Here is a 49,201-nt window from a genome sequence, read left to right as displayed (position 1 = left end):
CAGCTTCGGCCTTGGGGGGCTTTATGACCGACAAAAATCTCGCTGTTACCGACGAATTCACTTCCGAATTCGGCCGATTCTTCGGCATCTGGCAAGCAACCGAACTCGCGATCGACTGCGCAGTTGGAAAGTTTCTCGAACTACCCGATGACGAGACCCATCTTCTGACCGCCGGAATGGACTTCAACCGCAAAGCCCGTTTACTCACCGCGCTGGTAAAGCGCAGTAACGATCCTCAAAAATCGACGATCTTAGCCAGCCTCAAAGTCATCCAGAACGAAAGCCTGAGGAACGTATTCGCGCATTCTTTTATCGATCATTCGCCGACCGAAGTTACTTTCATTCAGAGAAACCGACATGGAAACTACGACCCCATAGAGTATAAGTTTACGCTGCCGTCCTTCCGGGCGCACGTCGAAAAGATATTGGACGCAGCGATTGCATTTCATCACGCGATTGGCCTCACTGAGGAGCGCAATCAAGAATTCGCCAGCGCCGCGTTGAGGGTCAACATCAAATCCATCACATCGCCAGTGCCACCGAATAACGCGGCGTGAATTTCTGCATGCCGAACGAGACGAAGATGATCACCATGACCCAGCGCAGGATGGCGAGAAGGCGATAGGATCCGCCGCCGGCTTCGGCGATTTTGAAGGCTGCTTGCATTGGACGTGGTCTTCCCCTGGCTGCTCCCCGCTTCTTGCGGGTTGCCGGTGATACTCTTGCGGCGTCCGGTCCGTTACGGCCATGGCCGTCACGATTGGTTCACGACCCCGTGGGCGCCGGGCAAGTTGCCGCGACCAGGAACAAGCGGCAGGGCAGGTGTTGAAGCCGCCATGCACGGATCAATGGCCGATCCCTTGTTGGCGCGCGCCGATGCCGCCCCTCCTCGAAGCCGAACGGCTTCGCCTCGCGCTGATGCGCGAACGCGCGCTCGCGCAGGCCATTTGCGCCCATGCCAGCCAAACCCGCGCGCTGCAAACCGGCCTGCTGCCGACAGTCGCGATCGCGCTGACAGTCAGCGCTTCTGCTCCGGCGAAGAGCTAGGCGCGCAGGGGAAAGGCTCGTGGGTCTTGCGGCCCAGAAACGTGTCCGGCACCGCCTGCTTCAGGATCACCAACGATCGCGCAAGGATGTCGCGCATATGCACGGTCTGCTTCGCGATCGCGGCAGCCTCGTCGTCAATGCGGCTCGTGTGATTGGCGTCATCAGGCATGGCCGTGCTCCCTTGCTTTGCAAGCGGGAGCACGCGCTGTCTCTCAGCCACCGACGCCTACGGGCAGAACCTCGGCCGATGATGCCATGTAAACTATCACGGGTCGCCTTGGTTCAAAATCGAACTTTGGCATGGCCTGCACTCAAGATGAGTAACTGGCTCAAACGGCTGAACTTGCTCTCGAAAATTCGTTCTCGCTACGTATCAAAAGATACTGACTCCCCACAAGCGGAGGCGTAGGGTTAATCCATCACCGCACGGCCCGTGGCATGAGATCGGTGATGAGAACGCCTGATTGCGCTCCCGCCCTACGTCGAACAAGGGAGATGCGCCATGCAACCGCGTCGTCGTTTCAAGCAGACCAAGACACTTACCGAACGGCTCGCAGACGAAGCCGCACGCTGTCGCGAGGAAGCCCGCGCGCTGGCGCCGGGGCGCCGCCGCGAGATGCTGCTGCGCAAGGCGCGGCAGGACGAGACGGCGATGCAGATCGACGCCTGGCTGCATTCCCCCGGCCTGAGGGCCCCGACATGACCGATGAATGCCATCAATATCGCGCTTACCTCGTCGGCGATGACGGCGTCTTCCGCTCCGCCGAGGCGTTCGAGGCGACGTCCGACGCCTCCGCCCTCACCTTCGCACGGCAGTTCACCCGGCACGGTAATGTCGAGGTCTGGCAGCTCGGCCGCAAGGTCGCCGTGCTGGAGCCCGATCAGCCGCCGTATCTGCTCACACGTCAATGATCGCGCGCGTGCGACGGCGTCGTGTAACTCTCGATGGCGAACGAGAACGTCACCTGCATTACGGGACCGTCGACGTCGCGAACGTCGATCGCCATCGTCTGCCTGTTGCTTGTCGGGGGCGCGGAGAGCACGGCGTCGCGCGCCATGTCGGCCAGCGACCTGGCGGCTTCGGCCTGAACGGCGCGCGTGCTGGCCAGTTCCAGCCCTTCCTCGTCGAGCGCTATTCCGTTCTCGTCGCGAAGGTCGAAATAGTATCGGGGCATCTTGGCAACCCTTTGCCTTGATAGGCCCGGGGCGGCCAAAGGTTGCTCGGCGGAACGAAAAAACTCGATTGAATCAACGGATTGTTCCGGGCGCGAGACCCGTCACCCCTCGGCGCCCACGCGCTCCTCCGTCAGCTTGCGTGTGATGTAGGCGTCCACCGTCTCCGCGAACGAGCGCTGCACGCCGACCGCAGCCCCGTGCTGGTCGCGTGCGTCGCGCTGGAGCTCGCGCAGGCCGCGCCCGCGCGCGCCGGCCGGCGTGATGGCAAGATACTGATCGATGGCATTTTCGGCGAGCGGGATCGCCTGGGGATCTCCCCTCGCGATCAAGAGACGCAGGAGGCTCTGGCAATCGGCCAAACCCGGCATGGGAATCACGCCTCACCCGCGCGAGGATTTCGGCTTCGGCTTCCTGACCGGCTGAGTGTGGGTGCCGAACAGCGCCAAGAGCAACGCGACTTCTTCCTTCGAACCGATCTGGATCATGATTGTCTCCTTTTCGCTTCGTTGGTCGGGGCCCGCGGCTGAGGAGTTCAGGACAATCGAGTTTCAGGATTGTTTCAGCCGTGTTTCGTGAGCGGGCTTCACATCATCTCCAGCCTGCTTGTGTGCACAATTGGACGCAGATCCCCGCGAACGGTGCTGCGGCATCGCATCGTCGAACCGGCGCGGCCGCGGGCGCGGCCACGGGCGGCATCGTCGGCGCGCTCACCCAAGCCGGCGTCTCCAGGGAACCGCCTCGTGCTACGCGGAGGGCGTTCGCAGCGGCGGCACCGTCAACCGCCGACGGCGGAAGAGCGGACATTCTCCGAGATCACAGATGATGGGCCAGAAGCTGACTAGTTTAATGCTCTGCATTTCGAGGTTGCCGCGCCAGCGGACGTTTAAGCCGATATGATCTAACCGCAAAGGATGACAGACTCGACTTGGCCACGCGCTTTCCAATAGGCTCCTACTTTCCAATTACAACTAGCGGGGAGCGAAATGGCCGAAAGAATCGAGGTTACCGGCAAATCGCAGTTTGAAGTCGCCTACGACATGGCGAGATTCATTCTCATCAATATGGAAGGCCGTCAGGTGAAAAGCATAAAGCGGCAAGAGCTCTTGCATTTGGTAGCTGACTGCATCGAGGCCTTGCGCGGCATCAAGGTCAAGGAGATTATCAGCTAAAGCCTGGCACTCCTGCAGCGAACCCGCATTTTGCAAGGCCCGCAGACAGCTATGGGTCCACAAGCGACAAAACTCAATGTGAGCAGAATAGGTCTGCTTTCAGGCGGATAGCGTCTGTCCGCATCGTGAACGATCGGCACTCCCGTCAAACTTTATCTAAATCCAGCACATCGGATTTGGCGGAACGAAATCTCTTCGCGCCATGCTGGGACATGTCGCTTTTGCTCCCGTTGCGGACGACGCAATCGGGACAGATTCGGAGAGACCACCGATGTATTACGTCGCCGCTGCATTGATGGGGCTGTCGGGACTGTTCTACTCCGCCAGCCGCCATGAGCTCGGCCAGTTGGGCGCAGACGTGTGCCGCTATGGCAGCGCGTTCTGCGACAATCCGGTGCTCGTCTTTACGGGCGCCGCGCTGGCCGCGGCCTGGGGCATGTTCGTCAGCATCAAATAGCGCCGAGGAGACCTGCCGGCGAGCCGCCGGCATGCACATCCACGGGCTCTTGCGATGATCCACTTCTACACCTGTTTTGCCCGACGAGTCAAACGAAATTCGCATTATCAGAATAGAATCCCAGCCGGCGCGGGAACTTTCCGGCTATAATCGGGCTTAATCGTTGACTTCGAAATTGCGGAAGGCCTGCCCCTGTCGACCCGATCGAAACACCGACCCGCCAAGCATGGCAGCGCCGACGCCTCGAGCAAGTCCGCGCCGTCCCTGCTGAAAAGGCTGGGGCCGGGCCTGATCACCGGTGCGGCCGACGACGATCCCTCGGGCATCGCTACCTATTCGCAGGCCGGCGCGCAATTCAGCTACGGGCTGCTCTGGACGGTGTTTCTGACCACGCCGTTCATGATCGCGATTCAACTCGTCAGCGCCCGGATCGGCCGGGTCACCGGAAGGGGTCTCGCCGCCAACGTCATGCAGCTGGCGCCGCGCTGGGCGGTGCTCGCGCTCGTGTCCATGCTCGTCGCCGCCAACACGTTCAACATCGCGGCGGATATCGCGGCGATGGCGCAGGCGCTGGCGCTCGTGATCGGCGGGCTCCAGCACGAACACGCGCTGATCTTCGCGGCCGGCTCGACCCTGCTCGAGATCTTCCTGCCCTATCGCCGCTATTCGCCGGTGCTGAAATTCCTCACGTTGGCGCTGTTTGCCTACGTCGCCACCGCCTTCACCGTGCAGATCCCGTGGAGCACGGCGCTGCTCGCCGCGGTGTGGCCCAAGGCGAATGTCAGCGCCGACTATTTTCTGATGGTCGTCGCCGTGCTCGGCACCACCATCAGCCCTTATTTGTTCTTCTGGCAGGCCTCGCAGGAGGTCGAGGAGATGAACCAGGGCAAGCACGACAGGCCGTTGCGCGATCTGCCGAGCGGCGGCGATCCCGTGCTCGCGCGCATCCGGGCCGACACCATCTCCGGCATGCTGCTGTCCAATGGCATCGCCTTCTTCATCATCCTGACCACCGCATCGGTGCTGAATGCCAACGGCGTGACCAAGATCCATTCGGCGACGGAGGCCGCCGAAGCGCTGCGGCCGCTCGCCGGCGACTTCACGTTCGCGCTGTTCGCGCTCGGCATCATCGGCACGGGCCTCTTGGCGATCCCGGTGCTGGCGGGCTCGGCGGCTTACGGCGTCGCCGAAATCTTCGGCTGGCGCGCCACGCTGGAGGCGAAGCCCGAGAAGGCGGTCGGCTTCTATACGATCATCGCGGCCGCAACCATCATCGGCTTCGGCCTCGGCTTCACGGGGATCGACTCGATACACATGCTGGTGTGGAGCGCAGTGCTCAACGGCATCGTCGCCGTCCCGATCATGGCAATGATGATGCTGATCGTCTCGAGCAGTACGATCATGGGCCGCTTCAAGGCCCGCTCATGGCTGATCGCGCTGGGCTGGCTCGGCACCGCACTGATGGCGCTCGCCGTCCTCGCCCTGCTCGGCTCGTCCGTGATCGGCTGATGAGAGGGACGAAGGAGACCCGGAAGAGCGATAAGGCTACGGTGTCACGGGATTGACGGTCGGTGACGTCTTCGGCCCCGGCCGTGCCGGCTCGACCGGCGACTTCGGTTCGGTCGGAAGCACGGCAGCGCCCGCGGCGCGCGCAGCTTCCCCGGTGGTCGCGTACATCGCGATATGGGCCGGCTGGGTCTTGGCGCGGCTCCAAGGGCCGTGGTCGACGATCAGCATCGCTGCAATCGTCAGGCCCGCCACGATCAGTGCGATCACGCCGGGATGACGAAGCGCCGTAGAGATGGAATCCGCGAAACGATCAGCCGTCATCATCAGAAGGGTCCGCAATTATCCTATCGCAGGTTAATTCAATTGCGTCCCCCTAGTTCCCGCCCTGGCTCCGGCAAGTTCCCGGCCAGGCCGGGGAACATACGCTCCTTTTCGGTTCAAACCGGTTTCACTCGCCCGGCGCGATGGCATTGCTCGGCGTCGGCCGGTCGGTGATCTGCTGACCGAACAGGCTACCAATCAGCTCGACCGCGGTACGCGCGGTCCGGCCGCGCTCGTCGAGGAACGGATTGAGCTCGACAATGTCCACCGACCCCACCAGCCCTGAATCGTGCAGCAGCTCCATGATCAGATGCGCCTCGCGATAGGTCGCGCCACCGGGCACCGTGGTGCCGACTCCCGGAGCCACACATGGGTCGAGAAAATCGACGTCGAAGCTGACATGCAGCACGCCACCGCTCGCCTTCACGCGCTCGATGACGCGCCGGATCAGCACGGCGACGCCGAACTCGTCGATCTGGCGCATGTCGATGACCCTGATCCGGCGCGCGCGCATCAACTCTTTCTCGAGCTTGTCAACCGAACGCGCGCCGAACAGATCGAGCCTATCGGGGTCGATCGAGGCGCGCGGATCATCGCCCAATAATCCGTCGAGGCCAGGCTCCCCGCACAGGAACGCGGCCGACATGCCGTGCATATTGGCCGTGATCGTCGTTTCCGGCGTGTTGTAATCGGTATGGGCATCGAGCCAGAGCACGAACAGCTCGCGGTCGCGTTCCTTCCAATGACGCGCCATCGCATTGACCGACCCCATGGACAGCGTGTGATCGCCGCCGAGGAAGATCGGCAGTGCGCCGGTTTTCGCGATCTCATAGCCTCTGTGACTTAGCACGCGCGTCCAGCGCTGGATCTCGCGGTAGTGATTGGCTTTCTCGGGCGGCTTGTCGGCGAGGTCTCGGACCTCAGCCACGGAAAGATCGCCGTAGTCGACAACCTCAAAATCGAGGCTCTCGAGCAGTGTCGCAAGGCCCGCGGTGCGGAGCGCAGCAGGGCCCATCAAGGTACCGCGCTGCGAAGCTCCCATGTCGATGGGAGCGCCGAGCAAGGCGATCCGCCGGGGTCGATCCGTCACGATCCGATCGGTCACGGCAATCTCCTGATGTCAGCAAGGCTACCATCAGCCTAACAGAGATTCGCACCCGTCGTTTCCCGGGGAGGTCCGCCGTGGGCATATCATCCCGGAACAAAATCCCCCGCGCCGAATTGCCATCCAAGGCCGGCACCCGCCGTAAATGTAAACCACGGCGCCTGTCGCGGATAGCCAAAGGTCGTCAGACCCGCTGTTCAAAACGAGCGCTCGCGCGGATAGCCAAAGGTGCCGGTCTCCATCATCGGGCCTGGAGATCGCACGCTTGAGCACCGAGATACCGCAGTCCAATCCCCAACCTGGTATGGCCGAACGCGCCATCGATGCAGCGACAGATGTATCCCGCACGATCGGTGAAGTCGCCGGAGGCCTGCATGCAGCGGTCGACCGTCTTACCTCTGCGATCGAGGAAGCGCGAAAGCCGGGTCGACCGCTCTCGACGGTTGCGGCGATTACGCGCGAAGCGCCGCTCACCAGCCTGTTCGTTGCTTTCCTGTTCGGCGTCGCGGTGGCGCGCCGGCGCTAGCGACTTTACCCGATAGCCGCCCGTCTAGGCGGCGCTGACGATGGCGCGCTCGATCGTGAGGAACTGCCGTTCGAACGCCTCGGAAGGCATAGGGCGGCCGAAGAAGTAACCCTGCCCTTCCGCGCATCCCATGCTGATCAGGAAGTCGGCCGTGGCGCGGGTCTCGATGCCCTCAGCTACGACCGTGAGCCCAAGCTGCCTGCTGAGACCAATGGTGGAGCCGACGATCGCGGCATCATCGGAATCGGTGAGCAGGTCAAGGACGAACGACCTGTCGATCTTGAGCCCATCGAGCGGAAATTTCTTCAAATAGCTCAGGCTCGCATAGCCGGTGCCGAAATCGTCGAACAGGACGCGGACGCCGAGCTCCTGGATCCGCTTGAACATGTCGAGCACGCGGGCCTCGTCGTGTAACAGGATGTCCTCGGTGACCTCGAGTTCGAGCAGCGAGGGTGTCAGCCCCGTCGCATCGAGCAATTCGGCAACCGAATGCGCGAGGTCACCGGAATCAAGCTGGGACGGCGACAGGTTGATCGCCACGCGGACCTCGTTGCCGGATATTTCCCAGGCGCGCGCTGACGGCAGGCGGTCTCCATCACCCAGTTCGCGATCCGCTCGGACAGAGCCGAAGTGTTGACCACCGGCATAAACTCCGCAGGCGAGACGTAGCCGCGCACTGGGTGCCGCCAACGGATGAGCGCTTCGGCTCCGACCAGGCTGCCGTCGACCAGACGAACCTGGGGCTGATAGAACAGTTCGAATTCGCCGCGATCCGCGGCAAGCGCCAATTCACTCTCGAGCCTTAGCCGGTTCTCCAGCTCCTGCCTGATTGCACTTTCGAAGATCACGTGGCTGCCGCGCCGCGTCAGCTTCGCCTTGGTCAGTGCAAGGTGGCCGTTACCGAGGAGATCATCAGCGTTTCGCCCGCCGTCGGGATGGACGGCAACGCCGATGCTGATTCTGACCCGGTGCTGCCTTGCGCCCGTAGCGAGCGGCGTTTCGAACGCGCGCGCGATTCGCTCGGTGAATTCGGCAATCGGCTCGCGGGCGTCCGCGCAATCCAGCGCGATGGCATATTCGTCGCCACTGAGGCGCGCGACGATCGCCCCGGCGCCGGAATCGGCCGTCAGGCGCTCGGCGACCGCCCGCAGCACGCGGTCGCCCGCGGCATGCCCGAGCATGTCGTTGATTTGCTGGAAGCCGTCGAGCCCGAGCACGAGCAGCGCGACGTTGGAAGACCGATGCTCTGCCGCGGTGATCAGACTGGCGAGCGACGCATGCAGCATGTTGCGGTTGGCAAGACCTGTCAGCGCATCATGTTCGGCGAGATACCTGACGCGTTCGGCTTCGCGCTTGCGCACCGAGATGTCGCGCAGGATCGCTCCATACTGGAAGCCGTCCGTTCCCTGCCAGCCTGAGAAGCTCGCCTCGACTGGGAATGTCTCGCCGTTCTTGCGTCGCCCTTCGAACTCGACGACGACGGCGCCACCGGGAACCAGGAGCGACTGGCGCGCGGCATCGTGCATGGGCGGCCTCGCGTCGCCGTCCGCAGGCACGGCGCACAGCGTTTCGAACGGGCGACCGATCATCTCGGCCGGCAGGTAGCCGAAGATGGCGCTCGCGCCGGGATTCCAAACCGTAATCCGGTGGTCCTCGTCTGTGCAGACGAGACCATCGCCCAGCGACATCGCGATACGATGGAAGCGGCTCTCGGCGATGCGCCCCAGGAGGCTGCGGAAATCGATCTCGTCCAGCGCGATCGCCGTCAGATAAGCGATGATCGCGATGTGGAACAGCGACGTATCGATGACGAAGGGCCATCTCGCCTGCACAAGGGTCGCGACCAGTTCGATGGCAGCACCGGCTGCGATCAGGATTGCGACGCGAAGTCCCGGTGCGAAGCGGCGCCACGAAGTGATCATCAAGAGGCAGATCAGGCCGAGGCCGAGCATCATGCCGGCATCGGAGGTCCAGCGCAGCATCCGGTTCTGGAGGATCGATTCCGCCGCGAGCGCCTGAAGGACGGGTCCAGAGACGATGCGGCCATTCGGAACGCTGAACCGGTCGCCCAGTTCGAGCGCCGTCGCACCAACGATGATCTTCTTGCCTCTCACCTTGTCCAAGGTCGCGGCATCGCCGCGCAGCACGTCGACATAGGAGACACTTGGGATGGAAGCCGCCCGAATACTGAAGTCGATCAGGAAGGGTGGCCGCCGATTGGCGTCCTGCCCAGCCAGCACGACGGCCATCGACGGCAACAAGGCGTCACCGAGCTTCTCGCCGAACGGATAACGACGCACGAGTCCGTCGGATTCGACCGCGACATTGACGACGGCCGGCCAAGACTGGTTGCTGAACGGCTTCATGGGATGATTGATGTAAGCCGCGCCGCCATTCGGCGCCGGCTGCTTGAAGGATGGCAGGACCGTCGAGCCGCCGACGTCCCGAAGCGCCTTGACGAAAGCCTCGTCGGAGGCCGGATCCGACGGCGTGCTGAAATCGACGTCGAAGGCCACATCCTGCACGCCGGCAGCTTCAAGTCTATGCAGAAGCTCCGCGTGCAGCCGGCGAGGCCAGGGCCACACTCCGATCTGGTCGATCGAGGGCGCGTCGATGGCCACTACGATGACATTGCCGCTGGCAGCACGCGATTGCCAGGCGAACCGCAGGTCGGTGAGCGCATTGCGGAGCGCGCCATGCCACCCCGTGGACAGCACGACCGCAAGCGCGATCACAACCAGAATATGCGGCCGATAGCGTTTCACCCAATCCTCCCCCGCGCCCGCTTCAACCGGCGAGCCCCTCATCCCCTAGGAAATCGCCTTAGTGTCTGTTGTAGCCGTGGCCGTTGCTGCCGTTACCGCCGCCACGCCCATCGCCGTTGTTGCCCCTGCCGTTACCGGTGGCGGCATTGTTGGCGTTGCCATTATTGGTGCTGCCATTACCGGAATTGCCGTTGCCACCGGAGTTTCCGTTATTGGCTATCGCTGCGCTTGCGCCCGACGAGGCACTGCTGCCAGCTGTTGCGGCACCGCTAGTCGTTGCCGCGGTTTGGACGACACTGTTGGATGCCTGCGTGCTGGCCTTGCCATCGCTCCAGACTGTCTCGGTAGTTGTGCTGGCATTCGCGCTGCGCACCTGTCCGGGGGCAACGGCGCCATGGGCGAGCCCGCGCGTCACCTTGTGGAAATTCAGCTTGACCTCGCCGAGCGAGCTCGATATGCGCACGACGCCGGCCTTGGGGGCGTGCCCCCCAGTCGCCTGATGCGACCGCATCGGCGCACCGACCATCTTGATCCCCTTGCCGATCGAACCGAGCGCATGAATCGCATGGCCATTTGCGGCATTGCGCGGTGCGGACAGTCCCGATTTCGGCACGGGAATGCGCTCGATGGTGGAGGCGCGGGGCTTACCCTGCTCGATCGGATTGAACGTCCCCGCACCGCTCAGGCCGAGACCAGGCTTGCCATGCTCGAAGACGGTGGCCACTTGCCCCGGCATGACCTGGGCGATCTGTCCCGTCTTGAAGTCGGAAACTTCAACTTGGCCGCGGAGCACGCTGACCTTGGTGCTGCCCGCACCCACCGTGACGCTGAACTGCGTTCCCTTGACGACGGCGGCGAGGTAAGGCGTCTCGACCTCAAAATGCTTGACGTTGCGCTTCTCGACCTCGAGCAGGATCGAACCAGCCTGCTGGATGATGGTGGTCGAGAGTCCCTCCTTCTTCTCGGCCGGCAAGCCGACGACCGAGTTGGGGGAGATCAGGATTGTTTCCTCGCCGCGGACCAGCAGCACGCGGCCGTTGCGGCCGGTGCGAATGGTGTCGCCAGGCTTGAGCGCCTCCTCCTGATTCAAGGACACCTGCTGCGCGCCGTTAGTGGCGACCCAGACCTCGCCGGTGGCCTTGCTGACCGACCAGACGCCATTCTCCGCGCCGAATGCACCGGATGCCGTTCCAAGGATCAGCGCTGCCAGCAAGGCGCGCCGCACTCCAACTCTACCGACCATGACAATCCTCAGCCCGCGTTACAGCCAGACCTGAGGCCTATCCGAAATCACTCAAGAGAAAATTAGCGGGAAGTGGCGAGCCGAGAAGCCGAATTAACCAATCATTGACCATGAAAAACTATGGAAAATCATGCGGCTAACCAACCCTTACCGCCTTATGGGCAAATCCCCGTCAAACTACGGAGACACGTTCGCTGCGCGTATTGAGAAGCGACACTTCCTTACCACATCGGTACTGCTGGCAACGATTTTTACGGGAATTCCGCAGTCCTTCGCGCAGCAGGCGAACCAGCCAGGCTTTGATCCGCGCCAGCCCGAGAAGTACTTTGAAAACCAAACCGAGCGGGAAACGCTGAACCGCCCCCCGGTCAGGCTACCGACGGTCGGCCAACCCAACACCGGCGGTGATACCAAGCCGCAATTCGTGCTGCGCGGAATCGACGTCATCGGCGCGCACGCCGTCTCCCGCGATCGCATCGCTACAGCCTATCAATCCTATCTTGGAAAGAAGGTCTCGCAAGCGGATCTCGCCGCGATTGCCGGCGCGATCAGCGATCTCTATCGCGAAGCCGGATTCCATTTGAGCCGCGCGATCGTGCCACCGCAGGATATCGCCGACGGCCGAGTTCGGATCCAGGTGATCGAAGGCGCCATCGTGCAGGCCGAGCTGAAAGGCGACGGCGCCGAACAGTTCGGCGTAAGGCCGATGCTCGGGCCGATTCTGGCCGAGCAGCCGTCGCGCCTGGCAACACTCGAACGCCAGCTCTTCCTCATCAATGGCAGGCCGGGCGTCCGGATCACCGACACCGCGCTGGAAGAGATTGGCGGTGCGACCGGCCGCTTCCGCCTGATCGTCTATTTGAAGACCTGGCACGTCTTCTCGTCGTTCGGCATGGACAATCTCGGATCTTCCTCGGTCGGTCCGTGGCAGACCTACGCGACCGGTGCGTTCAACTCCTACCTCACGCCCGGCGACACGCTCGCGGTCAACCTGTCGACCATTGCCAATGATCCGCACGAGCTCGGTTTCGCGCGGATGTCCTATGACGCGCCGGTCGGTGTCGATGGCGTGCGCCTTGGCGCTTCGGTCCTGTACAGCGCAGTCCGCCCTGGCGATGCTCGTCGTCTCGACAGCGACATCACCACCACCGAGGCGTTCGAGCTGCGTGCCAGCGTCGTCCCATTGCAGTCGCTGTCCTCCTCGCTGACCCTGACTGCGGCGACGACCTTCAGCAATGTATCCGAGCACGACCTCTACGGCCCCTGGTACAACGACCACATCAGGACGGCGAGCCTGACCGCAGACTATAGGCTGCAGGATCGCTTCGGCGGCACCAATTTCACGACTCTGAGCTACCGGCAGGGCCTCGACATCTTCGGCGCTTCGCATTTCGACGACGATCTGTTGTCGCGCGTCGGCGCGTCGTCGAACTTCTCGGTGCTGAACCTCTGGTTCACGCGCTATCAGACGCTCAACGACGCCTGGTCACTCAAGCTCTCGGCGGCGAGCCAGACGGCATCACAGCCATTGTTCACCTCGCAGCAATTCTATCTCGGCGGCGCTGCCTTCGGCCGGGGCTATGGCGCGGCCGAGATCAGTGGCGACAACGGTCTTACCGGCTCGCTCGAACTGCGCTTCGACCAGAAGCTCAATTTTCGCTACTGGACCGGCTATCAACTCTACGCCTTCGGCGACGCCGGCGCGGTCTGGAACGACGGCTACCACCTGAGCGACGGCCTCGCGCTGACCTCGGCCGGGGCGGGCATGCGGTTCTTCCTGCCAGACGATCTCCAGGCCGATCTCGGCGTGGCCGTTCCCTTGAGCTACCGGGCGCCGGACAACGAGCGCCGCAGCCCGCGCTTCCTGCTCACACTGTCGAGCGCGCTGCGGCTCTGCCCTGAACGAGGCAAGGCCGGCTGTCTCTAGCCCTTGCGCTTCGCCCCACAGACATGCATTGCGGCGCTCTTGCGGCCTTGCTCACAGACTTGCCTAAATTTAATCCCGTAACCTGCTCACGATCGCTCGATCCGCGAGTTCCCAATGACCATGTTCAGCCAAAGGTGATTTGAGACGAAGCCATGAAGAGGGTGTTTGCAATCCTGGCGTTTCTCTGCGTCCTCGCCGTCGGCCAGTATTTCATCGTCAGCCGGTTCGCGATCCACCATGAGACCTTGCCCCTGTTCGACGCCTCGCGCCAGCGGCCGATCTCGGTCGACATCGCGGTGCGGCGTGATTACGAGACCAAGGCCAATCTCGGCCTCTGGAAGCTCCCGCTCGCCATCATCAGCAACGGCAACACCGTCAGGGCGACCGAATATTCCTTCCTGGCCAACGTGCTCGCCGCACGCGGTTATCTGGTTGCCAGCATCCAGCAAGATCTTCCGAGCGATCCGCCGCTGATGACCCATGCTGGCCAGAAATATGTCGGCCGGCGTGAAGTCTACATTCGCTGCGAAGCCAATATTCTGTTCGTGCTGGGCGAGTTGAAGAGGCGGCAGGAGAACGCCGACTACGACCACATCACCCTCGTCGGCCATTCCAACGGCGGCGATGTCTCGATGTATGTCGCCCATCAGCACCCGGAGTTGGTATCGAAGGTGATCACGCTCGACAATCTGCGGGTGCCCTTCGTGCTCAGCGACCATATGAAGATCCTGTCGTTCCGCTCGAAGGATCCGCATTTCGTGACCGATCCCGGCGTACTGCCGACGCCGGAAGAGGCCAGGGCTCGCGGTATCGACATCGTCCATACTGGCGCACAGCACACCGAGATGAGCGATCGCGGTCCCGACGCGGTCAAGGAGAAGATCCAGGCGACGCTCGACCGCTTCCTGCGTGACAGCGCCAGCAGCGCGCTCGCACCGGCCGATACGAAGAGCCCGATGATCATGAACCCCGGCGACTATTAGCCGGAAACCCTTTGCGGCAGATCAAGGCAGATCCGAGCCGGCCACGATAGGAAGGGCCTCGCCATCTCGGAGAGGCACGTGTCACACTATACCGAAAGTCTTGATACGAAGAGCCTTGATACGAAGAGCCTTGGGTTGCCCGCGGCAAGGACGCCGGCGTTCGTACGGCACTTTTATCGTTCGACCCGCAGGCTGCTGCGGTCGATCATCGCCCGCATCGATCTCTCGCAATTTCCGGGATCGTGTTGCGGGTGAGCGCGTCGGCTGCAAGCAAATGCATGAAGGTTGCCAATGCACCGATATTTGAGACGAATTTGCCTGTTGCTTGCCGCGGCCACCGCAGGCTTCGGCATGTCGCCTGCCCTCGCCGCCGATGCCGAGCACGGCGCCGATCTCGCCAAGCGCTGGTGCGCGAGTTGCCACGTGGTGGCGAGCAGCCAGACGCAGGCTAGCGCCGACGTCCCGTCCTTCGCATCCGTTGCGCGCAGGCCGGACTTCAGTCCGGAGCGGCTCGCTTTCTTCCTGCTCGACCCGCACCCGAAGATGCCGAACTTTCCCTTGAGCCGGACCGAAGCTGGCGACATCGCGGCCTATATCGGATCGCTGCGCCAGTAGAACCCCGGTCAATCGCGAGCCTGCTAAAAACTGCAAATCCCTGCCGGAAGACCGACAGGGATCAGCAGAAAGGATGATGGACGGCGAATGGAGATCCATTCGGTGGCCCATCATGGACCTGCACCAGGATCAGAATGCGCATCTCGCCGCCGCGCAAGATCAATTTGTGGGCATGCCGCGCGGCACCGACAGAATCAGGATTTGTCCTTGCCCGGTTGCATGAAACTGCCGGTCATCTGGCGCATGTGGTCTCCGGCGCTGGTGAACTGACTGCGCAGGAAGTCGGACTGAATTCGCATCGCCTCCTGGAGGTCTGTGGCGTGAACGAGCTTGCGCGCGTGCTCGAACGCCGACTTCATGTTCTGTTCGGTGAAAGCGAGCGCCTGTTTCGACACGTCCGTCCCCGCGCCCGGAACGGACGACATCGATTTGGTGGCGGCTTCGAAAAACATGCCGAATGCCTTTTCCGCCTGGTCAATCGTCTTCTCGGCCAAGTCGCGCAGTTCGGCCGGAACTTCGAGTTTCGGTTCGATCATGGTCGCGTTCCTCCCTTTTTCTGACTGAATACCACACTTGCCGGATCGCCTTCCAGCGGCCAGCCCGGGCAAAGGTTGCCCGGTGGGCCGGATCTGGCAGGAAACGAGGGACGAGGTGTAAGGCCGGCGCGGTCAGACTCAGGACAAAGGGTGTTCGGGAAGAGTTTCTTCGGTGGCGAGGTCTTCGACGAGCTTGATGACCTCGAAACGCTGCCGAGCCTCGAGCTTCAGGAACGCACGGAGCAAGCGCAGGCTTTCGACGGTGCCGCTCGCAGGCGCGCCAAGCTTGAGGTGCAGTTCAGCCGCGAAATTGAGGTTCTTCATCCCTCACCTATGACAAGCATCGGCCTTCAGTTCTTGCGTCGAAGTCGCACTCGAGGAGCGAACGCCGCAACCCAATACAATGGCGACAATCAGCTCTCGGCCGGCGGGGCCCGGCGGACTAGCAGGCCGAACTCCATAGTCGAACGGATGGGGCCCAACCGAACAGGTTGCAATTATGCCAAGGAACAACCGATCCGGCAAGCCCAACAGCCGGCGTAGCGATGCTTTGCCCGCATCGCGCCACGGCAATTCCGGATAACAGGAATATCGACCGCCGTCACCCACCTGCGTCAAGAAGCGGCATCAATCACGCATACAGCCGAGATCGCTGTCAATCGGCACTGCGTTTCGCCTTGTTTCCGATGTGAACAGACATTTGCGGACGCGAAACCGGCGCCTCGGCAGCATATACACGTAATTGTTGAGTCGCTCCTCAGCGGTTGTATCGCCAGCGACATGAACGCCCGTTTTCAATGCTCCGATTGAGGCGCCGGTGAAGCGGACCAACGCGGCAAGCGCCTTGGGATCGGTCGCCTTACCTCATCTCGTCGAAATGCGCCCCGCTGGGGCTTTTCCCAGCGAGCCTCACCGGTCCCGATATGTTTACCGCCCGTGAACCGTTGTTCAGGAGCGAACGACAAAGCGGTTGCGGAACGGCCACGCGGACGACGGCGCCATGGCTGATAGACTCATGATTTGGGCGCGTGTCACCACCAAAGGACGACGGCATGCTTTCTCGCTGCGATCTGATCAAGGGCGCCGCGGTCGCGCTTCTTACCCTCTCGATACAAGGCGCGTGGGCGCAGGAGACCAAAATGAACCTGTTCAAGATCGTCACCATCAAGGACGAAATCATCATCGGATTGTCGGCGGAGGAGCTTCAGGCGCTCGGCGGCAATGACGCGAGCGCGCTTGCGCATGCGCTGGCGCAGAAAGGCGACCTCACCGTCTGGCAGTACAACGTGCACCGCGGCCCGAACGGCGAATTGCAGCAGGCGCCGACCGCCAAGATCGGGCTTTTGGCCAACGCCTCTCTCCGTGTCGAGCCGTATTCCACGCCCTACCAGATCGTACCGCATCCGTAAGCAGCAGACGGCACGCCCACAGGCGTGCCGTCGTCATTTGCGCTGCTCTGCCCGTGGTGTCCCCGTTTCCGTCGCAAAACCGTAGATCAGCGCCAGCCGGTCCAGGCATTCACGAAAACGCCGCGCAAAATAGTCGTTCCAGCGCTGCGTACGAACGGCGCGCCGCTGCCCGATCTGATCCATGGTCAAGCCCAGCACGAGCACGTCGTGCACCAGTGCTGCGCCGTCGGTGCCGAGTTCGCGTTCGACTCGGTTCAGCCGCAACACCGCCTGGCGCTGGCTTTCGGTGACCGGCTCGCGCGTGCGCGCGCCATCGACATATTCGCGGGTCGGATCCATCGCCTGAGGGCCCCGCTCCACTCTCTCCCAATCGCTCTGGAAGGCGCGCCCGCCGCGATATTGTGCCTCGTCGATCTGATGGTGCGCGTGAAGCCGGCCGAGCGGGTCACTGCGGACGGACCGGACGGCCACGATCTTCTCGCCGGGATCGAGCGCCAGCGGATTGTCGACCTCGACTTCCGCCACCTCGGCATTGAACGGCACGTCGCGGGACCGCCGGTCGTAGATTCCAGCCAATTTGTAAGATTTATTGCGTCGGGCACGTGCCACTCGGATACTCCTTGCAAAGTTGGCGATTGCAAAATCGATAGTCGAACGGGTGGCCGCCTCCTCAGCCGGCCGAGACCAGCCGCAACATGACGGGACCGACGACGCGGGCGGACGCAACCCCGGATGGCCGCGTCAGACCTGCATGCGGCGCGCAATAGCTGGAGCCGGGCTGACGCGGATGGCCGCAGAACGTGATCTCCTCCCCATCCTTGTCGCCGCCATAGGGATAGCGACAGTCGCCTCGCGCGAGTTCGAGCAGCGGGATCAGGCGTGGCTGGACGCCGACACAGCGCAACTTCACGCGCGCCGCAGGTTTCGTCGCGGATTTTGGCGGCAGGTTCAGGTTTGGTAACGCCGGACGGCGCGGCGAAGGCAGACAAGCCTCGCCCGGCAAAGACGGCACGATCGGCGGGCTCGTCATCCGCGCCACTGCGACGAGTCCCAGCCGCTTGGCGCGGCCAGCCACCGCGTTGCGCGTGTAAGCCGTTCCAAACCTTGCGTTAATCCCCGTTGCGATTGCCGCATAAGACATTCCTTTGAGAAAATAGTCGCGAAGCGCGTCGGAGTGCTCCGACGGCCAATGGCCCGGTTCCATGCTGCTGTCCTGTGATGCGCCTGCTCCGATCGCACGATCGGGTGGCGGGAAAGACACATTCCGGTATTCCGAATCGAAAGTCAAGCGATAATTCTGATATTCATAATTGCATCAATTCCGAATTTCGGATTATAAGAGGCAAGACGGAGCGCAATCGAGGGAATCACCATGTTGGACGTTGCAATGATCGAGCGGGGCCTGGAAAAGACGGGCAAGAGCAAGGGCGGCCTGGCGGCGGCCATGGGCGTGCGCCCCGGCGCGGTCTCGGAGATTCTGGGCGGAGAACGCCTGGTGAAGGCCTCGGAGATCATTCCGATCATGGAATATCTCGAGCTCAACCTCGCGCCGATCATGGGCCGCGTCGGCGCCGGCGCCGTGATCGAGCCCGATTATGAACAGGTTCCGCCGGAGGGACTCGGCGACATCACCCTGCCCTTCCCGATCATGGAAGAGACGGTCGCCTTCGAGATCGTGGGCGACTCGATGCTGCCCAAGTACGAGAGCGGCGACGTGATCGTGGTCTACAAGGACCAGCGCCATCCGCTGTCGAGCTTCTACGGCGAAGAGGCCGTGGTCCGGCTCAAGACCGGCGAGCGCTATTTGAAGACCATCGAGCGCGGGAAAAGCCCGTCCGTCGTCAATCTCACCAGCTTCAACGCCAAGCCGATCGTCGGCGTCAAGCTCGACTGGGTCGGAGAGATCTGTCTTTCCATGCCCAAGGGACAGCTCGAGCGGCTGCGCGCCAAATCGGCCCGCCCCCGCAAGAAGGGCAAATAGGGCTCCGGATTTTCGATTTTTGGAAATCGCTCTTGACTAAATTCTGATTTTCGGAAATACTCTGCCGCGCTCCCGACTCGGGAGTGCGGCAGGTTCATTCCATGCAATATTTCGTCGTGATGCTCGACTATGGACGGCGCGGCCGCGAGGCGGTCGTCGATCCCGAAATCACAAGGCGCGAGGTCATCTCGCGCATCGCTTCGGGCGAATACCAGAACGTCTCGTTCATCCACGAAATCGCCGAGAACTCGGTCGAGGACGTGACCGAGGCCATCCTGGCCGCGGCTGCGCTGCCCCGGATCCCACCCGAAGATATCGACCTCCAGGCAAAGCGCCTCGATCACGCCCGCGATCTGCGCAAGCACGAGCGGACGTGACGGAAGCCGGCAGCCTGTGCCACGCCGTCTCGGGTGAACATCACACCAGAAGCACGGTCGACCCCGTGGTCTTGCGCGCGGCAAGATCGGCATGCGCCTTGGCAGCGTCCTTCAGGGGATAGGTTTGGTGCACCTCGATCTTGACCGCACCGGACTTGACGACGTCGAACAGCTCGCCCGCCATCGCGACCAAACTTTCACGCTTGGCGGCATAGGTGAACAGCGTCGGCCGCGTGACGTAGAGCGAGCCCTTCTGGGCCAACAGGCCGAGATTGAGCGGCTCCACCGCGCCGGAGGACTGGCCGAACAGCGCGGCGACGCCGAGCGGCGCGAGGCAGTCCAGCGATTTCAGAAACGTGTCCTTGCCGACGGAATCATAGACGACCGGCACCTTCTTGCCGCCGGTGATTTCGTCGACGCGCTTCACGAAATCTTCGCGCGTGTAGATGATGACATGGTCGCAGCCATGCGCCTTGGCGAGCTTGGCCTTCTCGTCGTTGCTGACGGTGCCGATCACGGTTGCGCCGAGGTGCTTGGCCCACTGGCTCAGGATCAGACCGACGCCGCCGGCCGCGGCGTGGAGCAGGATGGTGTCGCCGGCCTTCACCCGATAGGTCTGCCGGATCAGATACTGCGTCGTCAGCCCCTTGAGCATCATCGCCGCCGCGGTCTTGTCATCCACGCCATCAGGCAGCTTCAACAAGCGGTCGGCGGGAATCAGACGCGCCTCGGAATAGGCGCCGAGCGGCGAGGCGCCATAGGCGACACGATCGCCCGGCTTCAGATCGGTGACACCTGGGCCGACCTCCTCGACGACGCCGGCCGCCTCGCTCCCGAGCCCGCTCGGCAGTTGCGCCGGATACAGGCCCGAGCGGTTGTAGATATCGACGAAATTGAGACCGACGGCGGTGTGGCGGATGCGCGCCTCGCCCGATCCGGGCTTGCCGACGCTGACCTCCTCCCAGACCAGGACTTCCGGGCCGCCGGTCTTGTGAAAGCGAATGGCATGCGTCATGAGCGTTACTCCTTCGTCGCGGTGAAGTTCAGTGAACCTGATCGTCCCGTGAAATAGACATTTGGTCCGCCCGTTACAGTACAGACACGTAACAAGAATGTCACAGCGAACGACAAACGCCCGCCGTTCCGTCTCTGTTCGGAAGAGTTGATGACGGGCCTGGGGCGAGTGGCAGTAGCCTTCACGCGGGGTTTGGTAGTCGCCTTCGAAGGAGAGCCGAGATGCCAGCTTATGTTCAGCATCATCAGGATGTCGAAATCGCGCCAGTGAATTGCCCCACCTGCATGGGGTTCCTGCCGATGTATGTCCGCGAGGTCGAACCGCATTGGAGCCTTGCCAAGATCGACTTTGTCTATGAATGCGCCGATTGCGGCGCCGAGGTCAGACAGACCATCCGCAAGCCGGAGCAGCTGCGGCACTGATCGCGGGGCCCGCGCACCGCTCAGCTATTTGCGTTAAGCGGAAAAAACGCCATTCACGCGGATCTGATGTCTCCCAAACGAGGCTTGTTCTTTGCCCGGAACGCAGGCAGAACAAGCGTCAAGCAAGACCTTTGGGAGCGCCCTTTCGTGGCTGATCAGAAGACCTCGACCTCGATCGAGGCAGTGGAGAGCGGCCTCGCCGCGCAAGGCTATATCGCGAGCCGGCAGATCGCGACCGCCGTCTATCTGTCGCAACAGATCGAGAAACCGATTCTGGTCGAAGGCCCCGCGGGCGTCGGCAAGACCGAGCTTGCCAAGGCGATTGCCGCCTGGCGCGGCATGAAGATGATCCGCCTGCAATGCTATGAAGGCCTCGACGAGGCCAAGGCGCTCTACGAGTGGAAGTACGCCAAGCAGCTTCTCTATACCCAGATCCTGAAGGACAAGCTCGGCGAAGTCCTGGGCGGTGCGCGGACGCTGCATGCAGCGCTCGGCCAGCTGCACGATTTCGGCGACGTGTTCTTCTCCAAGGAATTCGTCGAGCCGCGCCCTCTGCTCCAGGCGCTGGAGCAGCCGGGCGGTTGCGTGCTCCTGATCGACGAGATCGACAAGTCGGACGCGGAGTTCGAATCGCTGCTGCTGGAGATCCTGTCCGACTTCCAGGTCACGATCCCCGAGCTCGGCACCGTCTCCGCGATCACGCCGCCGACCGTGATCCTCACCTCCAACAGCGAGCGCGATCTCGGCGATGCCCTGAAGCGGCGCTGCCTGCATCTGCACATCGGCTTCCCCGAGCAGAGGCTGGAGGAACGCATCGTCGAGAGCCGCGTACCCGGCATCTCCCAGACGTTGCGTCGGCAGATGGTCGGCTTCATCCACGAGATCCGCTCATTGGATCTGAAAAAACTGCCCTCGGTCAGCGAGACCATCGACTGGGCGCGGGTGCTGGTGCTGCTCCAGGCTTCGGAGCTCGACACCGAGATCGTCAAGGACACGCTCAACGTGCTCCTGAAATACGAAGCCGACATCGAGGCAGCAGTGCCGCAAGTTACGACCTTCATTGCCAAGGCGGCACGGTCCAACGTCTTCGGTTGAGGCCGATGCGCGAGAACCTCCATCGTTTCTTTCGGGCGGCGCGCGGCGCCGGCGTTCACGTCTCGCCCGCCGAAAGCATCGATGCGATGCGCGCGGTCAAGCAGGTCGGTTTCTCCGACCGCGCCATCTTGCGCGACGCCCTGCTGCTGACGCTCGCCAAGTCGCAGGACGAAAAACTCGCACTCGGCGACTGTTTCGATCTCTTCTTCAGCCAGCCGGAACCGCGGCCGGATCAGCCCGAGGCCGGCAGCGACGACGCTTCCCAGGACTCAGATCAGTCGTCCTCATCGAACGCGGCCGGCGAAGCTGGTGAAAATCAGCCCGCCCAGGAACTCAGCCCTCTTGCGCAGATGCTGCTGTCGCAGGATCGCAATGCGATCGCAGCGGCGATCGCCAGTGCCTCCGGTGCCGCCTCGCTGTCCGATATCCGCTATTCCACCCAGCGTGGCATCTTCTCCAGCCGCATCCTCGACGCCATGGGCCTCCAGCGCCTGCGGGACGATCTGGACCAACTGACCGCGACCAACCCGTCGCTGGCCGAGCGTCTGCGCGCCGCGCTCGATGCCTTGCGCGAAGCGGTGCGCGACACGGTCTCGCAGGGGCTTGCGCTCTACGCCCGCGAGGAGGCCGAAAACCTTCGCAACGAGATCCTGCGCAACGCGCCGCTCGCGCGCATCGAGCGGCGCCAGGTCGCCGAGATGCGCGCTCTCATCCGCCAGATCGCGCGCCGGCTGCGCGAGCGCTACTCGAAGCCGCGCAAGCGCCAGCGCCGCGGCCATCTCGATGTCCGCCGCACGCTGCGCCGGAACGCGGCCTGGGGCGGCGTACCGTTCCTCACCGCATGGAAGCGCAAGCATCGTGACCGGCCCAGGATCGTGGCGCTCTGCGACGTCTCCGGCTCGGTCGCTCAGGTCTCCGACTTCTTCCTGCTGCTGATCCACTCGCTGCATGAGGTGGTTGACGACGTCCGCTCATTTGCCTTCTCCTCGCATCTGATCGAGGTCAGCGAGATCCTGGAGAACAACTCGCCGGAAGAGGCGATGGCAGAGATCATGTCCAAGGTCGGCTTCGGCTCGTCCGACTATGGCTCCTCGCTGGTCGATTTCGAGAAAGAGTTCATGAGCACGTTGACGCCGCAGACCACGGTGATCGTGCTCGGCGATGCCCGCAGCAACAATCTCGACCCGCGCGCCGACATTCTGCGCCGTATCTCCGAACGGTCGAAGCGGCTGGTCTGGCTCAATCCGGAGGGACGACTCGCCTGGGGCTTTGGCGATTCCGAGATGCCGCGCTATGCGACCTTCTGTACTGTCGTGCGCCAATGCGCCACCGCGCAGCAGCTCGAGCGCGCAGTGTCCGACATCGTGGCCAGTTATCAATAAGCGGCGATCGCACCCGCCTCTATCGTCAGGCGGCGGTCAGCTCAGCGTGAGCAAGATTGCATTCGCGAAAGTGATGCGCGATTTCGTCGACAGCGCGCTGCTTCCACTCTTCCGCCTGCGCCAGCCAGAAAACGCGGCGCTCGAAATCGAGCGCGGCCCGCTCTCGGCACAGCGATTCCTGACTGCGGATTTCGACCAGCCTCTTCATGCACTCCACTCCGGCCTGTGAAGCCATTTCCCGCGAACAAGGCTAACAGAGTCCCGAACGCTCCGTCTCATTGTTTCTGTGCATATTGCGGCGCGAAATGGGACAGCAGCACTTCCCGTGCAGCGCGGCAGTTCGCAGCGCAACATCAAGCCAACATCATCAATAAGTGATCGAGGTTCGGAACGATATTCGCGGCGGAGCGATCTTAACTCTTGTGGCGCAACGAAGTGCGGCAATTTGTGAAGAGACGTTCTAAAGACGCACCGAATTCCCGACTCATTGTCGTCGCATGGTCATGCAGCGTCGCTAACAGAGACGCGCGAACGGTACCTATCGCTTGAGGCAACATGAGCAACGACGTCGACTTCGATCTTTCGCCGGATCAATGGGAAGCGCTACGCACACTTCGCAATCCGGCATCGAACGGTCGCCTCTCGAAGGCCTACCTCCTCGAAAGTCTCGTCAAGCTCGGCCTCGTTGTCGTCAATGATGGCTTGCCTGAGATGACGCCCACCGGACGCAAGGTGCTGGTGCGCGGATCGTGCCGGCTGCTGGACCTCGTGGCTTAACGGGTCAATCCCGCCGCATGGCTGCGCGACCAACCGACAATGGCTACTCGATGTCGACATCGGATTTACGTCCTACGAGAGGCTCACACGTAACGCGGCGTCCGACAGCATGCCCGGTAGCCTTGGGCTGTTTTCGGGTTCACCCGCGACAATCTGGCACGGTTGTTGCTCCTTTTTGACGCCGAAGTCGCGTCAAACGGGGAATCCATCATGTCGACCATCACCGCGGCCCCGGCCGCCGAGCCCAAGCCGCTTTACACCTCGCTGTTCGTCCAGGTCTTGGCAGCACTGGTCCTGGGCATCATCCTCGGCGTAGCCGTCCCTGATTTCGCCGTCGGGCTCAAGATCCTCAGCGACGCCTTCCTGAAGCTGATCTCGATGATCGTGGCGCCGATCGTGTTCTGCGTCGTCGTGCACGGCATTGCCGGCGCCGGAGACCTCAAGAAGGTGGGCCGGGTCGGCGTCAAGGCGCTGGTCTATTTCGAGGTCATGACGACCGCCGCACTCGTCGTCGGCCTGCTGCTCGCCTACATCTTCGGCCCCGGCCACGGCATGAACATCGATCCCTCGACGCTGGATGCCAAGGCGATCAACACCTACGCCGACAACGCTCACAAGCTGTCCGGCGGCGGCATCGGCGCCTTTCTGATGAACGTGATCCCAACCACCTCCTTCGATGCGCTGTCGCGCAACGACGTGCTCCAGGTGCTGTTCTTCGCCGTGCTGTTCGGCGTCGGCCTTGCGCTGGTCGGCGGCGAGAAGGGCGCGCTCGTCACCTCCATCATCGATGCGGCCTCCACCGTGCTGTTCCGCGTCATGGGGTTGATCGTGCGCGTCGCACCGCTCGGCGTGCTCGGTGCGGTCGCCTACACCGTCGGCAAATATGGCGTCGGCTCGCTGAAGCAGCTCGTGTCGCTGGTGATGCTGTTCTACGTCTCAGTCGGCATCTTCGTGCTCGGCGTGCTTGGCGGGGTGATGGCATTGGCCGGCATCAACATCCTCAAGTTCCTCGCTTACCTGCGCGAAGAGCTCACCATCGTGCTCGCCACCGCCTCGTCCGATGCGGTGCTGCCCCAGATCATGAAGAAGCTGGAGCGGATGGGCGTGAAGGATTCCATCGTCGGCCTCGTCATCCCGACCGGCTATTCCTTCAACCTCGACGCCTTCTCGATCTACCTGACACTCGCCGTCGTGTTCATCGCGCAGGCGACCAATACGCCGCTTTCGTTCGGCGACCTCCTGCTGGTGCTCGGCGTGTCCCTGATCACGTCGAAGGGCGCACATGGCGTGCCGGGCTCGGCGATCGTGATCCTGGCGGCGACGCTGAACGCAGTGCCGAGCATTCCGGCGATCGGCCTCGTGCTCGTGCTTTCGGTCGACTGGTTCATCGGCATGGCCCGCGCACTCGGCAATCTCGTCGGCAATTGCGTGGCCACGGTCGTGGTGGCCGCCTGGGAAGGCGACCTCGACCGCGCCAAGGCGGCCAAGGTGCTGGAGGGCGGTGAGCTGGTGGACGTGACGGCCGGATAGTTGTCCGCGCTCAGTCATTCCACCGGAGAAGCGGCGTTCCATACGCCCTCCTCCAGACAGAGAGGAAGCGGGGAAACCAGGAATGAGCCACGGCACCCTTATAAGCCCAGGTGCGATATTTCAGACCCTGCTCCGAGATCAGTTCCTGATAGCCGCCGTGGCCCTCGGTTGCAGTCCGAATGTCATTCAATATTCCCTGGGCGCAGGCCCGGTAGGTGCCGCTCCCCGAGAATTCGTCGAAGTCCAGCATGCGATCCGCAAACTCGACGTTGAATGTCGGCCAGGATGAGCGTCCCTGGTAGGCGGGAGCCGCGATCTTGTGGATCATTTTGGTCCGCGGATTATCCGCCGACACCAGGAAGTGGAACGTGCTGGGGATGCGGAAGCGCGGCTCCGCAATGATCAAATCCGCCGTGGCCGCGAACAGCGCGCGCTCGGTTTCCTCGTTCAGATCCCAGAAGCCGCGATGCACGCTGACGAAATCCAGCGCAACCGAGGACGCCGGCGGGGCCGCCGGGACGTCTAGGGAATGTCTGATATAACCGTCCTTGCCGAACAGCCGGAGCAGGTCTCTCTTGTGCTGCGCAAGGTCGCGCCCGAGCAGCCGTTTCAGCTCGTTCTCGTCGACGATTCCTAGCTGCACGCCCCACACGAACGTCGTGTAGACGCAGGCATTGGTCACGAAGCGTCGGCGCTCGGCGCGGGTGTCGGTTGCCGCAGAGCGCGGGGCGCGGGCATCGCACAGCAAATATCTGGTGCCGGCATCGTCGAATGGCTCCAGCTCGCTTGCGAGCTGCAGGATCGCCCGCCTCAAGTCGGCGCCATATTCGGCCACCAGTAGGCGGCCCGCATGCGCGCATTGTGACATTGCCAGAAAGGACGACGCCCTGTCTTCGGCGGACATCATCTGCTGGAGACCGGCAAGGATACCGAGCAGCGTATCCGAAGGACGCGAGAAATAGTTCACTCCGAGATACCGACCGCGTCCCGCCGGCACGATGGTCGTGGTGACGACGCCAGCGCGAACCGCCTCCAGCAACAGACGCACGCTCTTTTCGAGCAGACGGGCCCGTCGCACTGCGTCCTGCGAATCCATGATGGTTTCAGGATCGAGAACGTCGGGATAGAACCAGGCGAAGTCGCGCGGATAGTACGCGGAAGCGTGCGGCGCCCCCGTGACGAGGAATGCCTCGGTCACCGAAAAGGCGCTGTCCATCGCGTGCCGGTAAAGGTCCGCGATGGCAGTGAACGGATGATGCGATTGCCTCAGGAATCGATCGCCGAGAAAATTCACCGCCTGAAGCGCGTTGGCAACGAAGGTCGCCGTCAGCCCCTGATAGAACCGGCTTTCGCGATGGCGCGGAAAAGAAATGTCGCTGTTCATATGTCTCGTCGAATTGTTCCTCGTGGCCCCGGCGGAAGGCCGTCACTATTTTAGGCGTGTCTGATTCGTGTCTCTATCCGGTGACTTGCGGGCTCACCTGACCGTCCCGCGGCCTGAAATTCTCGATCACCCGCAGCAGCACCCGGGCGCCGGTGTCGGCATCGGCGAGCTCGACATGCTCGTCAGGATGATGGCTGATACCGCCGCGGCAGCGGACGAAGATCATCCCGACATCGGCAATGTCGATCATCGCCATGCCGTCGTGCCCTGCCCCGCTCGGCAGCTCGAATACGGAGAAACCTTCCGCTCCGATCGCCTTGGCGATCTGCTCCTTGAGCCAGGGCGCACAGGGTGCAGTGCGGTTCTCGTGCGTGACATCGAGCTGAAGCACCAATTGCCGGCGCTTGGCGATCGCCTCGATCTGGCGGACGATGTCGGCGACTGCACGCTTGCGATGCATGTCGGTCGGCGCGCGCATGTCGATGGTGAAGGACACCTCGCCCGGGATGACGTTGGTCGCGCCGGGCCTTGCCTGGATGTATCCGACGGTGCCGACCAGCCCGCCCGCGTCGGTCCGGCAAAACTGCTCGATCGCGCCGATGCATTCGGCCGCGCCGGCAAGTGCGTCGCGGCGAAGCGCCATCGGCACCGTGCCGGCGTGACCGGCCATGCCGGTCAGCCGCGCGGCAAGGCGCGTCGCGCCAGCAATCGCGGTAACGACGCCAACGGGCAGGTTCTGTGCTTCCAGCACCGGCCCCTGCTCGATGTGCAGCTCGAGATAGGCAAGCAGCTCGCGTCGCGCCCGCGCAGCCGCGCCGACACGATCGGGATCGAGGCCGAACGTGATGAGCGCATCGCGCATCGACACGCCGTCACGGTCGCGCGTGTTCAGGACGCTCTCGTCGAATGTGCCGGCCACCGCACGGCTGCCGAGGAGCGTCGAGGCGAAACGTACCCCCTCTTCATCGGCAAAGCCGACAACCTCGATCGCGAACGGCAGGCGTTTGCCGCGGCAGTTGAGGTCTGCGACGCAGGCGATCGCGGTGATCACGCCGAGCGGACCGTCCCATTTGCCGGCATCGCGCACCGTGTCGTAGTGCGAGCCGAGCATCAGGCAGGGCGCACCCGGCTGCTCGCCCTCGTAGCGACCACAGACGTTGCCGATCGCGTCGAGATGCGCGCTCATGCCGGCCTCGCGCATCCAACCCAGGATGAGGTCCGCAGCCTCGCGCAGCTCCTTGCTGAGATAGATGCGGGTGAGCTTGCCAACCTCTTCCGATATCGCACCGAGCTCGTTGATGCGGCGCCCGATCTCTTCGCCGAGCGATGTCGTCTGAACGGCGTTCCCAGCAACCATTTCGGCGGGCTTTCCATCTCTCGCGGACCGCAGCAGCGGCGGTCCCGATGACGATCGATACAAGTTCGGTGCCAGCGAAGATCACGCATCCGGCGCCGTCCCAATCCGCACGTGGTTAGCATGAATGCGAGTGGCCGGCCGACCGCCCCGCTCCCGTCATGCACACGCGCGAACCGGTTAAGGCTGCTTAACTCCATTGCATACAATCGGGAGTTACTGCTCATAAATTAATCTGTCGATTTCCTGATCAGGATTCGGGCAGCCCCTAAATTCCATTATTTCCAATCGTTTACACCGAATTGAACGCCCCGCAGCCTCTGGCACGAAGCTTGCGACACTTGTTCCAAGCTCCGCCAGACCGGCGGTAGCCGCGAGATTGAGGCGGGGCATCCGCCAAGGGGAGCAAGCAATGGATTTTGGCAGGATTTCACGACGGCATTTGTTGCAAGGCAGCGCGGCCCTGACCCTCGGCGCTGCGGCTGGCGTCCGCCCGGCCTTCGCAGCCGAGACGACCATCGGCTTCATCTATGTCGGCTCGCGTGACGACTACGGCTACAACCAGGCGCATGCGCAGGGCGCGGCCGCCCTGAAGAAGATTCCCGGCCTCAAGGTCGTCGAGGAAGAGAAGGTGCCGGAGACCGACGCGGTCGAGAAGACGATAGAGTCCATGATCAATCTCGACGGCGCCAACCTGCTCTTCCCGACCTCGTTCGGCTACTACAATCCGCACATGGTCAAGATGGCCAACAAGTACCCGAAGCTGCGCTTCGAGCATTGCGGCGGCCTGTGGAGCGACAAGGATCCGAAGAACGCCGGCAGCTATTTCGGCTATATCGACGAAGCTCAATACATCTCCGGCATCGTCGCCGGCTACACCTCCAAGAGCGGCAAGCTCGGCTTCGTTGCGGCCAAGCCCATCCCGCAGGTGCTGCGCAACATCAACGCTTTCACGCTCGGTGCCAGGCTCGCCAATCCGAAGGCCACCACGCAAGTCATCTTCACCGGTGACTGGTCGATGCCGGTCAAGGAAGCCGAAGCCACCAACAGCCTGATCGACCAGGGCGTTGACGTGCTCACCTGCCATGTCGACGGCCCCAAGACCATGGTCGAGAACGCGGCGCGCCGCGGCGCCTTCGTCTGCGGCTATCATACCAACCAGTCGCCGCTCGCCCCGAAGGCGTATCTCACCGGCGCGGAGTGGAATTGGGAAGCGCTCTATCCGAAGTTCGTGAAGATGATCGCCGCCGGCGAGAGCATCCCGAACTTCTATCGCGGCGGCCTCAAGGAAGAGATCGTCAAGACATCGCCCTATGGCGAAGCGGTTTCCGCAGAGGCCCGCAAGCACGCCGACGACGTCAAGGCCAAATTCCTCTCGGCTGAAGGCTACGCCATCTTCAAGGGCGGGCTGGTCGACAACAAGGGCAAGACGGTGATCGTGGCCGGCACCGATCGCGGCCAGAAGGATCCCGAGTTGGAGAAGATGGACTACCTCGTCGAAGGCGTGATCGGAGCGACTTCGTGACGACGGAAGCGGCGGATTCTGCCGAGGCGGTCGGGACAATAGCCCCGGCCGCCGATTCCGGCTTTCTGCAACGGCACGGCGGCACGATCGAATATGTCCTGATTCCGGGCGCGGCGCTCGTTGGCGCGCTCGTGGTGTTCGGCATCTTCGTCGCGATGTTCGGCAAGAATCCGCTCGACCTTTATTTCTACATGTACTACGGCGCGTTCGGCACCTGGTTCTCCTGGCAGAACACCCTGACGCGCGCAGCGCCGCTGATCCTCACCGCACTCTGCACCGCGTTGCCCGCACAACTCGGCATGATCATCATCGGTGGCGAAGGCGCGCTCCTGATCGGCGCGCTATCGGCAACCAGCGCCGCATTGGCGCTCCAGGGCATGCCGCCGCTCGCCGTGCAAATTGCCATGGTCATCGCCGGCGTGATCGGTGGAGGCGTGTGGATCATGCTGTCGGGCGGCTTGCGACAGTATCGCGGCGTCAACGAGACGATATCGAGCCTGCTGCTCGTCTACATCGCGCTCGCAATCCTCAACCATCTCGTCGAAGGCGCGATGCGCGATCCCGCCAGCCTCAACAAGCCCTCGACGCGCGAGATCGGCGCCGCCAACATGATCGGCTCCATTCCCGGCACCGACGTGCATTGGGGCCTGGTGTTCGGTCTGATCGCCGCCATTGCCGCCTACGTCCTGATCTATCACACCGTGTTCGGCTTCGCCGCGCGGGTTGCCGGCGGCAACATTCGCGCCGCGAAAATCGTCGGCCTCGGCGTCAACAAGCTGATCCTAACCATTTGCTTTCTCGCCGGCGGCGCCGCGGGCCTTGCCGGCATGGTCGAGGTCGCCGCCGTGCAGGGACGCACCAATGCCAATCTTGCTGCGGGCTACGGCTTCACCGGCATTCTCGTCGCCTTCCTCGCACGGCAAAATCCGCTCGCCGTCATCCCCGTCGCGATCCTGCTCGGGGGTATCAGCGCCAGCGGCGGCCTGCTGCAACGGCGCCTCGGATTGCCGGATGCGTCCGTGCTGGTGCTCCAGGGCATCATCTTCGTCTTCGTGCTGGCCAGCGATGCGCTCTACGGTCGCATCGGATTCCTGAAGGGAAAATCCTGAGATGGCAGACGGTTCGATCGGACTCTGGACCGTCCCGCTCGCGGTGCTCGGCGGCGCCATTCGTGTCTCCACGCCGTTCCTGTTCGTCAGCCTCGGCGAATGCATCACCGAGCGCTCCGGCCGCATCAATCTCGGCCTCGAAGGTACGCTGGTGATGGGTGCGATGAGCGCCTACGGTGTCTCGTACCTTTCGGGCTCTCCGTGGCTGGGCGTGCTCGCCGCCGGTATCACAGGCGCGCTGCTGGGCGCGCTGCATGCCGGCATCTGCTCACTGCCGCGCGTCAGCGACGTTGCGGTCGGCATCGCGCTGATGCTGTTCGGCACCGGGCTTGCCTTCTATCTCGGCAAGCCGCTGATCGAGCCCACCGCGCCGCGCCTGCCGGCGATCGATTTCGGCTGGTGGAGCGACGTCCCGCAGGTCCGCGCCACGCTGCGCGTCAACGTGCTCTTCCTGATCGGCGTCGGGCTCGCGCCGATCCTCTATTGGGCCTTCCGCACCACGCGCTGGGGCCTGCTCATCCGCACCGCCGGCGAGAGCTCGGATGCCGCGCGCGCGATGGGCCACTCCGTGCTGTTGATCCGCCTGCGCGCCACCATGGTCGGCGGCTTCCTCGCCGGCATCGGCGGCTCGTTCCTGTCGCTGTTCTATCCCGGCAGCTGGAATGAAGGATTGTCCTCGGGCCAGGGCATCACGGCGGTGGCGCTCGTGATCTTCGCGCGCTGGGATCCCCTGCTCTGCCTATGGGCCTCGCTCGCCTTCGGCGGCGCCGCAGCGCTGGGGCCGGCGCTGCAATCGGTTGGCGTCACCTCCGGCTATCACCTTTTCAATGCCGCGCCCTACATCCTGACGCTGGCGATCATGATCATCACCTGCTCGCCCAAACGCACACTGACCGGAGCCCCGGCGGAATTGTCGATCACACGCTAGAGAGCAAGATCATGCCTGAGCGCCACATCAAGTCCGAGCCCTATGCCTGGCCCTATAACGGCGATCTCCGCCCCGAGAACACCGCGCTCATCATCATCGACATGCAGACCGACTTCTGCGGCGTCGGCGGCTATGTCGACAAGATGGGCTACGACCTCTCGCTGACGCGGGCACCGATCGAGCCGATCAGGAAGCTGCTCGCGGTGATGCGCAGCCAAGGCTTCCACATCATCCATACCCGTGAAGGCCACCGCCCCGATCTCTCCGATCTTCCCGCCAACAAGCGCTGGCGCTCACGCCAGATCGGTGCCGGCATCGGCGATCCCGGCCCCTGCGGCCGCATCCTGGTGCGCGGCGAGCCCGGCTGGGACATCATCCCGGAGCTGGCGCCGCTGCCGGGCGAGCCGATCATCGACAAGCCGGGCAAGGGCTCGTTCTGCGCCACCGACCTGGAGCTGATCCTGCGGGTGCGCGGCATCGAGAACATCGTGCTCACGGGCATCACCACCGACGTCTGCGTTCACACCACCATGCGCGAAGCCAACGACCGCGGCTTCGAATGCGTGCTGCTGCACGATTGCTGTGGCGCGACCGACAAGAGCAACCACGACCACGCGCTGAAGATGATCAAGATGCAGGGCGGCGTGTTCGGCGCGGTCTCGACGTCGGACGCCTTCATCGGAGCGATTTCGTGATCATCGGCGAAACACCACCGCCCTCCGGCGCCTTCGGCGTCGATGCCGTCGCCATGACCATGCGCTTCGGCGATTTCCTGGCGCTGGACAATGTCGAGCTGAAGGTGCGGCCGGGCTCGTTCCACGCGCTGCTCGGCGAGAACGGCGCCGGCAAATCGACCCTCGTCAAATGCATCATGGGCTATTACCACGCGACCGAAGGCGACATCCTCGTCGGCGGGCGCGAGCAGGCGATCGGCAATCCGAAGGACGCCCACGCACTCGGGCTCGGCATGGTCTATCAGCACTTTACGCTGGTGCCGGCGATGACGGTCGCCGAAAACCTCGTGCTGGCCCGCGACGACGTGCCGGCCGTGGTGAACTGGCCGAAGGAGATGAAGGAGCTCGAGGCGTTCTTGAGCCGCATGCCCTTCAAGGTGCCGCTCGGCGCGAAAGTCTCGGACATCTCTGCCGGCGAACGGCAGAAGTGCGAGATCCTCAAGCAGCTCTACCTGAAGCGCCGCTTCCTGATCCTGGACGAGCCGACCTCGGTGCTGACCCCGGCGGAAGCCGACGAGGTGCTCGGCATGCTCCGCGACATGGTCGTCAGGGGTGAGCTGACGATCCTGATGATCACACACAAGTTCCGCGAGGTCATGGCCTTCGCCGATGACGTCACCATCCTGCGCCGCGGCAAGCTGGCGGGTCATGGCAAGGTGGCCGAGCTCACGCCGGACGCGATGGCCCGGACCATGATCGGCGCCGAGCAATTGACGGTGCAGCCGCCGCGCACCGGGAAGGCTGGCCAAGCAAGGCTCGAGCTGCAAAAGCTCCGCGCGCTCGACGATGCCGGCGCAGTCGCCGTGCATGACGTTTCGCTCACCGTGCGTGCCGGCGAGATCGTCGGCATCGCCGGCGTCTCCGGCAACGGCCAGCGCCAGCTGGTCGAGGTGCTGGCCGGCCAGCGTGAGGCCGAAAGCGGCGAGATCCGCGTTGCCGGCGATCCCTACCGCGCCAGCCGTGACGAGATGCGGCGGCACAAGATGTCTCTCCTGCCCGAGGAGCCGTTGAAGAACGCCTGCGTCGGCGGCATGAGCGTCGCCGACAACATCGCCTTCCGCGAATTCGACCGTGCGCCCTTCGCCCGTGGCGGCTGGTGGCTCAATCGCGGCGCCTTTCGAGACGACGCCAGGACGAAGATCGCGCAGTATAAGATCAAGACCCGCACGCCGGATACGCCGATCTCGGCGCTGTCCGGCGGCAACGTGCAACGCGCCGTGCTCGCCCGCGAGCTTGGCAGCGACGTCGAGGTGTTGATCGCGGCCAATCCCTGTTTCGGCCTCGACTTCGCAGCGGTGGCGCAGATCCACGCCGAGATCATGGCCGCCCGCAACCGCGGTGCCGCCGTGTTGCTCGTCAGTGAGGATCTCGACGAATTGCTCGAATTGTCCGATCGGCTGGTGGTGATGTTCCACGGCGAATTCGTGTATGAAGCACGGACCAGCGAGGCCGACCTCACCGTGGTTGGCCGGCACATGGCGGGGCACTGACCAGGGAGCAGCGATGAGCGGCGCATCCGAGCGTGACGAGCACTTCCTCCGTCTGTCCTTCGCGATCGCCCGCCGCTCCCTCACCTATGGCAATCATCCCTTCGGCTGCATCGTCGTCGATGCGGATGGCAACGTGCTGATCGAGACCGAGAACGGCTACATGCCGGATCACGACGGCACCGCGCATGCCGAGCGCCTCGCGGCCACGCAGGCCTGCCGGACGATCAGCCGCGAGGTGCTGGCGAAGGCGACGCTCTATTCCTCCGCCGAGCCCTGCGCGATGTGCGCCGGCGCGATCTACTGGGCCGGCATCGGCCGCGTGGTCTACGGTCTCAGCGAGCACCGCCTGCGCGGCGTCACCGGCAACCATCCGGAGAATCCGACGCTCGACCTGCCCTGCCGCGAGGTCTTTGCCAGCGGGCAGCGGCCGACCGAGGTGGTCGGGCCGTTGCTGGAGGATGAGGCCGAGGCGTTGCACGAGGGCGTGTGGACGAAATAGCAGCACATCCAAGAGGAGATGACGCCGCGGAGGTTTGACGCGGCGCCACCGTCACCTGCAGTACCGTAGGGTGGGCAAAGGCGCGCATGCGCCGTGCCCACCATCGGAGTGCTACAGAAGCAGAAGTGGTGGGCACGCTTCGCCTTGCCCACCCTACGACTACAGAGCGTTAGAACTTCACGGTGATACCGGAGTAGAGCGAGGACTCGGTGCAGGAGCCGGTGCTCACCGTCCGGCCACCGACGGCTGTGGTACAGCCGACGGCAAGGTTGTGATCGAGGCCGAACTTGTTCTGCCAGTAGCGGTAGGCCACCCAGACGTCCACGAAGTGGGAGTACTTGTCACCCCAGGCCGCCTTCGAGGCATCGAAGGTCAGGCGGATGGGCTCCGAATTCAACTCGACCGCCGTGTTGTAGACGCCATTCGCCGGACTGTAGGGAAGCGGCTCGGTGTCGGTGCCCTTCTTGCCGTACCAGCCGGCACGGCCGCTGATCGAGAAGTACTGCATGTTCGGCGGCAGGAAGCCGAGGTCCATGTAGTAATTGACTTCGACAGCCCAGGTTGGCTTGAACGACGTGTTGCCGTCCGCGAGACACGTGACGCCGGGAATGCCCGGACCGAACAGGCCGCACTGGCTGAAGGAATTGTGGTTGGCGAACTCCCAATAGACCAGCGGCGCGACGTTGATGTAGCCCTTGTAGGGCAGGTCGAACGCAAACTGTAGGCCGCCGACGACGTCGCGCTTGGCAGCGCCGAAATACCTGTTCTCGGTATTGGCATCCATGCCGACTTCAAACGAGATGTTGTGCAGCGGTCCCGCGGTGAAAGCCTTGGTGTTGAAGAGCTCGTTCCAGCCGAAGGTCGAGCGGAACAGGCCATAGATTTCGGTCGCCCCGGCGCAGGATGCCGGCGCGCCGAAGATCGTGCCCGTATTGGTGCAGGGCCCCGCCGGGTCATTGTGATCCGACTTGAACATGGAGATCGTGAAGAAGTTCGTGCCGTATGCCCAGAGGTCGAAATGGGTGAACGAATAGACCTGCTTGGTGGTCTTGCTGTTGATCGATCCATCCGGCCGGAATGACCACGCGCCCGGCTGCGAAGCGTTGAAGATGTACGAGAACGTGACGCGGTTATCGATGACCAGGAAGAACGGAAGGTCCGGCGCCTTCTTGACCGCCTTGACCGGCAGATCCGCCGCTTGAGCCAGGCCACCGGTGGCCAGCGTAGCAAGTGACAGCGCCGCTGCTGCCATTGCCGTGTAACGAAACGACATCCTGAATACCCCCAAGTTTGGACACGTAAAAATGAACGTCCCCTGGGTGCGACACTTGCGCCGATCTCCCGGAGTGAGAAGCCTCAACTTTTCACACGGCGTGCCGCTTGTTTCGGCAGCACGCGACGAGTCATGGAGGAGATTGCAGAGTGCCCGCACGCAGTGAGCACGAGAGGCAAGGGATCGCTATTGCCGAACATTCCCGATTGTTTTTATTCGGATTTTCTGATCGCGCCCCGATGCGACGCCGAGTTGGAGCGGCCGTCGCGACCGCTGCGCTGCAAGCGAAGGACGGACCGGCGCATGATTGCTCAACATGGCGTCAAGCCTGCGCAGCGGGTTCCGATTTGGTTTGAACCGTCACAAATTTGCAACAGGCGCGGCTCGAAGCCGCGATTGCTTCCGCTGTCCATGTTTGCGCTCGAAAGCGAGGAACGACTCAACCGGCACCGCCGCACCTGCCGCAGCGTTGAGCAAGGGATGACGCTTTTTCGCATCTTACGCGACGGCTCAAACTAGCCCACAATTGAGGCACTTCATCCATGCCAGCGCATCAGCGAATGTTCGATCAGACGCCTAACGGCCTGCATTCCGGCGAGCCCCCCCTGCTTCAGGCGATCGGGCTCACCAAGCGCTATGGCGATTTCCTCGCCAACGATGCCATCGACATCGAGATCCGGCCGAAGGAAATCCACGCGTTGCTGGGCGAGAACGGCGCCGGCAAGTCGACGCTGGTCAAGGCGATCTACGGATTGATCCAGCCTAGCGCCGGCGAGATTCGCTGGCAGGGCGAACGACTAGTGCTGTCCGGTCCCTCGGACGCGCGCCGCCGCGGCATCGGCATGGTGTTCCAGCATTTCTCGCTGTTCGACAATCTCACCGTCGCCGAGAACGTCGCGCTCGGCCTCGACGGGAAGGAATCCTTCAGGGACATGTCGGCGCGGCTGGAGCGGGTCTCGAAGACCTACGGACTGCCGCTCGATCCCCGGCGCGAGGTCTGGCAATTGTCGGTCGGCGAGCGCCAACGCATCGAGATCGTCCGCGCGCTGATGCAGAATCCGAAATTCCTGATCCTGGACGAACCCACCGCAGTGCTGACGCCTCAGGAAGCCGACCAGCTCTTCATCGTGCTGGAGCGGCTCAAGGCCGAAGGCCGTGCCATCCTCTACATCAGCCACAAGCTCGAGGAAGTGAAGCGGCTCTGCGACACCGCAACGATCCTGCGCGGCGGCAGGAAGGTCGAGACCTGCAATCCCCGGCGCGAGACCGCCGCCTCGCTAGCGCGGATGATGGTCGGGGCTGAGATCAAGGAAGTGAAGGCCGTATCCGGCCGCAAGACCACCGTGCCGCGTCTTGTCGTCAACGATCTCTCGCTCGCTCCAAGCGAAGCGCATGGCGTACGTCTCCAGCATATTTCGTTCGAGCTGAAGGGCGGCGAGATCTTGGGCATCGCCGGCGTCGCCGGCAACGGCCAGGACGAGCTGTTCGCCGCACTCTCCGGCGAGCGCCTGTCGAAGGACCCCGGCACCGTCGTGATCGAGGGCATCGCCGCCGGCCACCTCTCGATCACGCAGCGGCGCAAGCTCGGCGCCGCCTTCGTGCCCGAGGAGCGGCTTGGCCACGGCACCGCGCCGCGCATGAAGCTGTCGGAGAACGCGCTGCTCACTGGGCATGCCGCCAGCGGCATGGTCCGTCACGGCTTCATCGACACCGCGGCAACGCTGAAGACGGTCGACCGCGCGACCGAAACATTTGACGTCCGCAAGGCCAAGCGCGATCCGGAAGCAGCATCCCTCTCCGGCGGCAATCTGCAGAAATTCATCGTCGGACGCGAGATCCTGCGCAATCCTGCGGTGCTGGTGGTGAGCCAGCCGACCTGGGGGGTCGACGCCGGCGCGGCCGCGGTGATCCGCCAGGCGCTGCTTGATCTCGCAACCGCTGGCGCCGCCGTGCTCGTGACCAGCCAGGATCTCGACGAGCTCACGGAGATCGCCGACCGCATCGCCGTGATGTTTCACGGCCGGCTGTCGGCTCCGCTCGCCGCGAGCGAAGCCACGCGCGAGAAGCTAGGCCTTCTCATGGGCGGCAGCAGCCTGGAGCCGAAGGAGGTCACGCATGCAGTTGGTGCTTGAGAAGCGCGCCGAACGCTCCAACACGATCGCGCTGATCTCGCCGCTGATCGCGATCGGCCTCACCATCGTGACCATGGTCATCCTGTTCGCGATTCTCGGCAAGAATCCCCTGCTCGCTTTGCATGCCTATTTCATCGCGCCCCTCACCGACGGCTATTCGCTCCAGGAGATCGCGGTGAAGGCGACGCCGCTGGTGATGATCGCGATTGGGCTCTCGCTCTGCTATCTCGCCAATGCCTGGAACATCGGCGCGGAGGGACAATTCCTGATCGGCGCCGTCGCCGGAAGCTGGATCGCGGTGAAGACGCAGGGCACCGATGCCGGCGGCTGGGTGCTGCCGGCCATGCTCGTGCTCGCCGCGGCCGCAGGTGCGCTCTATGCGCTGATCCCGGCGATCTGCAAGGTGAAGTTCGGCGCCAGCGAGATCCTGACCAGCCTGATGCTGGTCTACGTCGCCGACCTCTTCCTCGACTATCTCGTGCGCGGCCCGTGGCGCGATCCGCACGGCTTCAACTTCCCGACCACGGCGGAGTTCGATCCGGTGGCAACGGTGCCGCTGCTGATCGAGGGCGGCCGGCTGCATCTCGGCTCGGTCATCTCCCTGCTCGTCGTTGCAGCGGCAGCGATCCTGCTCGCACGCACCATCAAGGGCTTTGAGATCCGCGTGGTTGGAGCCGCGCCTCGCGCCGCGCGGTTCGGCGGCTTCAATGCCGACCAGCTCATCATCCTCACCTTCGCCGTCTCCGGCGCGCTGGCAGGCCTAGCCGGCATCATCGAGGTCGCAGGGCCAGTCGGGCACCTCCAGCCCGGCATCTCGCCCGGCTACGGTTTCACTGCGATCATCGTCGCCTTTCTCGGCCGGCTGAACCCGCTTGGAATATTAATTGCAGGCCTTTTTCTCGCATTGACCTTTATCGGCGGCGAGCAGGCACAGATCGCAATGAAGATCCCATTGGACGTCACCAAGGTCTTCCAGGGCATTTTGTTGTTCTACGTGCTCGCCTGCGATTCCCTCATCCTGTACCGCTTCAAGCTGACCTTCCCGAACCGACAGGTGACCCGTGGAGCTGGTTGAGGCCATCATCCTCGCGGTGCTCGCCGCATCGACGCCGCTGCTGATTGCGGCGACCGGCGAGCTCGTGACCGAGCGTTCCGGCGTGCTCAATCTCGGCGTCGAAGGCATGATGATCGTCGGCGCGGCCTGCGGCTTTGCCGGCGCCTGGCTGACCGGCTCGGTCTTCATTGGAGCGCTGTTCGGCATCGTCGCGGGCACGCTGATGTCACTGGTCTTCGCGCTGATGACGCTCGGGCTCGCCGTCCACCAAGTCGCAACGGGTCTCGCGCTGACCATCCTCGGCATTGGGCTCTCCGGGCTGATCGGTGCCGGCTTCGTCGGCGAGCGTATCACGCCGGCAGTGCACCTCACCATTCCCGGCCTCACGGATGTCCCCCTGATCGGCCGGGTGCTGTTCGGCGAGGACGCCTTCGTCTATTTTTCGGTCGCGCTCATCGTTGGCGTCTGGTGGTTCCTGTACCGCTCGCGCGCGGGATTGATCCTGCGCGCGTGCGGCGACAATCATGTCTCCGCGCATGCGCTCGGCTATCCCGTGCTGCGCATCCGCACCTTCGCCGTGATGTTCGGCGGCGCCTGCGCAGGTCTTGCGGGCGCTTATCTGCCGCTCGCCTATACGCCGTTCTTCATTCCCGGCATGACCGCTGGCCGCGGCTGGATCGCGCTGGCGCTGGTGGTGTTTTCGTCCTGGCGGCCGGGCCGGCTCGTCGTCGGCGCTTACCTGTTCGGCGCGGTGACGATCCTGCAATTGCATGCGCAGGGCTGGGGCGTCGGCATTCCCTCGCAGTTCATGTCGGCGCTGCCGTACCTCGCGACTGTTGTCGTCCTGGTCCTGCTGTCCCGGGCGCGCACCGGCGGCTCGACCGCGCCGGCCGCGCTCGGCACCGTGTTCGTGCCCGACCGCTGAGTTTTCATTTCCGCGGCGTGCGCGATGGGGCGCGCGCGTTGCGGATCGTGGCTTTCCCCTGATGTTTGGAGATTGATGATGAGGAAATCACTTCTTGCGCTGGCTGCCGGGCTTTTGCTTGCCGGGAGCGTCGGTGCAGCCTCCGCCGCCGACAAGCTGAAGGTCGGCTTCATCTATCTGGGTCCGATCGGAGATCTCGGTTGGACCTATCAGCACGATCTCGCGCGGCAGGCGTTGGTGAAAGAATTGGGCGATAAGATCGAAACCACCTATCTCGAGAACGTGCCCGAAGGCCCCGACGCCGAACGCTCCATCGAGCAGCTCGTCCGCGCCGGCAACAAGCTGATCTTCACGACCTCCTTCGGCTACATGGATCCGACGCTGAAGGTCGCCAAGAAGTACCCGAACGTGCATTTCGAACACGCCACTGGCTACAAGCGCAATCCGAACATGTCGACCTATTCGGCCAAATGGTATCAGGGCCGCTACATTCAAGGCCTGATCGCGGCCAAGATGTCGAAGTCCGGCGTGCTCGGCTATATCGGCTCGTTCCCAATTCCCGAGGTCGTCTCCGGCATCAACGCGACGATGCTGGCTGCGCAGACCATCAACCCGAACATCAAGGTCAAGATCATCTGGGCCAACACCTGGTTCGATCCGGGCAAGGAGGCCGACGCCGCCAAGGCGCTGATCGACCAGGGCGCCGACGTGATCATGCAGCACACGGATTCGCCGGCCGCGATGCAGATCGCGAGCGAACGTGGCAAGCTCGCCTTCGGCCAGGACTCCGAGATGATCAAGTTCGGACCCAAGACCCAGCTGACCTCGATCCTTGACACCTGGGGCCCGTACTACATCGAGCGCGTCAAGGCCGAGCTCGCCGGCACCTGGAAGTCCGAGGACACCTGGGGCGGCCTCGATAGCCACATGTTTGCGATGGCGCCCTATACCAACATGCCTGACGACGTGAAGAAAATGGCCGAGGATGCCCAGGCCGCGATCACAGCGGGCAAGCTGCATCCGTTCAAATGCCCGATCGTTGGGCAGGACGGCAAGGAGGTTCAGTGCAAGGGCGGCGATCACCTCGATGACGGCCAGATTCTCGGCATGAATTTCTACGTCAAGGGCATCGACGACAAGCTTCCGGGCAAGTAGCACGCTTCTTGCTTTGACCAGATCACCTGCTCCTCCCGGAGGAGGTTCGGAGGGGGTGGCCAGAAGCACCCGGCACTTGTGGCTGCCCCCTCTTTTATCCCAGCTGCATGCTCCGCGCCGCCGAACTGTGGCTGCGGATGAGGTCCGCCACATCGAGGCCCGGGATCGCACCGTCGACCACGGCCCATTTTCCCGCCACCATGACCCGGTCGGCCCGATGCGCCCCGCATAGCACCAATGCGGCCAGGGGATCGCCATGGCCGGAGAAGCGCAGCTCGTCCAGCTTGAACAACGCGAGATCGGCGGCCTTGCCGACGGCGATCTCGCCGAGCTCGGGCCGGCCGACGCACGCCGCCGAGCCTCTGGTGGCCCAGCGCAGAGCGTCCTTGTGGCCGACCTTCGTCACGCCGTAGCGGGCTCGTTGCAGCAGGAAGGCGGCACGCACTTCCTGCATCAGGTTCGAGCCGTCGTTGGAGGCCGAGCCGTCGACCCCAATGCCGATACCGACGCCGGCCTCCTCCATCTCGCAGACGGGACAGCAGCCGGACGCCAGCAGCTGGTTGCTGCACGCACAATGGCTGATGGTCGTCCTGGCCTTGCCGAGCCGCTTGATCTCATCGGCATTGAAGAAGATTCCGTGAGCGAGCCAGGTCCGCGCATTGAGCCAGCCGCATTGTTCGAGATAGTCGAGCGGGCGGCAGCCATATATCTCCTGGCAGAATTTGTTCTCATCCTCGGTCTCGGCGAGATGGGTGTGCAGGCGCACGTCGAGCTTGTCAGCGAGCTCGGCGGTGGCGCGCATCAGCGAGGTCGTCACGGAGAAGGGCGAGCACGGCGCGAGCGCGATCTGCACCATCGCATCCGCGCCGCGCTGGTGATGCTTGGCGACCGCGCGCGCGCTGTCGGCGAGGATGGTGTCCTCGTCCTGCACGACGCTATCAGGCGGCAGGCCGCCGTCGCGTTGCGACAGGTTCATCGAGCCGCGCGTCAGCAGCACGCGCACGCCGAGCCTCTTTGCGACCCCGACCTCAATATCGATGGCGTCTTCGAGTCCTGCCGGGAACACATAGTGATGGTCCGTCGTGGTGGTGCAGCCGGAGAGCAAGAGCTCGGACATCGCCACGGCGACACCGAGCTCCAGCGCCTCAGGCGTCAGCTTCGCCCAGACCGGATAGAGCGCCTGGAGCCAGGGAAACAGCTCGCGATCCATCGCCGCCGGCAGGGCCCGCGTCAGCGTTTGATAAAAATGGTGATGCGTGTTGATCAGGCCAGGCAGCACGACGTGGTCGCCCGCGTCGAACACCACGACATCTGCCGTCGCAGGCGCGCCGCCGGCCGGCACCAGCTCGACGATCCGGCCATCCTTCACCACGACCCCGCGCTCGGCCCCGTCGGCGAGGATGGCCAGGGGATCCCTGATCCAGATCGGACTTGCGTCGGTCATGATCCCGCTTCTCCTCACATCTGCTGACGGCAGGCCGGCAAGGCGGAGGCCAGCCCGATCGCGTTCTTGGCTGCGACTTGTTGTTGCGACTTGGCTCCGGTCTTGCAAGACTTTCTCTTGTCCGATTCACCCGGCGGAAGGGTTGGCGCAGTCATGGATTTGAATACCATCACAGCAGTTGCCCATCCGCAAACGCGCGCGCAACTGCCCGCCTGGACGACAGGTGATGCTTGGCTCGCGGGCGGCACCTGGCTGTTCTCGGAACCGCAAACGCACCTGAGACGGCTGATCGATCTCACCGACCTGAAATGGCCGGCGCTGACGATCACCGAGAGCCATCTCAGCATCGCAGCCACTTGCACCATCGCAGAGCTCGATGGTCTTGCCTGCCCGTCCGACTGGCTCGCGGCGCCGCTGATCGGCCAGTGCTGTCGGGCCTTCCTTGCTTCGTTCAAGATCTGGAAGGCGGCAACGGTCGGCGGCAATCTCTGCATGTCGCTGCCGGCGGGACCGATGATCTCGCTCACATCAGCGCTCGACGGCGTCTGCATCATCTGGAAGGCCGGCGGCGGTGAACAGAGGATTTCCGTCGCCGACTTCGTCACCGGCAACCAGCGCAACCGCCTGACGGCAGGCGACCTGATCCGGCAGATCGATCTCCCGATTGCCGCATTGAGGCGGCGTACCGCCTTTCGCCAGATCTCGCTGGCGCCTTTCGGCCGCTCGGCGGCGCTTCTGATCGGCAGCCTCGATCCGGATGGCACGCTGACATTAACGGTTACCGCATCGACGGTGCGGCCGATCCAGCTAACGTTTCGCAAGGCCCCGGACGCGAGTGCGCTTCGCGATGTGATCGTGCAGCAGATCACGGATGATCTGTACCACACCGACATCCATGGCAAGCCACTCTGGCGCAAGCACATGACGCTGCGGCTCGCCGAGGAGGTTCGCGGCGAGCTCCTGGGCGGAGCGCCGTCATGAGCTTCGAGATCAACGGCAAGGCCTTTTCGCAAGAGCCGCGCGCCGGCCAGTGCCTGCGCACGTTCCTGCGCGAGCTCGGCCATTTCGGGGTGAAGAAGGGGTGCGATGCCGGCGATTGCGGGGCCTGCACCGTGCTGCTGGATGGCGAGCCGGTCCATAGCTGCCTGATCCCGGCGTTCCGTGCCGAGGGACGCAGCATCACCACGATCGAAGGTCTTGGCGGCGACCACGGCGCCCATCCGATGCAACAGGCGTTCCTCGATGCGCAAGGCTTTCAATGTGGCTTCTGCACCGCCGGCATGATCCTGACCTGCGCCTCGCTGAACCAGGCGCAGCGCACCGATCTCGGCACGGCGCTGAAGGGCAATATCTGCCGCTGCACCGGTTATCGTTCGATCGAGGACGCGATCCTGGGCAACACCAATGTCGAGGCGAGCGTCGAGGCTGGCGCCGCATTCGGCCGTAGCCTGCCCGCCCCCGCGGGTCCCGACATCGTGCGCGGCAGGGCACGCTACACCTTCGATACCGCCATCGACGGACTGCTGCACATCAAGCTGCTCCGTTCGCCGCACGCGCACGCCAGGATCGTGGCGATCGACACGTCGGAAGCCCTTTGCGTCCCCGGCGTCCACGCCGTGCTGACGCATGAGGATGCGCCGCCGGTCCTGATGTCGACCGCGCGGCATGAGAAGGAGTGGATGGATCCCGAGGACACCCGCATCCTCGACGACGTTGTCCGCTTCATCGGCCAGAAGGTTGCCGCCGTCATCGCCGAGAGCGAGGCTGCCGCCGAGGAGGCGTGCCGGCGGCTCAGGGTCGACTACGAGATTCTGCCTGCGCTGATCGATCCGGAGCAGGCGATGGTGCCGGGCGCGCCGTCATCCATCCTGATCGCACCATCGCGAACCGCGTCACTGATGCTCAGCGCAACCTCGTCGCGGAGACGCATGGCGAGTTCGGCGACGTCGCGGCTGCGCTCGCCACCTCCGCCGTCACCTACGAGGGCATCTTCCACAGTCACCGTGTACAGCATGCCGCCCTGGAGACCCATGGCGGCCTCGCTTGGCTCGATGACGCCGGCGTGCTCAATGTCCGCACCTCGACGCAGGTCCCCTTCCTGACCCGGCGTGCGCTGTCCGATATCTTCAAGCTTCCCATGGACAAGGTCCGCGTGTTCTGCGAGCGCGTCGGCGGCGGCTTTGGTGGCAAGCAGGAGATGTTCGTCGAGGACATTCTGGCGCTTGCCGCGCTCAAGACCGGGCGGCCGGTGAAGCTGGAGCTGACCCGCGAGGAGCAGTTCATCGCGACCTCGACGCGCCACCCGATGCGGGTCCACATCAAGGCCGGCGCCGATGCCGACGGCAAGCTCACCGCGCTCCAGCTCGACGTGCTCTCCAACACCGGCGCTTACGGCAATCACGCCGGGCCGGTGATGTTCCACGCGCTGGCTGAGTCCATCAGCGTCTATAATTGCCCGAACAAGCGGGTCGACGGCGCCGCCGTCTACACCAACACGGTGCCCGCAGGGGCATTTCGCGGCTATGGCCTGCCGCAGGCGCTGATCGCGGTGGAGGCCGCGATCGACGAGCTGGCCAAGCAGCTCGGCATCAGCCCCTACGAGATGCGCCGGCGCAACATCGTCAGGCCAGGCGATCACATGCTGTCGCCGCCACCGTCCGAATTTCACGACGTCGACTATGGCTCCTACGGGCTCGACCAGTGCCTCGACCTCGTCGAGCGCGCGATGCAGGCCGATGGGCCGCAGCCCGAGCTGCCACCTGAGTGGCTGATCGGCGACGGCATCGCGCTGACCATGATCGACACGGCGCCGCCGGCGGGCCACCTCGCCGACGCCATGATCGCGCTGCGTGAGGACGGCGGTTTCGATCTCACCGTCGGCACCGCCGAGTTCGGCAACGGCACCAGCACCGTGCACCGGCAGATCGCGGCGACGACGCTGGCGACCACCGTCGACAGGATCCACCTGCGCCAGTCCGACACCGCCCATGGCGGCCACGATACCGGCGCCTATGGCAGCGCGGGCATGTTCGTCGCCGGCAAGGCAACGCATGCGGCGGCCCTCCAGCTTGCGACCGAGCTGAAGGCGGCGGCTGCGGACGGGTGGCTGTCCGATGCCGCAAGCTGCACGCTCGAAGCTGACGCCGTCGTCAGCGGCGTGCGGCGCATGTCCTTTGTAGAGCTGGCAAAGCTCGCTCGCGACCGCGGACAGCCATTCGCAGGCACCGGCAATTCCACCGGCACGCCGCGCTCGGTCGGCTTCAACGTGCAGGGCCTTCGCGTCGCCGTGAACAAGGGCACCGGCGAACTCAGGATTCTCAGGAGCGTGCAGGCGGCGGACGCCGGCGTCGTCGCCAATCCCATGCAATGCCGCGGACAGGTCGAAGGCGGCGTCGCGCAGGCCCTCGGCGCCGCGCTCTACGAGGAGATGGTGATCGACGCAGACGGCCGCGTCACCAACCCGAAGTTCCGCGACTACCACCTGCCCTCCTTCGCCGACGTGCCCCGCACCGAGGTGTTCTTCGCCGAGACGTCCGACACGATCGGACCCCTGGGCGCGAAGTCGATGAGCGAGAGTCCGTACAACCCGGTCGCGGCCGCGCTCGGCAACGCCATTGCCGATGCCACCGGCATCCGCTTCACCGCACCGCCCTTCAAGCCGGACCGGCTGTTTCCGGCGCTGCACGAGAAGTTCGGTGGCTAGAGCGGGATGGTTCGGTTCACCTCTCCCGTAGGGAGAGGTCGGAGCGCATCGAAGATGCGGTCCGGGTGAGGGGTTCAGGTCTCACTGAGCGCCGCAGCCCCTCACCCGGATTGCTCAGGCGCGCAATTGCGCGCCACAGCAATCCGACCTCTCCCCTTCGGGGAGAGGTGAACGACAGCCCGCCGAACCTGCATGCTCTAACTGCCGCGATAGGTCGAATAGCTCCACGGCGTGACCAGGAGCGGCACGTGATAGTGGCCCTCCGGCTCGCTGACGGCGAAACGCAGCGGGATCTCGTCGAGGAACGGCGGGTCGGATAACGGCACGTTACGCTCGGCGTAATATCTGGCAACGCTGAACCTGAGCTCGTAGCGGCCGATCGGCAAGGGGCGACCGCCGATCAGCGGCTGATCGGTGCGGCCGTCCGCGTTGGTGACAGTGCGCGCAATGACGCGGCTCTCGCCGAGGCGCGCGAGCTCGACCAGCTCAACCGGGATGCCCTGCGCAGGCTTGCCCGTGTGATTGTCGAGCACATGCGTCGACAGCCGCCCGTGCACCTTCAGGTTGTCGTCGGCAACGACAAGCTGATCCAGCCGCAGCGCGGAGATGCGGCCGATCTCCTCGATCGCGCGCCTTGTCTCGGTCTTGACGATGTTGAGCAGCCGCGTCTCGAAGTCACGCAGGATGGAATCCCTGGTGTGACGGCGCACGCAAACGATATAGGGGAAGCCGAACTTGTCGCGATAGGCGGTGTTGACGCGCTCGAACGCGGCGTATTCGGCGTCCGACAGCCGGCCGAGACCGGCGCTGTTCTGCTCGTCGGTCGATTCTGCCGTCAGCCCTGCCGCGCGCTGGGTCTTGTTGGCGAGATCGGGATGCGCCCGGATCAACGCCAACTGCACGTCCGGTTCGGCACTTTGGATCGCCGCCATCAGCGCGGCGTGCAACTGGTTGATGCCGGCGAACGGTCGCTTTCCGGCGAGCTGCTCGGCGATCCACGGCGAATATTCGACAATGTTGGCGAGCGCCGCGACGAAGTCGGTTTTGCTTGCAGCGTTGAGATCGGCCAGCGAGATCTGCGACATCGCCCTCTCACCCGATCTCGAATGCATTGGCCGCAAGGTGCGCGTGCTTGTCGTGCCAGTGCTGCGCGATCTGCAATCGCGTCGGCACCCAGACGCGCTCGTGCTTGCCGATGTAATCCAGGAAGCGCATCAGCCCTGCAGCGCGGCCGGGCCGGCCAGCGAGGCGGCAGTGCAGGCCGACCGACATCATCTTCGGCGCGGTCTGCCCTTCCGCATAGAGCACGTCGAAGGCATCCTTCAGATAGGTGAAGAACTGCTCGCCTTCGGCAAACCCCTGCGGGTTGATGAAGCGCATGTCGTTGGCGTCTAACGTATAGGGAATGATGAGCTGCTTGCCGCCTGCGCCCTTCACCCAATAGGGCAGATCGTCGGCATAGGAATCGCAGAGATAGAGGAAGCCGCCTTCCTCCATCAGGAGACGGTTGGTGTTGATCGAGGAGCGCCCGGTATACCAGCCGAGCGGCCGCGATCCGGTCGCCTCGGTATGGACGCGGATCGCTTCCGCGATCTCGGCGCGCTCCTGCGCCTCGGTCATGTCCTTGTGCTCGATCCACTTCAGGCTGTGGCTGGCAATGTCCCAGCCCGCCTCCTTCATCGCAGCTACGATTTCCGGATTGCGCTTCAATGCGGTCGCGACACCGAACACGGTGGTCGGCCAGTTGCGCGCGGTGAACATGCGCCATAGCCGCCAGAATCCGGCGCGCGAGCCATATTCGAACATCGATTCGATGTTGGCGTGGCGCTGGCCCGGCCACGGCTGCGCGCCGAGCACATCGGACAGGAAGGCTTCCGAGGCGCGGTCGCCGTGCAAAATGTTGTTCTCGCCGCCTTCCTCGAAATTGACGACGAACTGCACCGCGACCCGCGCATTGTCGGGCCACTCGGGATGCGGCGGGTTGCGGCCGTAGCCGCGGAGATCGCGCGGGTAGCGGGTCTCAGTCACTCAGACTTCCTCGAAGCGGATCGGCAGGGCGCCCTTCCACAGCACGCTCTTGCCCAGCGTCGCCAGATTCTCCAGGCCCGAGGTCAGCGTGATGAAATGGTTGCCGGCGAGTTGGCCCATCTTGCTCGCGAAGTGCACGCCGCCATAGGCGAGCAGGATCTCGGTCTCGCTGATGCCGCCGGGATAGAGGATGATCTGGCCGGGCGCGGGATAGCTCGTGTGGTTCTCGTAGCCGACGCCGAAATCGAGGTCGCCGAGCGGCATCCACACCCCCTCGCCGCTCCAGCGCACATGGATGATGTGGCTTTCGAACGGCAGCACCTTGCGGAACGCGGCGACGGTCTTGGGTGCCAGCTGCTCCTCGAAGCGGGCGTCGAAGGTGAAATCGCCGGCGCGGATAACGAGTTTGCTCATCTCATCTCTCTGGGTCGGGGGCGATGGGCCCCACGGTGGATTCCTCGGCAAAGAGCATTCCATCGGGCTTCGCGCAAGGGGCGCGGCCCTCACCTGCGGTCGTAGGACCAGCCGAAAATGCCGCTCCGCCGGACCTCCGGCTCTGGCTCCGCGGTCGCCGTCGGAGGCACCTCCTTCAGTTCCGCCTGCGGCGGCGGGGGCGGCGCCGGCAGGGTCTCGCATTTCATGGAGTAGACCAGCTTGCCATCGGCGGTACGACCGATCGGGGCACAGGGATCGGGATGCGCCGCCGTGGTCTTCGGCGCTAACTTGACTTGCGCCGCCGCCGGCGAGGCGATCAGCAGCAGGACCAGCAGATATTTCGACATCGTTGTCGCCTGGAAACTCAATTGGCCCATTGAACCGGATTGCAGCGGGCAAGTCCATCGGCGCCGCGGGCACGATTGCCGAATATTTAGCCGGGGCCCAAGCGGCTCCTGGCGGATCGTCATTGCGAGCGCAGCGAAGCAATCCAGAATCCCTCCGCGGCAAGATTCTGGATTGCTTCGTCGCAAGGGCTCCTCGCAATGACGGAGCAAGGGGCAATGGCGTCGTTCTCCAATCCGCATCTGCGTTGCAGACACGCCTTCCCGTTCTCGCGGCGGGTTTCGCCCGAGCTTTGCTTGATCTCTCCACCCTCAAAG

General features: G+C 63.7%; 53 protein-coding genes and 2 pseudogenes. 32 read left to right on the top strand and 23 right to left on the bottom strand.

All coding sequences use genetic code 11. The annotated features are described in order from the left end of the window. Positions 1-557, top strand: a 557-nt coding sequence (locus CWO91_RS22220; protein ID WP_208753059.1) for a hypothetical protein, incomplete at its 5' end; no start/stop codon positions are given. Here CWO91_RS22220 and CWO91_RS43140 read toward each other — a convergent pair. Further along, positions 523-666, bottom strand: coding sequence for a hypothetical protein (locus CWO91_RS43140; RefSeq protein WP_165405620.1), 144 nt, complete (start codon positions 664-666; stop codon positions 523-525). The genes CWO91_RS22220 and CWO91_RS43140 overlap by 35 nt on opposite strands. A gap of 210 nt (positions 667-876) precedes the next feature. On the opposite strand from CWO91_RS43140, the gene CWO91_RS43135 reads away from it, so the two are divergent. Continuing rightward, positions 877-1,047 carry a hypothetical protein gene (locus CWO91_RS43135; protein ID WP_165405626.1) on the top strand — a complete coding sequence of 57 codons (171 nt, stop codon included), beginning with the start codon at positions 877-879 and terminating at the stop codon, positions 1,045-1,047. Here CWO91_RS43135 and CWO91_RS22215 read toward each other — a convergent pair. Further along, positions 1,019-1,216 (bottom strand): hypothetical protein, encoded by a 198-nt coding sequence (locus CWO91_RS22215; protein ID WP_130216279.1) that lies wholly within the window; start codon positions 1,214-1,216, stop codon positions 1,019-1,021. The genes CWO91_RS43135 and CWO91_RS22215 overlap by 29 nt on opposite strands. A 333-nt stretch (positions 1,217-1,549) precedes the next feature. On the opposite strand from CWO91_RS22215, the gene CWO91_RS22210 reads away from it, so the two are divergent. Together CWO91_RS22210 and CWO91_RS22205 are read left to right on the top strand one after the other, a co-directional pair. Next, positions 1,550-1,750 carry a hypothetical protein gene (locus CWO91_RS22210; protein WP_130216277.1) on the top strand — a complete coding sequence of 67 codons (201 nt, stop codon included), beginning with the start codon at positions 1,550-1,552 and terminating at the stop codon, positions 1,748-1,750. After that, on the top strand, positions 1,747-1,959 hold the full coding sequence (locus CWO91_RS22205; protein WP_130216275.1) for a hypothetical protein: 213 nt from the start codon (positions 1,747-1,749) through the stop codon (positions 1,957-1,959). The genes CWO91_RS22210 and CWO91_RS22205 overlap by 4 nt, the downstream gene beginning before the upstream one ends. On the opposite strand, the gene CWO91_RS22200 is transcribed toward CWO91_RS22205, so the two are convergent. Next, positions 1,953-2,222, bottom strand: a complete 270-nt coding sequence (locus tag CWO91_RS22200) for a DUF6894 family protein (protein WP_130216273.1) — start codon at positions 2,220-2,222, stop codon at positions 1,953-1,955. The two genes, CWO91_RS22205 and CWO91_RS22200, sit on opposite strands and share 7 nt — an antisense overlap. A gap of 102 nt (positions 2,223-2,324) precedes the next feature. Continuing rightward, positions 2,325-2,591 carry a hypothetical protein gene (locus CWO91_RS22195; protein WP_130216271.1) on the bottom strand — a complete coding sequence of 89 codons (267 nt, stop codon included), beginning with the start codon at positions 2,589-2,591 and terminating at the stop codon, positions 2,325-2,327. Positions 2,592-3,206: 615 nt separating this feature from the next. Between CWO91_RS22195 and CWO91_RS22190 the strand changes: the two genes are divergently transcribed. The 3 genes from CWO91_RS22190 (at position 3,207) to CWO91_RS22180 (ending at position 5,358) form a co-directional block, all read left to right on the top strand. Further along, positions 3,207-3,392 carry a hypothetical protein gene (locus CWO91_RS22190; protein ID WP_130216269.1) on the top strand — a complete coding sequence of 62 codons (186 nt, stop codon included), beginning with the start codon at positions 3,207-3,209 and terminating at the stop codon, positions 3,390-3,392. Between the two features lie 271 nt (positions 3,393-3,663). After that, complete coding sequence (locus CWO91_RS22185; protein WP_130216267.1) at positions 3,664-3,849, top strand: hypothetical protein; 186 nt, start codon at positions 3,664-3,666, stop codon at positions 3,847-3,849. Between the two features lie 192 nt (positions 3,850-4,041). Then, positions 4,042-5,358, top strand: coding sequence for a divalent metal cation transporter (locus CWO91_RS22180; RefSeq protein ID WP_165405627.1), 1,317 nt, complete (start codon positions 4,042-4,044; stop codon positions 5,356-5,358). Positions 5,359-5,394: 36 nt separating this feature from the next. Here CWO91_RS22180 and CWO91_RS22175 read toward each other — a convergent pair whose 3' ends face one another. Then, positions 5,395-5,679: a hypothetical protein gene (locus CWO91_RS22175; protein WP_130216283.1), complete on the bottom strand. Its 285-nt coding sequence runs from the start codon at positions 5,677-5,679 to the stop codon at positions 5,395-5,397. Between the two features lie 127 nt (positions 5,680-5,806). Then, positions 5,807-6,784: an arginase gene (rocF, locus tag CWO91_RS22170; protein ID WP_130216263.1), complete on the bottom strand. Its 978-nt coding sequence runs from the start codon at positions 6,782-6,784 to the stop codon at positions 5,807-5,809. Positions 6,785-7,049: 265 nt separating this feature from the next. On the opposite strand from rocF, the gene CWO91_RS22165 reads away from it, so the two are divergent. Next, positions 7,050-7,310, top strand: a complete 261-nt coding sequence (locus CWO91_RS22165) for a hypothetical protein (RefSeq protein WP_130216261.1) — start codon at positions 7,050-7,052, stop codon at positions 7,308-7,310. A gap of 24 nt (positions 7,311-7,334) precedes the next feature. On the opposite strand, the pseudogene CWO91_RS22160 reads toward CWO91_RS22165, so the two are convergent. Then, a pseudogene (locus CWO91_RS22160) lies at positions 7,335-10,075 on the bottom strand (EAL domain-containing protein). A 58-nt stretch (positions 10,076-10,133) separates the two neighbouring features. Further along, complete coding sequence (locus CWO91_RS22155) at positions 10,134-11,318, bottom strand: FecR family protein (protein WP_130216259.1); 1,185 nt, start codon at positions 11,316-11,318, stop codon at positions 10,134-10,136. 130 nt (positions 11,319-11,448) lie between these two features. Between CWO91_RS22155 and CWO91_RS22150 the strand changes: the two genes are divergently transcribed. From CWO91_RS22150 to CWO91_RS22140, 3 genes are all read left to right on the top strand, one after another. Next, a complete protein-coding gene (locus CWO91_RS22150; RefSeq protein ID WP_130216257.1) occupies positions 11,449-13,245 on the top strand; it encodes a ShlB/FhaC/HecB family hemolysin secretion/activation protein in 1,797 nt (598 codons plus the stop codon). Between the two features lie 152 nt (positions 13,246-13,397). After that, positions 13,398-14,228: an alpha/beta fold hydrolase gene (locus CWO91_RS22145; RefSeq protein WP_130216255.1), complete on the top strand. Its 831-nt coding sequence runs from the start codon at positions 13,398-13,400 to the stop codon at positions 14,226-14,228. A gap of 291 nt (positions 14,229-14,519) precedes the next feature. Continuing rightward, on the top strand, positions 14,520-14,843 hold the full coding sequence (locus CWO91_RS22140) for a c-type cytochrome (protein WP_130216253.1): 324 nt from the start codon (positions 14,520-14,522) through the stop codon (positions 14,841-14,843). 194 nt (positions 14,844-15,037) lie between these two features. Here CWO91_RS22140 and CWO91_RS22135 read toward each other — a convergent pair whose 3' ends face one another. After that, a complete protein-coding gene (locus CWO91_RS22135) occupies positions 15,038-15,379 on the bottom strand; it encodes a phasin (RefSeq protein WP_091897174.1) in 342 nt (113 codons plus the stop codon). A 138-nt stretch (positions 15,380-15,517) separates the two neighbouring features. Then, positions 15,518-15,703 carry a hypothetical protein gene (locus tag CWO91_RS22130; protein ID WP_130216251.1) on the bottom strand — a complete coding sequence of 62 codons (186 nt, stop codon included), beginning with the start codon at positions 15,701-15,703 and terminating at the stop codon, positions 15,518-15,520. A 728-nt stretch (positions 15,704-16,431) separates the two neighbouring features. Between CWO91_RS22130 and CWO91_RS22125 the strand changes: the two genes are divergently transcribed. After that, complete coding sequence (locus CWO91_RS22125) at positions 16,432-16,788, top strand: hypothetical protein (protein WP_130216248.1); 357 nt, start codon at positions 16,432-16,434, stop codon at positions 16,786-16,788. A gap of 33 nt (positions 16,789-16,821) precedes the next feature. Here CWO91_RS22125 and CWO91_RS22120 read toward each other — a convergent pair whose 3' ends face one another. Both CWO91_RS22120 and CWO91_RS22115 read right to left on the bottom strand, forming a co-directional pair. Further along, on the bottom strand, positions 16,822-17,397 hold the full coding sequence (locus tag CWO91_RS22120; RefSeq protein ID WP_130216247.1) for a hypothetical protein: 576 nt from the start codon (positions 17,395-17,397) through the stop codon (positions 16,822-16,824). A 61-nt stretch (positions 17,398-17,458) separates the two neighbouring features. Continuing rightward, the gene (locus CWO91_RS22115) at positions 17,459-17,992 is read right to left on the bottom strand and encodes a GcrA family cell cycle regulator (protein ID WP_130216245.1); all 534 of its coding nucleotides are present in this window, start codon (positions 17,990-17,992) and stop codon (positions 17,459-17,461) included. A gap of 168 nt (positions 17,993-18,160) precedes the next feature. On the opposite strand from CWO91_RS22115, the gene CWO91_RS22110 reads away from it, so the two are divergent. Together CWO91_RS22110 and CWO91_RS22105 are read left to right on the top strand one after the other, a co-directional pair. After that, positions 18,161-18,769, top strand: a complete 609-nt coding sequence (locus CWO91_RS22110; protein WP_035705094.1) for a S24 family peptidase — start codon at positions 18,161-18,163, stop codon at positions 18,767-18,769. Between the two features lie 101 nt (positions 18,770-18,870). Continuing rightward, positions 18,871-19,146, top strand: a complete 276-nt coding sequence (locus CWO91_RS22105) for a hypothetical protein (RefSeq protein ID WP_130216243.1) — start codon at positions 18,871-18,873, stop codon at positions 19,144-19,146. Between the two features lie 40 nt (positions 19,147-19,186). On the opposite strand, the gene CWO91_RS22100 is transcribed toward CWO91_RS22105, so the two are convergent. After that, complete coding sequence (locus CWO91_RS22100) at positions 19,187-20,161, bottom strand: quinone oxidoreductase family protein (protein WP_130216241.1); 975 nt, start codon at positions 20,159-20,161, stop codon at positions 19,187-19,189. Positions 20,162-20,382: 221 nt separating this feature from the next. On the opposite strand from CWO91_RS22100, the gene CWO91_RS22095 reads away from it, so the two are divergent. From CWO91_RS22095 to CWO91_RS22085, 3 genes are all read left to right on the top strand, one after another. Beyond that, a complete protein-coding gene (locus CWO91_RS22095) occupies positions 20,383-20,583 on the top strand; it encodes a hypothetical protein (protein WP_091897156.1) in 201 nt (66 codons plus the stop codon). A gap of 147 nt (positions 20,584-20,730) precedes the next feature. Further along, entirely contained in the window at positions 20,731-21,678 is a 948-nt protein-coding gene (locus CWO91_RS22090; protein WP_165405625.1) for an AAA family ATPase, read from the top strand. 5 nt (positions 21,679-21,683) lie between these two features. After that, positions 21,684-23,060, top strand: a complete 1,377-nt coding sequence (locus CWO91_RS22085; protein WP_130216237.1) for a vWA domain-containing protein — start codon at positions 21,684-21,686, stop codon at positions 23,058-23,060. Positions 23,061-23,085: 25 nt separating this feature from the next. Here CWO91_RS22085 and CWO91_RS45250 read toward each other — a convergent pair whose 3' ends face one another. Then, positions 23,086-23,268 carry a hypothetical protein gene (locus CWO91_RS45250; protein WP_091897150.1) on the bottom strand — a complete coding sequence of 61 codons (183 nt, stop codon included), beginning with the start codon at positions 23,266-23,268 and terminating at the stop codon, positions 23,086-23,088. Positions 23,269-23,615: 347 nt separating this feature from the next. Here CWO91_RS45250 and CWO91_RS22075 point away from each other — a divergent pair, with 347 nt between their 5' ends. After that, positions 23,616-23,837 (top strand): hypothetical protein, encoded by a 222-nt coding sequence (locus CWO91_RS22075; protein ID WP_128932527.1) that lies wholly within the window; start codon positions 23,616-23,618, stop codon positions 23,835-23,837. Positions 23,838-24,047: 210 nt separating this feature from the next. Continuing rightward, entirely contained in the window at positions 24,048-25,367 is a 1,320-nt protein-coding gene (locus CWO91_RS22070) for a dicarboxylate/amino acid:cation symporter (RefSeq protein ID WP_130216235.1), read from the top strand. 10 nt (positions 25,368-25,377) lie between these two features. On the opposite strand, the gene CWO91_RS22065 is transcribed toward CWO91_RS22070, so the two are convergent. After that, positions 25,378-26,751 (bottom strand): hypothetical protein, encoded by a 1,374-nt coding sequence (locus CWO91_RS22065; protein WP_130216233.1) that lies wholly within the window; start codon positions 26,749-26,751, stop codon positions 25,378-25,380. A gap of 73 nt (positions 26,752-26,824) precedes the next feature. Continuing rightward, a complete protein-coding gene (locus tag CWO91_RS22060; protein ID WP_130216231.1) occupies positions 26,825-28,108 on the bottom strand; it encodes an allantoate amidohydrolase in 1,284 nt (427 codons plus the stop codon). Between the two features lie 409 nt (positions 28,109-28,517). On the opposite strand from CWO91_RS22060, the gene CWO91_RS22055 reads away from it, so the two are divergent. The 6 genes from CWO91_RS22055 to CWO91_RS22030 are packed head-to-tail and all read left to right on the top strand — an operon-like array spanning position 28,518 to position 34,390. Next, positions 28,518-29,630 carry a BMP family ABC transporter substrate-binding protein gene (locus tag CWO91_RS22055; protein ID WP_130216229.1) on the top strand — a complete coding sequence of 371 codons (1,113 nt, stop codon included), beginning with the start codon at positions 28,518-28,520 and terminating at the stop codon, positions 29,628-29,630. Continuing rightward, on the top strand, positions 29,627-30,739 hold the full coding sequence (locus tag CWO91_RS22050; RefSeq protein ID WP_130216227.1) for an ABC transporter permease: 1,113 nt from the start codon (positions 29,627-29,629) through the stop codon (positions 30,737-30,739). Before CWO91_RS22055 ends, CWO91_RS22050 begins: the two co-directional genes overlap by 4 nt. Before the next feature lies 1 nt (position 30,740). Continuing rightward, positions 30,741-31,667: an ABC transporter permease gene (locus CWO91_RS22045; RefSeq protein ID WP_130216225.1), complete on the top strand. Its 927-nt coding sequence runs from the start codon at positions 30,741-30,743 to the stop codon at positions 31,665-31,667. Positions 31,668-31,678: 11 nt separating this feature from the next. Beyond that, positions 31,679-32,362, top strand: coding sequence for a biuret amidohydrolase (gene biuH / locus CWO91_RS22040; protein ID WP_130216223.1), 684 nt, complete (start codon positions 31,679-31,681; stop codon positions 32,360-32,362). Further along, positions 32,359-33,891 (top strand): ABC transporter ATP-binding protein, encoded by a 1,533-nt coding sequence (locus CWO91_RS22035; protein WP_130216221.1) that lies wholly within the window; start codon positions 32,359-32,361, stop codon positions 33,889-33,891. The genes biuH and CWO91_RS22035 overlap by 4 nt, the downstream gene beginning before the upstream one ends. A 13-nt stretch (positions 33,892-33,904) precedes the next feature. Further along, positions 33,905-34,390 (top strand): nucleoside deaminase, encoded by a 486-nt coding sequence (locus CWO91_RS22030; protein WP_130216219.1) that lies wholly within the window; start codon positions 33,905-33,907, stop codon positions 34,388-34,390. Between the two features lie 169 nt (positions 34,391-34,559). Here CWO91_RS22030 and CWO91_RS22025 read toward each other — a convergent pair whose 3' ends face one another. Then, positions 34,560-35,663, bottom strand: a complete 1,104-nt coding sequence (locus CWO91_RS22025) for a hypothetical protein (RefSeq protein WP_130216217.1) — start codon at positions 35,661-35,663, stop codon at positions 34,560-34,562. Between the two features lie 132 nt (positions 35,664-35,795). On the opposite strand from CWO91_RS22025, the gene CWO91_RS22020 reads away from it, so the two are divergent. The 5 genes from CWO91_RS22020 to CWO91_RS22000 all read left to right on the top strand — a co-directional run bounded on the left by CWO91_RS22020 (position 35,796) and on the right by CWO91_RS22000 (position 40,929). Then, entirely contained in the window at positions 35,796-36,182 is a 387-nt protein-coding gene (locus CWO91_RS22020) for a hypothetical protein (protein WP_130216215.1), read from the top strand. Positions 36,183-36,223: 41 nt separating this feature from the next. Then, on the top strand, positions 36,224-37,795 hold the full coding sequence (locus tag CWO91_RS22015) for an ABC transporter ATP-binding protein (RefSeq protein WP_130216213.1): 1,572 nt from the start codon (positions 36,224-36,226) through the stop codon (positions 37,793-37,795). Continuing rightward, on the top strand, positions 37,779-38,870 hold the full coding sequence (locus CWO91_RS22010; protein ID WP_130216211.1) for an ABC transporter permease: 1,092 nt from the start codon (positions 37,779-37,781) through the stop codon (positions 38,868-38,870). The genes CWO91_RS22015 and CWO91_RS22010 overlap by 17 nt, the downstream gene beginning before the upstream one ends. Continuing rightward, positions 38,857-39,774 carry an ABC transporter permease gene (locus tag CWO91_RS22005; RefSeq protein WP_130216209.1) on the top strand — a complete coding sequence of 306 codons (918 nt, stop codon included), beginning with the start codon at positions 38,857-38,859 and terminating at the stop codon, positions 39,772-39,774. The genes CWO91_RS22010 and CWO91_RS22005 overlap by 14 nt, the downstream gene beginning before the upstream one ends. Positions 39,775-39,852: 78 nt before the next feature. Beyond that, the gene (locus CWO91_RS22000) at positions 39,853-40,929 is read left to right on the top strand and encodes a BMP family ABC transporter substrate-binding protein (RefSeq protein ID WP_165405623.1); all 1,077 of its coding nucleotides are present in this window, start codon (positions 39,853-39,855) and stop codon (positions 40,927-40,929) included. Between the two features lie 94 nt (positions 40,930-41,023). Here CWO91_RS22000 and CWO91_RS21995 read toward each other — a convergent pair whose 3' ends face one another. Then, positions 41,024-42,373 carry an 8-oxoguanine deaminase gene (locus CWO91_RS21995; protein ID WP_165405622.1) on the bottom strand — a complete coding sequence of 450 codons (1,350 nt, stop codon included), beginning with the start codon at positions 42,371-42,373 and terminating at the stop codon, positions 41,024-41,026. Between the two features lie 153 nt (positions 42,374-42,526). Between CWO91_RS21995 and CWO91_RS21990 the strand changes: the two genes are divergently transcribed. Continuing rightward, complete coding sequence (locus CWO91_RS21990; protein WP_130216203.1) at positions 42,527-43,354, top strand: FAD binding domain-containing protein; 828 nt, start codon at positions 42,527-42,529, stop codon at positions 43,352-43,354. Next, positions 43,351-46,076 (top strand): annotated as a pseudogene (locus CWO91_RS21985) (molybdopterin-dependent oxidoreductase). Before CWO91_RS21990 ends, CWO91_RS21985 begins: the two are co-directional and overlap by 4 nt. Before the next feature lie 197 nt (positions 46,077-46,273). Here CWO91_RS21985 and uraD read toward each other — a convergent pair. From uraD to CWO91_RS43760, 5 genes are all read right to left on the bottom strand, one after another. Next, the gene (gene uraD / locus CWO91_RS21980; protein WP_130216201.1) at positions 46,274-47,161 is read right to left on the bottom strand and encodes a 2-oxo-4-hydroxy-4-carboxy-5-ureidoimidazoline decarboxylase; all 888 of its coding nucleotides are present in this window, start codon (positions 47,159-47,161) and stop codon (positions 46,274-46,276) included. 7 nt (positions 47,162-47,168) lie between these two features. Next, entirely contained in the window at positions 47,169-48,104 is a 936-nt protein-coding gene (gene puuE, locus CWO91_RS21975) for an allantoinase PuuE (protein WP_130216199.1), read from the bottom strand. Continuing rightward, positions 48,105-48,518, bottom strand: a complete 414-nt coding sequence (locus tag CWO91_RS21970) for a DUF3830 family protein (protein WP_130216197.1) — start codon at positions 48,516-48,518, stop codon at positions 48,105-48,107. It lies immediately after the preceding gene. Between the two features lie 89 nt (positions 48,519-48,607). Next, positions 48,608-48,886, bottom strand: a complete 279-nt coding sequence (locus CWO91_RS21965) for a hypothetical protein (protein ID WP_165405621.1) — start codon at positions 48,884-48,886, stop codon at positions 48,608-48,610. A 119-nt stretch (positions 48,887-49,005) separates the two neighbouring features. After that, a partial coding sequence (locus CWO91_RS43760; protein ID WP_208753057.1) for a hypothetical protein occupies positions 49,006-49,201 on the bottom strand: 196 nt, incomplete at its 5' end.

The sequence above is a fragment of the Bradyrhizobium genosp. SA-3 genome, assembly GCF_004212635.1.
Lineage (GTDB): Bacteria > Pseudomonadota > Alphaproteobacteria > Rhizobiales > Xanthobacteraceae > Bradyrhizobium.
The sequence above is the reverse complement of the archived record's forward strand: the minus strand, read 5'-3'. Positions and strand labels throughout refer to the sequence as shown.

Bases quoted from the DNA above. Each gene is read 5' to 3' on its own strand.
- CWO91_RS45250 (WP_091897150.1), bottom strand. From the start codon at position 23,268: ATGAAGAGGCTGGTCGAAATCCGCAGTCAGGAATCGCTGTGCCGAGAG.
- CWO91_RS22030 (WP_130216219.1), top strand. From the start codon at position 33,905: ATGAGCGGCGCATCCGAGCGTGACGAGCACTTCCTCCGTCTGTCCTTC.
- CWO91_RS22210 (WP_130216277.1), top strand. From the start codon at position 1,550: ATGCAACCGCGTCGTCGTTTCAAGCAGACCAAGACACTTACCGAACGG.
- CWO91_RS22095 (WP_091897156.1), top strand. From the start codon at position 20,383: ATGCCAGCTTATGTTCAGCATCATCAGGATGTCGAAATCGCGCCAGTG.
- CWO91_RS22055 (WP_130216229.1), top strand. From the start codon at position 28,518: ATGGATTTTGGCAGGATTTCACGACGGCATTTGTTGCAAGGCAGCGCG.
- CWO91_RS21990 (WP_130216203.1), top strand. From the start codon at position 42,527: ATGGATTTGAATACCATCACAGCAGTTGCCCATCCGCAAACGCGCGCG.
- CWO91_RS22135 (WP_091897174.1), bottom strand. From the start codon at position 15,379: ATGATCGAACCGAAACTCGAAGTTCCGGCCGAACTGCGCGACTTGGCC.
- CWO91_RS22125 (WP_130216248.1), top strand. From the start codon at position 16,432: ATGCTTTCTCGCTGCGATCTGATCAAGGGCGCCGCGGTCGCGCTTCTT.
- CWO91_RS21970 (WP_130216197.1), bottom strand. From the start codon at position 48,518: ATGAGCAAACTCGTTATCCGCGCCGGCGATTTCACCTTCGACGCCCGC.
- CWO91_RS22215 (WP_130216279.1), bottom strand. From the start codon at position 1,216: ATGCCTGATGACGCCAATCACACGAGCCGCATTGACGACGAGGCTGCC.
- CWO91_RS22205 (WP_130216275.1), top strand. From the start codon at position 1,747: ATGACCGATGAATGCCATCAATATCGCGCTTACCTCGTCGGCGATGAC.
- CWO91_RS22145 (WP_130216255.1), top strand. From the start codon at position 13,398: ATGAAGAGGGTGTTTGCAATCCTGGCGTTTCTCTGCGTCCTCGCCGTC.
- CWO91_RS22065 (WP_130216233.1), bottom strand. From the start codon at position 26,751: ATGAACAGCGACATTTCTTTTCCGCGCCATCGCGAAAGCCGGTTCTAT.
- uraD (WP_130216201.1), bottom strand. From the start codon at position 47,161: ATGTCGCAGATCTCGCTGGCCGATCTCAACGCTGCAAGCAAAACCGAC.
- CWO91_RS22015 (WP_130216213.1), top strand. From the start codon at position 36,224: ATGTTCGATCAGACGCCTAACGGCCTGCATTCCGGCGAGCCCCCCCTG.
- CWO91_RS21995 (WP_165405622.1), bottom strand. From the start codon at position 42,373: ATGACCGACGCAAGTCCGATCTGGATCAGGGATCCCCTGGCCATCCTC.
- CWO91_RS22155 (WP_130216259.1), bottom strand. From the start codon at position 11,318: ATGGTCGGTAGAGTTGGAGTGCGGCGCGCCTTGCTGGCAGCGCTGATC.
- CWO91_RS22195 (WP_130216271.1), bottom strand. From the start codon at position 2,591: ATGCCGGGTTTGGCCGATTGCCAGAGCCTCCTGCGTCTCTTGATCGCG.
- CWO91_RS22100 (WP_130216241.1), bottom strand. From the start codon at position 20,161: ATGACGCATGCCATTCGCTTTCACAAGACCGGCGGCCCGGAAGTCCTG.
- CWO91_RS22190 (WP_130216269.1), top strand. From the start codon at position 3,207: ATGGCCGAAAGAATCGAGGTTACCGGCAAATCGCAGTTTGAAGTCGCC.
- CWO91_RS22130 (WP_130216251.1), bottom strand. From the start codon at position 15,703: ATGAAGAACCTCAATTTCGCGGCTGAACTGCACCTCAAGCTTGGCGCG.
- CWO91_RS22000 (WP_165405623.1), top strand. From the start codon at position 39,853: ATGAGGAAATCACTTCTTGCGCTGGCTGCCGGGCTTTTGCTTGCCGGG.
- CWO91_RS43135 (WP_165405626.1), top strand. From the start codon at position 877: ATGCCGCCCCTCCTCGAAGCCGAACGGCTTCGCCTCGCGCTGATGCGC.
- CWO91_RS22045 (WP_130216225.1), top strand. From the start codon at position 30,741: ATGGCAGACGGTTCGATCGGACTCTGGACCGTCCCGCTCGCGGTGCTC.
- CWO91_RS22140 (WP_130216253.1), top strand. From the start codon at position 14,520: ATGCACCGATATTTGAGACGAATTTGCCTGTTGCTTGCCGCGGCCACC.
- CWO91_RS22105 (WP_130216243.1), top strand. From the start codon at position 18,871: ATGCAATATTTCGTCGTGATGCTCGACTATGGACGGCGCGGCCGCGAG.
- CWO91_RS21965 (WP_165405621.1), bottom strand. From the start codon at position 48,886: ATGTCGAAATATCTGCTGGTCCTGCTGCTGATCGCCTCGCCGGCGGCG.
- CWO91_RS22200 (WP_130216273.1), bottom strand. From the start codon at position 2,222: ATGCCCCGATACTATTTCGACCTTCGCGACGAGAACGGAATAGCGCTC.
- CWO91_RS22150 (WP_130216257.1), top strand. From the start codon at position 11,449: ATGCGGCTAACCAACCCTTACCGCCTTATGGGCAAATCCCCGTCAAAC.
- CWO91_RS22020 (WP_130216215.1), top strand. From the start codon at position 35,796: ATGGAGGAGATTGCAGAGTGCCCGCACGCAGTGAGCACGAGAGGCAAG.
- CWO91_RS22115 (WP_130216245.1), bottom strand. From the start codon at position 17,992: ATGGAACCGGGCCATTGGCCGTCGGAGCACTCCGACGCGCTTCGCGAC.
- CWO91_RS22060 (WP_130216231.1), bottom strand. From the start codon at position 28,108: ATGGTTGCTGGGAACGCCGTTCAGACGACATCGCTCGGCGAAGAGATC.
- CWO91_RS22175 (WP_130216283.1), bottom strand. From the start codon at position 5,679: ATGACGGCTGATCGTTTCGCGGATTCCATCTCTACGGCGCTTCGTCAT.
- CWO91_RS22185 (WP_130216267.1), top strand. From the start codon at position 3,664: ATGTATTACGTCGCCGCTGCATTGATGGGGCTGTCGGGACTGTTCTAC.
- biuH (WP_130216223.1), top strand. From the start codon at position 31,679: ATGCCTGAGCGCCACATCAAGTCCGAGCCCTATGCCTGGCCCTATAAC.
- CWO91_RS22085 (WP_130216237.1), top strand. From the start codon at position 21,684: ATGCGCGAGAACCTCCATCGTTTCTTTCGGGCGGCGCGCGGCGCCGGC.
- CWO91_RS43140 (WP_165405620.1), bottom strand. From the start codon at position 666: ATGCAAGCAGCCTTCAAAATCGCCGAAGCCGGCGGCGGATCCTATCGC.
- CWO91_RS22070 (WP_130216235.1), top strand. From the start codon at position 24,048: ATGTCGACCATCACCGCGGCCCCGGCCGCCGAGCCCAAGCCGCTTTAC.
- CWO91_RS22025 (WP_130216217.1), bottom strand. From the start codon at position 35,663: ATGTCGTTTCGTTACACGGCAATGGCAGCAGCGGCGCTGTCACTTGCT.
- CWO91_RS22075 (WP_128932527.1), top strand. From the start codon at position 23,616: ATGAGCAACGACGTCGACTTCGATCTTTCGCCGGATCAATGGGAAGCG.
- CWO91_RS22110 (WP_035705094.1), top strand. From the start codon at position 18,161: ATGTTGGACGTTGCAATGATCGAGCGGGGCCTGGAAAAGACGGGCAAG.
- CWO91_RS22010 (WP_130216211.1), top strand. From the start codon at position 37,779: ATGCAGTTGGTGCTTGAGAAGCGCGCCGAACGCTCCAACACGATCGCG.